This is a genomic window from Larsenimonas salina, from assembly GCF_023736155.1.
In the GTDB taxonomy this organism is placed as follows: domain Bacteria; phylum Pseudomonadota; class Gammaproteobacteria; order Pseudomonadales; family Halomonadaceae; genus Larsenimonas; species Larsenimonas salina.
This window is the reverse complement of the sequence record NZ_JAMLJJ010000005.1, coordinates 1-57,671: the sequence shown is the minus strand read 5'-3', so window position 1 is coordinate 57,671 and position 57,671 is coordinate 1. Positions and strand designations below refer to the sequence as shown.

Annotated in this window: 41 protein-coding genes (1 of these 41 running past the window's edge); 21 read left to right on the top strand and 20 right to left on the bottom strand. The window is 61.1% G+C overall.

Features of this window, described 5'->3' with window-relative positions:
- The 4 genes from NAT23_RS10750 to NAT23_RS10735 form a co-directional block, all read left to right on the top strand.
- Nucleotides 1-2,231, top strand: partial view of a CoA transferase gene (locus tag NAT23_RS10750; protein ID WP_251928193.1) — the 3' portion only. The gene continues 283 nt to the left of window position 1, outside the view; only the last 2,231 of its 2,514 coding nucleotides appear in the window; its start codon lies beyond the left edge, outside the window; the stop codon is at nucleotides 2,229-2,231.
- A gap of 322 nt (nucleotides 2,232-2,553) precedes the next feature.
- A complete protein-coding gene (locus NAT23_RS10745) occupies nucleotides 2,554-3,690 on the top strand; it encodes an ornithine cyclodeaminase family protein (protein WP_251928191.1) in 1,137 nt (378 codons plus the stop codon).
- An 80-nt stretch (nucleotides 3,691-3,770) separates the two neighbouring features.
- Nucleotides 3,771-4,196: a Rid family hydrolase gene (locus tag NAT23_RS10740; RefSeq protein WP_251928190.1), complete on the top strand. Its 426-nt coding sequence runs from the start codon at nucleotides 3,771-3,773 to the stop codon at nucleotides 4,194-4,196.
- 93 nt (nucleotides 4,197-4,289) lie between these two features.
- Nucleotides 4,290-5,579 (top strand): NAD(P)/FAD-dependent oxidoreductase, encoded by a 1,290-nt coding sequence (locus NAT23_RS10735; protein ID WP_251928187.1) that lies wholly within the window; start codon nucleotides 4,290-4,292, stop codon nucleotides 5,577-5,579.
- Between the two features lie 38 nt (nucleotides 5,580-5,617).
- Here the strand turns inward: NAT23_RS10735 and NAT23_RS10730 are convergent, their stop codons facing one another.
- Nucleotides 5,618-6,547, bottom strand: coding sequence for a helix-turn-helix domain-containing protein (locus NAT23_RS10730; RefSeq protein WP_251928185.1), 930 nt, complete (start codon nucleotides 6,545-6,547; stop codon nucleotides 5,618-5,620).
- Nucleotides 6,548-6,716: 169 nt separating this feature from the next.
- Here NAT23_RS10730 and feaR point away from each other — a divergent pair, with 169 nt between their 5' ends.
- Entirely contained in the window at nucleotides 6,717-7,655 is a 939-nt protein-coding gene (gene feaR, locus NAT23_RS10725; RefSeq protein ID WP_251928174.1) for a transcriptional regulator FeaR, read from the top strand.
- A 217-nt stretch (nucleotides 7,656-7,872) separates the two neighbouring features.
- On the opposite strand, the gene NAT23_RS10720 is transcribed toward feaR, so the two are convergent.
- The 7 genes from NAT23_RS10720 to NAT23_RS10690 all read right to left on the bottom strand — a co-directional run bounded on the left by NAT23_RS10720 (nucleotide 7,873) and on the right by NAT23_RS10690 (nucleotide 19,585).
- Nucleotides 7,873-9,357, bottom strand: a complete 1,485-nt coding sequence (locus NAT23_RS10720; RefSeq protein ID WP_251928173.1) for an aldehyde dehydrogenase family protein — start codon at nucleotides 9,355-9,357, stop codon at nucleotides 7,873-7,875.
- A 229-nt stretch (nucleotides 9,358-9,586) separates the two neighbouring features.
- Nucleotides 9,587-10,930 (bottom strand): alginate export family protein, encoded by a 1,344-nt coding sequence (locus tag NAT23_RS10715; protein ID WP_251928172.1) that lies wholly within the window; start codon nucleotides 10,928-10,930, stop codon nucleotides 9,587-9,589.
- Between the two features lie 321 nt (nucleotides 10,931-11,251).
- Nucleotides 11,252-12,565 carry a TRAP transporter large permease gene (locus NAT23_RS10710; protein WP_251928170.1) on the bottom strand — a complete coding sequence of 438 codons (1,314 nt, stop codon included), beginning with the start codon at nucleotides 12,563-12,565 and terminating at the stop codon, nucleotides 11,252-11,254.
- Entirely contained in the window at nucleotides 12,565-13,071 is a 507-nt protein-coding gene (locus NAT23_RS10705) for a TRAP transporter small permease (RefSeq protein ID WP_251928168.1), read from the bottom strand. The genes NAT23_RS10710 and NAT23_RS10705 overlap by 1 nt, the downstream gene beginning before the upstream one ends.
- A gap of 102 nt (nucleotides 13,072-13,173) precedes the next feature.
- Nucleotides 13,174-14,247, bottom strand: a complete 1,074-nt coding sequence (locus NAT23_RS10700; RefSeq protein ID WP_251928166.1) for a TRAP transporter substrate-binding protein — start codon at nucleotides 14,245-14,247, stop codon at nucleotides 13,174-13,176.
- Nucleotides 14,248-14,347: 100 nt separating this feature from the next.
- The gene (locus NAT23_RS10695) at nucleotides 14,348-17,374 is read right to left on the bottom strand and encodes a cytochrome P450 (RefSeq protein ID WP_251928164.1); all 3,027 of its coding nucleotides are present in this window, start codon (nucleotides 17,372-17,374) and stop codon (nucleotides 14,348-14,350) included.
- 330 nt (nucleotides 17,375-17,704) lie between these two features.
- On the bottom strand, nucleotides 17,705-19,585 hold the full coding sequence (locus NAT23_RS10690) for an FAD-binding monooxygenase (protein WP_251928163.1): 1,881 nt from the start codon (nucleotides 19,583-19,585) through the stop codon (nucleotides 17,705-17,707).
- 414 nt (nucleotides 19,586-19,999) lie between these two features.
- Between NAT23_RS10690 and NAT23_RS10685 the strand changes: the two genes are divergently transcribed.
- The 5 genes from NAT23_RS10685 to NAT23_RS10665 all read left to right on the top strand — a co-directional run bounded on the left by NAT23_RS10685 (nucleotide 20,000) and on the right by NAT23_RS10665 (nucleotide 24,739).
- Complete coding sequence (locus tag NAT23_RS10685; RefSeq protein WP_251928162.1) at nucleotides 20,000-20,386, top strand: 5-carboxymethyl-2-hydroxymuconate Delta-isomerase; 387 nt, start codon at nucleotides 20,000-20,002, stop codon at nucleotides 20,384-20,386.
- Nucleotides 20,387-20,414: 28 nt separating this feature from the next.
- Nucleotides 20,415-21,923 carry a 5-carboxymethyl-2-hydroxymuconate semialdehyde dehydrogenase gene (hpaE, locus tag NAT23_RS10680; RefSeq protein WP_251928161.1) on the top strand — a complete coding sequence of 503 codons (1,509 nt, stop codon included), beginning with the start codon at nucleotides 20,415-20,417 and terminating at the stop codon, nucleotides 21,921-21,923.
- Between the two features lie 71 nt (nucleotides 21,924-21,994).
- A complete protein-coding gene (hpaD, locus tag NAT23_RS10675; RefSeq protein ID WP_251928160.1) occupies nucleotides 21,995-22,975 on the top strand; it encodes a 3,4-dihydroxyphenylacetate 2,3-dioxygenase in 981 nt (326 codons plus the stop codon).
- 89 nt (nucleotides 22,976-23,064) lie between these two features.
- Complete coding sequence (locus NAT23_RS10670; protein WP_251928159.1) at nucleotides 23,065-23,952, top strand: fumarylacetoacetate hydrolase family protein; 888 nt, start codon at nucleotides 23,065-23,067, stop codon at nucleotides 23,950-23,952.
- Nucleotides 23,939-24,739: an FAA hydrolase family protein gene (locus NAT23_RS10665; protein ID WP_251928157.1), complete on the top strand. Its 801-nt coding sequence runs from the start codon at nucleotides 23,939-23,941 to the stop codon at nucleotides 24,737-24,739. The genes NAT23_RS10670 and NAT23_RS10665 overlap by 14 nt, the downstream gene beginning before the upstream one ends.
- A gap of 12 nt (nucleotides 24,740-24,751) precedes the next feature.
- On the opposite strand, the gene hpaA is transcribed toward NAT23_RS10665, so the two are convergent.
- The gene (gene hpaA / locus NAT23_RS10660; protein WP_251928155.1) at nucleotides 24,752-25,651 is read right to left on the bottom strand and encodes a 4-hydroxyphenylacetate catabolism regulatory protein HpaA; all 900 of its coding nucleotides are present in this window, start codon (nucleotides 25,649-25,651) and stop codon (nucleotides 24,752-24,754) included.
- A 139-nt stretch (nucleotides 25,652-25,790) separates the two neighbouring features.
- Between hpaA and hpaD (NAT23_RS10655) the strand changes: the two genes are divergently transcribed.
- The 3 genes from hpaD (NAT23_RS10655) (at nucleotide 25,791) to NAT23_RS10645 (ending at nucleotide 29,044) form a co-directional block, all read left to right on the top strand.
- Nucleotides 25,791-26,645, top strand: coding sequence for a 3,4-dihydroxyphenylacetate 2,3-dioxygenase (gene hpaD / locus NAT23_RS10655; RefSeq protein WP_251928153.1), 855 nt, complete (start codon nucleotides 25,791-25,793; stop codon nucleotides 26,643-26,645).
- A 61-nt stretch (nucleotides 26,646-26,706) separates the two neighbouring features.
- Nucleotides 26,707-27,510 carry a 4-hydroxy-2-oxoheptanedioate aldolase gene (gene hpaI, locus NAT23_RS10650; protein WP_251928151.1) on the top strand — a complete coding sequence of 268 codons (804 nt, stop codon included), beginning with the start codon at nucleotides 26,707-26,709 and terminating at the stop codon, nucleotides 27,508-27,510.
- Between the two features lie 82 nt (nucleotides 27,511-27,592).
- The gene (locus tag NAT23_RS10645) at nucleotides 27,593-29,044 is read left to right on the top strand and encodes an NAD-dependent succinate-semialdehyde dehydrogenase (RefSeq protein WP_251928149.1); all 1,452 of its coding nucleotides are present in this window, start codon (nucleotides 27,593-27,595) and stop codon (nucleotides 29,042-29,044) included.
- A gap of 90 nt (nucleotides 29,045-29,134) precedes the next feature.
- On the opposite strand, the gene NAT23_RS10640 is transcribed toward NAT23_RS10645, so the two are convergent.
- The 4 genes from NAT23_RS10640 to NAT23_RS10625 all read right to left on the bottom strand — a co-directional run bounded on the left by NAT23_RS10640 (nucleotide 29,135) and on the right by NAT23_RS10625 (nucleotide 34,804).
- Complete coding sequence (locus NAT23_RS10640) at nucleotides 29,135-30,847, bottom strand: amidohydrolase (RefSeq protein WP_251928147.1); 1,713 nt, start codon at nucleotides 30,845-30,847, stop codon at nucleotides 29,135-29,137.
- Nucleotides 30,848-30,952: 105 nt separating this feature from the next.
- On the bottom strand, nucleotides 30,953-32,398 hold the full coding sequence (locus NAT23_RS10635) for an amidase (RefSeq protein ID WP_251928145.1): 1,446 nt from the start codon (nucleotides 32,396-32,398) through the stop codon (nucleotides 30,953-30,955).
- 2 nt (nucleotides 32,399-32,400) lie between these two features.
- Complete coding sequence (locus tag NAT23_RS10630) at nucleotides 32,401-33,615, bottom strand: MFS transporter (RefSeq protein WP_251928144.1); 1,215 nt, start codon at nucleotides 33,613-33,615, stop codon at nucleotides 32,401-32,403.
- A gap of 205 nt (nucleotides 33,616-33,820) precedes the next feature.
- Complete coding sequence (locus tag NAT23_RS10625) at nucleotides 33,821-34,804, bottom strand: helix-turn-helix domain-containing protein (protein ID WP_251928143.1); 984 nt, start codon at nucleotides 34,802-34,804, stop codon at nucleotides 33,821-33,823.
- 375 nt (nucleotides 34,805-35,179) lie between these two features.
- Between NAT23_RS10625 and hpaR the strand changes: the two genes are divergently transcribed.
- Both hpaR and NAT23_RS10615 read left to right on the top strand, forming a co-directional pair.
- Nucleotides 35,180-35,614, top strand: a complete 435-nt coding sequence (hpaR, locus tag NAT23_RS10620; protein ID WP_251928142.1) for a homoprotocatechuate degradation operon regulator HpaR — start codon at nucleotides 35,180-35,182, stop codon at nucleotides 35,612-35,614.
- Nucleotides 35,615-35,805: 191 nt separating this feature from the next.
- The gene (locus NAT23_RS10615; protein ID WP_251928141.1) at nucleotides 35,806-37,419 is read left to right on the top strand and encodes a GMC family oxidoreductase; all 1,614 of its coding nucleotides are present in this window, start codon (nucleotides 35,806-35,808) and stop codon (nucleotides 37,417-37,419) included.
- Between the two features lie 151 nt (nucleotides 37,420-37,570).
- Here the strand turns inward: NAT23_RS10615 and NAT23_RS10610 are convergent, their stop codons facing one another.
- Nucleotides 37,571-38,965: an APC family permease gene (locus tag NAT23_RS10610; protein WP_251928140.1), complete on the bottom strand. Its 1,395-nt coding sequence runs from the start codon at nucleotides 38,963-38,965 to the stop codon at nucleotides 37,571-37,573.
- Between the two features lie 280 nt (nucleotides 38,966-39,245).
- The gene (locus tag NAT23_RS10605) at nucleotides 39,246-40,640 is read right to left on the bottom strand and encodes an APC family permease (RefSeq protein ID WP_251928139.1); all 1,395 of its coding nucleotides are present in this window, start codon (nucleotides 40,638-40,640) and stop codon (nucleotides 39,246-39,248) included.
- Between the two features lie 258 nt (nucleotides 40,641-40,898).
- Between NAT23_RS10605 and NAT23_RS10600 the strand changes: the two genes are divergently transcribed.
- The 6 genes from NAT23_RS10600 (at nucleotide 40,899) to NAT23_RS10575 (ending at nucleotide 46,238) form a co-directional block, all read left to right on the top strand.
- Complete coding sequence (locus NAT23_RS10600; RefSeq protein WP_251928138.1) at nucleotides 40,899-41,717, top strand: MoaF C-terminal domain-containing protein; 819 nt, start codon at nucleotides 40,899-40,901, stop codon at nucleotides 41,715-41,717.
- Nucleotides 41,707-42,495 carry an SDR family NAD(P)-dependent oxidoreductase gene (locus NAT23_RS10595; protein WP_251928137.1) on the top strand — a complete coding sequence of 263 codons (789 nt, stop codon included), beginning with the start codon at nucleotides 41,707-41,709 and terminating at the stop codon, nucleotides 42,493-42,495. The genes NAT23_RS10600 and NAT23_RS10595 overlap by 11 nt, the downstream gene beginning before the upstream one ends.
- 73 nt (nucleotides 42,496-42,568) lie before the next feature.
- A complete protein-coding gene (locus NAT23_RS10590) occupies nucleotides 42,569-43,339 on the top strand; it encodes an SDR family oxidoreductase (RefSeq protein WP_251928135.1) in 771 nt (256 codons plus the stop codon).
- Nucleotides 43,340-43,434: 95 nt separating this feature from the next.
- Complete coding sequence (locus NAT23_RS10585; RefSeq protein WP_251928133.1) at nucleotides 43,435-44,106, top strand: helix-turn-helix transcriptional regulator; 672 nt, start codon at nucleotides 43,435-43,437, stop codon at nucleotides 44,104-44,106.
- A 474-nt stretch (nucleotides 44,107-44,580) separates the two neighbouring features.
- A complete protein-coding gene (locus NAT23_RS10580; protein WP_251928131.1) occupies nucleotides 44,581-45,927 on the top strand; it encodes a type II toxin-antitoxin system HipA family toxin in 1,347 nt (448 codons plus the stop codon).
- A complete protein-coding gene (locus NAT23_RS10575; RefSeq protein ID WP_251928129.1) occupies nucleotides 45,924-46,238 on the top strand; it encodes a helix-turn-helix transcriptional regulator in 315 nt (104 codons plus the stop codon). Before NAT23_RS10580 ends, NAT23_RS10575 begins: the two co-directional genes overlap by 4 nt.
- Nucleotides 46,239-46,391: 153 nt before the next feature.
- Here NAT23_RS10575 and NAT23_RS10570 read toward each other — a convergent pair whose 3' ends face one another.
- From NAT23_RS10570 to hsdR, 5 genes are all read right to left on the bottom strand, one after another.
- Nucleotides 46,392-49,634, bottom strand: a complete 3,243-nt coding sequence (locus NAT23_RS10570) for a DEAD/DEAH box helicase (RefSeq protein WP_251928128.1) — start codon at nucleotides 49,632-49,634, stop codon at nucleotides 46,392-46,394.
- On the bottom strand, nucleotides 49,631-51,043 hold the full coding sequence (locus NAT23_RS10565) for a restriction endonuclease subunit S (protein WP_251928126.1): 1,413 nt from the start codon (nucleotides 51,041-51,043) through the stop codon (nucleotides 49,631-49,633). The genes NAT23_RS10570 and NAT23_RS10565 overlap by 4 nt, the downstream gene beginning before the upstream one ends.
- Entirely contained in the window at nucleotides 51,040-52,665 is a 1,626-nt protein-coding gene (locus NAT23_RS10560; RefSeq protein WP_251928124.1) for a class I SAM-dependent DNA methyltransferase, read from the bottom strand. The genes NAT23_RS10565 and NAT23_RS10560 overlap by 4 nt, the downstream gene beginning before the upstream one ends.
- A 17-nt stretch (nucleotides 52,666-52,682) precedes the next feature.
- Nucleotides 52,683-53,753 (bottom strand): Fic family protein, encoded by a 1,071-nt coding sequence (locus NAT23_RS10555; protein ID WP_251928122.1) that lies wholly within the window; start codon nucleotides 53,751-53,753, stop codon nucleotides 52,683-52,685.
- Between the two features lie 130 nt (nucleotides 53,754-53,883).
- Nucleotides 53,884-57,411, bottom strand: a complete 3,528-nt coding sequence (gene hsdR / locus NAT23_RS10550) for a type I restriction-modification system endonuclease (protein WP_251928119.1) — start codon at nucleotides 57,409-57,411, stop codon at nucleotides 53,884-53,886.
- Nucleotides 57,412-57,671: the final 260 nt, after the last annotated feature.

Here is a 57,671-nt window from a genome sequence, read left to right as displayed (position 1 = left end):
TGAAACGGCTCGGTATCGATTTCGATCAGCTCACCGCCGAGCGCTCGGATCTCATTACACTCTCGATGCCCGGTTTTGCCAGTAACGATGAACTGCGGCGCGAATGGAAAGCGACCGAGGCCATCGTCGCCGCGACCTCCGGGGCGTTTACCGACATGGGGTTCAACCGCGTTCTGATGGGGCTCAATCCAAGCTTCTCCCCCCTACCTTTAGGCTCGGCCTACGCCACAACACTCGCTGCCAGTGCCGTAGTCATGGCCTTGCTGGCTCGTGAAAAAAGCGGTCAAGGAGACATCATCGAAGTGCCGGTCGCGTCAGCACTAATGGAAGGCCTATCGTATAACTCCATCGTTATCGACAACCTGCCAGAGCGCTACAAAACCATGCGGGAAGAAGAGATTGAGTACCGCAAAGCCAACGACATTTCGATGGATCTCAGCTACGAAGCCCTTCAGGAGTACCTCGATCCATTCTATCGCACCTACCTATGCGCCGATGACCGCATGTTCTACTGCGTATGCCCATCTCATCGAAATCACGCCCGCCGCGCCCTGCAAGCGCTGGGCATTTACGATGAACTGGTCGCGGAAGGTCTGCCTGAAGTCGAAGATCTGCACCTACCCATCAGTGAATGGGAAGGCGAAACCTCCATCGGCGTCTACCCGCTGCCCAAAAAATGGGCCGACCGTATTTCCGCCAAGATGAAAGCGGCCTTTCTCGAAAAAACATCGGGTGAATGGGGCGTTATTTTCGGCGAAAACGGCATTCCCGGGGCGCCGCACCGCACGACAAAAGAGTGGGTTAACGACGAGCACACAAATACCGCAGGGCTGATTATCGAGGTCGATGACCCCGAATACGGCCGAATGAAACAGCCTGGGCCCATCGTGTGGCTAGAGGCATCGAGTGAACTCATGTTGACGCCGCGTCCGAGAAAACAGGTGTGTTTCGAAGAAGCGCTGGACGAACTGACACGTGCCGAGCAGACGCACGCCTCGAACCGTTCTCAACGCCAGAATATACCACCCACCTCCGCCAAGGGATGGCTCGACGGCGTGCGCGTGCTCGATTTGACCAACGTCATCGCCGGCCCGCACTCCACGGCATTTCTGACCCGTTTCGGCGCAGAAGTGATCAAGTTGGACCCAGTAAAACCACTTTATGACCCATTGATCGGCACCCTATTCACATTCCAGACCGGCATGGGCAAGCAAAGTGCTCTAATTGACATTACCGGCGATGAGGGCCGCACGCTCTTTCATCAGCTGATCAAAAGCGTCGATATGGTCGTCATCAATGCCCCACAACGGCAGTTGAAGGCCCTCGAGCTCGATCACGAAAGCCTCCAGGCCATCAATCCAGGTGTTCTGTTTTGCCGCCTGGACTGCCTGGGCGGCCCCCGCCCGGGGCCAAAAACCGACTACATCGGCTACGACGATATCATTCAAGCCGTGAGTGGCATCATGAGTCGTTTTGGCGGCCCAGAGACGCCAGAAGAGCACGCTCACCTTGGAACCCTGGACGTCAACTGCGGATTCGCTGGTGGGCTTGGCATGGCCGTAGCGCTGTATCATCGCCAGAGAACCGGCGAAGCTTCACGCGCCCGCACCTCGCTTTCTGCCGTTACCAACCTCGCTCAATTGCCCTTTGCCTTCGATTACTCAGGCAGAGCCGCCTTTGATGAACCATCAGGCCGTAATGCACTTGGCAATAGCGCGCTCTCGCATTTTTACCGAACCAGCGATGGGTGGATCTATCTAGACGCGTGCCAAGCGGAGCTTCCCCGGCTGGCGCAGCTCGAGGCCCTTAATGGCCTCTCTGAAACCAAAAACGTCGGCGAGTTTTTGGCCCATGCCTTCGAGCGCGCACCCTCGGCCTATTGGATTCAATTGCTGCATGACATCGATATCGCGGCCGCCGAGCCCTTGAGCATTGAAACACTCAGGGCCGACAACAGCCGTCATGCCGATGGGCACATGGGCATTGACCGCGGAAGCTACGCGTTTTCGATTTACCCCGACCATCCGAGCGGCCACTGCATCACTCAGATCGATCATTACTCGATTCGCCCGCGACACGCGCCGATCGCCGCACCCTCACAAACCGAACGGTTCGGCGCCTCGACCCGGGCAATACTCTCGAAGCTCGGTCATGACGACGCGACTATCGACTCGATGATCGAGCGCGGCGTTGCCGGCACCGGCTGGGGACGCGAGTTTCTGCCGAGTTAACCTTGCTAACCCTGCTATCACCACCCGGTCAGTTACTGACCGGGTGGTTTGAAGATTAAAAGCCTCTTCTCCCCTCTTACTCTCGACCAACCACCGACACGCTATAACCACTAAGACACGCTATAACCACTAAGACGCGCGTTTAAAATAAGGCGCCCCATACCACTCACGGTATCGCCGTATCTTGGTACTTCCCTTTACCCCTTAAGCCATTGGTCGACGTTTGCCACCGAGTTGCCGATCTGTGCTAACGCCTGCGCGCGCCGATACGCACTATGGAATACATCGCATTCGAACACGCATTCGTTGAGGGACGCACACCATGAACAACAATACCAAGATCGATTTCATCTACCTCTCCGAGCAGGACATGATCCGCGCCGGTGTGACCGACATGGCCGCCTGCGTGGACACCATGGAAGAAGTCTTCCACCTCCTGCACATCGGTGATTACCGCATGGCCGGGCCAAACAATGACTCTCACGGCGCGATGATCATGTTTCCGGAGGAATCGCCCTTCCCGACCATGCCGAAGCCGACGGCGGATCGCCGTATGATGGCGATGCCGGCCTACCTCGGCGGCAGCTTCTGCACCTCCGGCGTGAAATGGTACGGCTCCAACATCGCCAACCGCGAAAAGGGCCTGCCCCGTTCGATTCTGATGTTCACGCTGACCGACCCCGACACCGCCGCACCGCTGGCGTACATGTCAGCCAACCTGCTGTCGGCCTACCGCACTGGCGCGGTACCAGGCGTCGGCGCACGTCACCTGGCGCGCAAGGATTCCCGCGTGATTGGCCTTCTGGGCCCGGGCGTGATGGGGCGCACCAGTGTGGCGGCGTTCATGGCGGTCTGCCCTGACATCGACACCATCAAGCTCAAGGGCCGCAGTGAGAACAACATCAACGGCTTTGTCGAGTGGGCAAGCGAGCACTACCCGCAAGTCAGCGTCGAGATTGTCGACACCGAAGAAGCGGTGGTACGCGGCTCCGACATCGTGACCTACTGCGCCTCCGGCGAAGTCGGCGACCCGGACAAGTACCCGATGGTCAAGCGTGAGTGGGTCAAACCCGGCGCCTTTCTAGCCATGCCCGCGCCGTGCAACTTCGATGCCGGCATGGAAGCGCCGGACGTGCGCAAGGTGCTCGACGACACCGGCCTGTATGAAGCCTGGTACGAGGAAGTGCCCAAGCCCGCGCACAACTTCATTCCCCTGGTCGGTGTGAAATTCATGGACATGATTCACGCCGGTACGCTTGAGGCCAGCGCGCTCGAGGACCTCGGCGCGATCGTCTCCGGCGATAGCCCAGGGCGCCAGAGTGACGACGAAATCATCATGATGTCGGTCGGCGGCATGCCGGTCGAGGACGTCGCCTGGGCAACGGTCGTCTACCGCAAGGCCGTGGAACAGGGCATCGGCGTATCACTCAACCTGTGGGATGAGCCCGCGCTCAAGTAAGCGCCGCTCGCCCAACCTGCGGGCACCGCGCCGTGCGCCGGTGCCCGACCCTTCATCGATATCAAAACGAGCGCCTTCCAATGACGACGATTACCAAGGTCAAGACCGGCTCCAAATTCGAAGACCACGCCAGCTACTCTCGCGTAGTGGCCGTGGATAACTGGATCCTCGTATCCAACACCGCCGGGCGTAACCCGGACACCAAGGACATTCCCGACGACGTCAGCGAGCAGTTAAAGCAGGTGTTTGCCAACATCGAGCGTGGCCTGGCCGCCGTCGACAGCAGCCTTGCCGATGTGGTGTCGGCGAAGATCTTCATCCAGAACCCGGCCGACACCGAAACCGTCATGACGCTGTTTGGTGAAACCATGCGCGGCGTTGATCCGGTGATCACCGTGACCTGCCCGCCGCTGGGCTCTGAGGTCTACAAGGTCGAGCTGGAAGTGACCGCGTACCGTGGCGCCGGCCGCGCCGAAACCACCCGGATCGATACCTCCGCTCAGTGAGGCAGCGTTTGGCCCCTTAACTTCGAGTCAACGCAGTACGACCGGCCTGTCCGGTCGTACTGCGTTGGGTCACCGACCGATCAGGACGCGTTCATGGCACCGAAAATCGCACCCGTCGAGACTTCCACTGATTTTCCCGAATCGACCACCGTGGTCATCATCGGGGGCGGCATCATCGGCCTGACCGCCGCCCTGACGCTCGCCGAACGCGGCGTCTCCGTCACGGTTCTGGAAAAGGGCCGCATCGCCGGCGAACAGTCTTCCCGCAATCTGGGCTGGATTCGAAAGACCAGCCGCCACAAGGAGGATGTTCCGCTGGCGCTGGCCTCCGACCGGCTGTGGGCCACGATGAATGAGCGTACCGGCAGCGATGTCGGCTATCGCCAGTCCGGCATCATGTTTCTCTCGCGCACGCCGGATCAGCTCGCCGTGCACGAAGCCTGGCTCAAGTCAGTCTCGAGCCTGTCGCTTGATTCGAAAATTCTAAGTGCACGCGAAGTCGATGCGCAGGTGCCGGGCGGTCGCGGCGACTGGGCCGGGGCCATTTTCACGCCGTCCGACGGCTGCGCCGAGCCGACGCTTGCCTCCAGCGCCATCGCCCGCGCCGCCATCAAGCGCGGTGCGGTAATTGTCGAGCACTGCGCGGTGCGCAACCTCACCCGCGCCGGCGGCAAGGTCAGTGGCGTTGTGACCGAGCGCGGCGAGATTCGCTGCGATCAGGTTCTGCTGGCCGGCGGCATGGGCTCCCGACGGTTTCTGGGCAACATCGGTATTTCACTGCCGACGCTGCCTCTGGTTCTGTCGGTGTTTCGTACCACCGCCATGAACGGCCCCACTGACGCCGCCGTCGGCGGGCCGGACTTCTCGTTCAGAAAACACAAGGATGGCGGGTTTATCGTGACCCAGCGCGGCGCGCTGGACGCCCCGCTCACACTCGATCACCTGCTGGTCGGCTCGAAGTACCTGAGCGCACTGCGCGCGCAGTGGGGGCTGATGCGGATCTCGATGGGCAAGCATTTCTGGCGGGACCTGACGATGCCGCGGCGCTGGAAAAACGGCAAATCGCCGTTCGAACAGGTGCGCACCATCGACCCGCCGATCAACCAAAAGCTCAATGATGAGGCGTATCGCAACCTGTCTGCGGCCTGGCCTACATTCGAGAACATGAGCGTTGAAGAGTCCTGGGCGGGAATGATCGACATTACGCCAGATTCAAACCCGGTCATCGATGCCGTGCCCGGCGTGCCGGGGCTGACGCTTGCCACCGGCTTCTCCGGCCACGGGTTCGGAACCTCGCCGGCCGCCGGTCAGCTTGCGGCGGATCTGGTCATGAACAGCGAGCCGATCATCGATCCGCGCCCCTATCGGTTCGGCCGCTTCTAGGCCGGCCGGTTCCAGCTCGACCGTACACTTGCAGACCGCTAGGCCACGCTCGGGCGGGCCGCCATGAGTGCCCGGTCGCGGGTGGCTGAAGGCAGCTCCTGAAACAGGCGCCGGTATTCGCGACAGAAGTAGCTCTGGTGAAAAAAGCCCTGGCCGGCGGCGGCGTCGGCCAGGCGCTGGGTCGGGGTCTTTAGAAGGCTTCGGCGCACCGCGTTGAGTCGCAGCGCCCGCAGGTAGTTGACCGGTGACTGCCCCACTTCGGCCTGAAAGCTGTATTGAAGCGTCCGGCGTGAAATCTTCAGCTGGTCGCACAGCGCCATCAGTGACGGTGGGTCCTCGGGCTGGCTGCGCATCAGCGCCTGGCAGCGGTCGACGATGTAGCGCCGGGTGCGGTAGTTGCTGACGTCCGGCTCAAAGCTCAGCGCACATTCGCTCAACAAGAGCTCAATACTGTCTTCGATCTGGCGCATCAGAGACTGCTGAAGCGTCGGCGTCATCAGCTCGTGGGCGGGGCGCTGGCGCAGGTAGTCGGTCATGCCCTGCCACTGCCCGCGCACCTGATTCAAAAGCCCCTTCGGCACCTCGAGTCGGCGCAATCGGTGCTCATCGCGGCCAAGCCAGGGGTGTCGGCTTCGGTCGATGGAGGCCACCAGTAGGTCGTAGTTCGATGGCGCCACGCTCCAGAACTGGTCGCAGCTTGGCAAAACGGTCACCGCGTCGCTGCCAAACAAGTCACTGTTGGACCAGCGTATCGGCGTGACCAGGTGCCACTGCGACTCGGGAAAATGCATCCGCTGAGACAGCCCCAGATTGGCGCTTTCCCGGAAAAGACGCACATCGCGGCTGGCAACATCCACGATTTCGCCGGAAAAACAGCCCGCTTCGATCTGATTGGATTCCTGTTGCCAGCCGTCCAGACGCTGAGCATGCTCAGTGGCATCAAGGCAGTGATGCAGTGTAATTGTCATGAATGACTCCTTCGGGCGCATCGCTCGTGGTCATGGCATGAAGCTTGCATTATTGCTATCCCCCCTCCATTCGACCAAGGGTGTGCTTGACCAATGGATGGTGGTGTCGGTTCATTTTTTTCTTTAGAGTCGATTGAACCATTAAAATGTTAATGAATATGGTGACCCAATGCTAACCACGAATGCAACCTCGCTGTCGTTCGATGCCTGGCTTGGCGCCGTAAGGCAAGCATGTGGCAATTTCGACTCCACACCCAGAGACCGCCGAAGCTTTCAGGGCAGTGTTTCAAGCCGCTCCAATGGCGGAATCGATATTGCAAACATCGTCACGAACGCAGAAAAGATTACCAATCGTCGCCCACAACATCGCGATGAGGACCGTTTCTGCTTCCTGGTGGTGCAAAAACAGGGGCACGCCACCCTGATTCAAAATGATGTCGCCATCACATTGCGTCCCGGCGAGATGGCGCTGATGGATTCGGTCGAGGCCTGCGACATTATTCCCCATGGCCTGATCGAGCACGATTCACTGCATCTTTGTCGCAGCGAGGTCGCAAAGCGCTTCGGTGATACCACGATTCCGTTCATGAAGATCACCGCGGACTGCGCCAGCAGCCAGATCCTGCAATTGGTGGTCAATCGGATGATCTCCGAGCCGCTGGCCGCGATCGAGGAACGCGAACGGGGCATCTCGGAGTCGCTGGTCGCGCTGTTGCCGGCCATCCATCAGCATCAGGCGCTCACACCGTCCTTCATGGAGCAGGCCGATGGCACGCTGTTTATCTGTGTGCAGCAGTTCATCGACCAGCACCTGCACGAAGACGACCTCGGCCCGGAGCGTCTGGCGGCGGCCTTTCATATGTCGGTGCGCCAGCTCTACCGCCTGTTCGAACAGCACGGCGAAACCGTATGCCGCTACGTTCAGCGCCGCCGGCTGGCACGCTGCGCCGAGGAACTGGCAAGCCCGATTCTGGTCAAGCGTTCGATCACCCAGATCGCCTATAAATGGGGCTTCACCGATTCAGCGCACTTCAGCCGCTCCTTCAAGCGCGAGTTCCAAAGTTCACCGCGGGAATACCGCCGGGCACGCCTGGAATACGCGGCCTGAGACCAAAGCGCGGCCTTAGCGAAAAGATGACGCTGACCTGGGTAAAGAGACGGGATGGCGAGACGAGAAAGACGAGAGGCGTCGAGGTAATGCACCAGAAAAGTGCATAACCTGCGCTAAATGAGGTCGCGACCTGAGCCGCCACCAATATTCGAGTCGGTTCAAGCCGGGTCGAGCCGGCCCCCGAATAACGATCAGGGCCGGCTCGGGCACGTGGTCAGTACGCGATGCAGATTGATTTGAGTTCGGTGTAGGCGTTGACCGCTTCCGGGCCGAATTCCTTGCCGAGCCCCGACATCTTGAGACCGCCAAACGGCATGGCCGGATCAAGCGTCACGTGGGTGTTGACCCAGACGGTGCCGGCTTCGATGCGTGGCGTCATCGCCATCGCCTTGGACAGACTCTCGGTCCAGAGGCTCGCGGCCAGGCCCAGATCGCTGTCATTGACCATTTTGAGCGCCTCTTCCTCGTCATCAAAAGGCACTACCGTCAACACCGGGCCAAACACCTCTTCCCGTGCGATCTCCATGTCGTGGCTTGCACCGCTGACCACTGCGGGCGAGACGTAAAAGCCTTCGGACGGCACCTGATTGCCGACGTGAACATTAGCGCCCTGCTCACGAGCACGATCAATATAGCCCTGCACGCTTTCCTGCTGCCGCTTGGACACCAGCGGATTGACCTGCGCCTCGGGGTCGATGCCAGGGCCTGCGTGCATGGAGTCGACCGCCTTGGCCAGGTGCTCGCAGAAGGCGTCATGGATGCTTCGGTGGACGTAGAACCGCGAGGCCGCTGCGCAGACCTGCCCCTGATTGAGCAGCCCCCCCATCAGCGCGCCGTTGACGGCCTTTTCGATGTTGGCGTCTTCAAGTACCAGCATCGGGTTCTTGCCGCCCAGCTCCAGCGAGACGTGCGCCATATGCTCGACTGCGGCATGACCGATCTGCTTGCCGATTTCGGTGCTGCCGGTGAACGTGACCTTCTTGACGTCCGGATGCTCGGACAGACGCGTGCCGACCGTTGACCCGGAACCCAGCACCACGTTGAACACGCCCTTCGGCACACCGGCCTCGATCGCGAGTTCAGCCAGGCGCAGAACGCTCAAGGGCGTCTCGGATGCGGGCTTGAGCACGACCGTGCAGCCTGCCGCCAGTGCCGGCACCAGCTTCCAGAGCGCAATCATCATCGGGAAGTTCCACGGAACGATGGCCGCCACGACGCCAATGGGCTGACGCAGGGTATAAACGTTGAACTTCGCGCCTTCCGGCATGCCGATGGACACTTCGCGGGTGCTGCCCTCGAGCTTGGTGGTCCACCCGGCCATGTAGCGGATGAAATCGATCGAGAAGCCGACATCGACGCCACGGGCGATGTTGATCGACTTGCCCTGGTTGAGGGTTTCGATCTGGGCGAGTTCGTCGGCGTTCGCCTCCAGAAGATCGGCAAAACGTAGCAGAATGCGCTCACGCGCCGCCGGGGTCATGCTGCTCCAGCGGCCGTCCTCGAAGCTTTCCTTGGTCAGGGCGACCGCACGGTCTGCAAGCGCAGCGTCACCTTCGGCCACCTGGGTCAGCGGCTTGCCGGTCGAGGGGTCCAGCACATCGCGGGCGTTGCCTTCACTCAAAAAGGCGCCATCGATGAACGAGCCCGTCGCCCGCGTTAAGAAGTCCTGTACGGCCTGTGATGCAGTGTCCTGACTCATGAGCGATCTCCTGCGCGATTGAGCATCGAGCGGTGCGCCATTCAAGGGCCACCCAGTAGGGTGCCACCAGCAACGCGTGAGAAACTCGACGTCAAACAGCGGTTCTGTGTTGAAAAGAGCTGTATATCGTTAGGCTAATGCGCCACGCACCCGACGACTTGCCAGTGCCTGCCGGGTGCATGACGCTGTCTGCCGAGGTTTATCTTTTAGGGCGCGTGCCTTGCCCGAATCAGAAGTTAAACCCGACCAACAGCTGGGTGTAGTAGTTCGAGCCACTGCCGCCAAGCTGTGACCCGCCGCTTGAGGCGGAGGCGTCCGGGTCGTAACGGCCAACCAGCGGCATCACCCACCAATGGTCGTTGATCGTCCAGGTGCCATAGAGGTCGATCTCGTTGCCATCAAGGTTCGGCCCCTGATCGGTATCGAGGGTATCGAAGCGGTACGCCAGCAAGCCAAGGCTTAGATTATCGGCAGGCGTGAGTGACAATGTGACCTGATGAATGCGGGCGTTGGTGGCGAAGGGGCCTGCGTAGTTCGCCGCCACCTCCCCCTGGAACCAGGTGCCGAGTGCGCGGCCGTTGCCGTAGAACAGCGGGTCATAGCCGTCGGAGAACCGGCTGAAGCGGTAGCTCACGTAGGGCGACCAGGCCAGATCACTGAACGTCCAGCCGGCTTCTGCGTACCAGGCGTTTTCATCGGCACCGTTGCCTTTTTCCTGCCAGGCGTACTGACCGGCCAAAAACAGGTTCTCGACCCCGGCATTGCCGTGGCCGTAGACGCTGTAGACCTTGGTGTCGTCCCGGTCCGGGTAGAGAAACGCGAAATCGCGGTCGGTATCGAGCACCTTGATGTAGGTCGCCCCGAGCGTGGCGTCATCGGTCACGTGCTCGAGCGTGCCCACCGCCATTTCGGGCTTGGCCTGCGCCCGGTTACCGGATTTGAGCCACATCAGATCGCCCCGCCAGCCTGTATCGCCGCCGAGTCTCACCACGGCGGTCTTTTCAAAGGACTGGCGCGCGGCGAGATAGTAGGCCCCGCCACGGTCGAGATCACCGCCAAGCACCCCCTCGCCGAAATTGAGCGAGTCGCCGGAAATCAGGAACCCATCGCCAACCTGAATGTATTGCCGGCCCACCGACACATCGAGCCCGTCGGTGCCAAGCGCTGGAATCAGCTCGCCGGATTTCCAGCCAACGGCGAGGTCCTCGAGGTGCGTTCGCCGCTCATCGCCGGTAGTGAAGCCCGCCGCGTCGCCCTGGCCCCATGTGCCGCTCGAGGTCCAGGCCACATTGGCGTAAAGCGAGCCCGCCGTGGGGGACAGCGTATGGGTGGCATCGAGGCCGTACTTGATGAAGCCTTCCTGCCAGTCCCGGCCGCCGGCCTCGGCCGTCTCCGACTGGGCATACCCTTTCTGACTGTGAAACGCCCCGGCCACACCGGTGACGTTGAGGTTGATCTTGGTCTTTGCAGTGTCGTAGAGCTCGAGCGCCGAGGCGTTGCCGCAAAGCGAGAGTGTGATGATCGTGCTGGCGGCGAGCGTCGGCAGCACGGGGCGGTAGCGTATTGTAGTCATGAGGCAGTCGTCCCTTATTGTTGTGTTGGTGCGTGCGTCGTGGTGTTGGTGCGTGTGTCGTGGTGTCGGTGCTTATGTTCGATGTCGCCTGAATGGGCCTTGATGCCGTGGCCAAGGCCGCTCGTCACAGGCTAGCGAGCAGACCTTCGCCGCGCTTGTCTGCCCTTGACGAAAACCTGCCCGGCCCTGCCGCAACGCCTGTCGGAAGGACTGCAACAAACCTCGAAACTGACCGATTGAACCCGCGTGACAAAAGAAAGAATCGGCACGTCGGCCGATCCTTTGAGGGGTCCTGCAATGACGCCGCAGAAAGGTGCCTTGCTACCCAAGCCACACCAGTGACAGCGCCGGGACGAACACCACCACCGCAATACGCACCATGTCCGCCCCCAGAAACGGCACGATGCCACGGCTGACCGTACCCAGCGTCGTGTTGCGGCTGTATTTCTGCACAATGAACAGGTTCATCCCCATCGGCGGCGTAATCAGCCCGATTTCCACCACCATCAGCGCAACGATCCCGAACCAGATCGCCTTTTCCGGCCCGGTCAGGCCGAAAAGATCGAGCTGCATGATGATCGGGAAGAAGATCGGAATGGTCAGCAGAATCATCGACAGCGAGTCCATCATGCAGCCCAGCACCAGATAGATCGCGAGAATCACCAACAGCACCGCAAGCGGGGCAAGGCCGCTGCCGAGCACCCACTCGGCAAGCGCCGCCGGCAGTTGGCCGAGCGCCAGCCCACTGTTCAATAGATCGGCCCCGATCACCACCAGATAGATCATCGCGCTCGCCTCTGCGGTGCCCACCAGGCTCTTGTAAAGCCCGGCCCAGCGCATGCCGCGCCACAGGGCATAAACGCCACAGGCCGCCGCCCCGAGCGAGGCCGCCTCGGTCAGGTTCGCCCAGCCGCCATACAGCCCGAAGATCACCACGATGAAGATCACCAGCACCGGCGCGATGTCCCGAAGACTCGCCAGCCGCTCGGCCCACGAGTAGCGGGGCGACGCCTCGACATCCGTCATCGAGCGCACCGCCATCAGCCGAATCACCGCAAAGTAGCCCACCACCGCCACCAGCCCCGGCAGCACCGCCGCCATGAACAGCGTCGCGATCGAGGTGTGGGTCAGCACGGCGTAGACGATCAGCGGCACCGATGGCGGAATCAGGATGCCAAGCGTGCCTGCGGCGGCGATGGTGCCGGTGGCCAGCCGCTTGGTGTAGCGGTGACGCTCAAGCTCCGGCAGCGCCACCTGACTCATGGTGGTGGCGGTGGCAAGCGAGGAGCCACAGATGGCACCAAAACCCGCACAGGCCCCGGCCGCCGACATCGCAAGCCCGCCCCGCCAGTGGCCGATCCACTTGGCACTGGCCTGAAAGAGCGTCGCCGACAGCCCGCCGTGAATCGCGAACTGCCCCATCAGCACAAAAATCGGGATCACTGCCAGGTCATAGCTTGAGAACCGCGCGTAGACCAGATTGTTAAGGGTATAGAGCAGCGCGTGAAGATCGCCGTAGACCAGCAGATAACACAGGGCGCCGGCCAGCAGCATCCCTACCCCCACATGCAGCCGGCAGCCAAGCAGCAACAGCATCACGCCAAGCGCTACCGCGCCCATCGTCAGTCCTTCCATTAAAGGCCCTCCTCCTCGATAAGCGCTGGCGCGTCCTCGCGGATCAAATGATGCACGCTCTGATACAACGCGCACACACTCATCAGGGCAAGACCCGGCAGCATCGCAACCTGAAAGGCCCATTCGGGCAGGCCAAGCTGCACGCTTTGCGCGTTAAAAAGAAAACTGTCCTGCGTCATCAGCGCCGTACGCCACAAAAGCAGCGCACTGACGCAGGCCAGCACCAGATGTGAGATCACCAGCAGCGCGCGATTGACGCCGGCCGGCAATACCGTTGCGACGATATCCACCCGAATGTGACGGTCGTTGATTTCACACAGCGGCAAAAAGCAGGCCACCGCCACCGCCATCGTCATTTGCAAAAGCTCCATATCGCCGGTGATGGGGGCGGCCCAGAGCCTGCGCCCGACCATCGAGGTCAGCGAAAGCGCAATGGCGCCGAGCAGCAATAGCCCGCCCACCAGCGCAAGGCCGGCCGCGAGGCGCGTGAGTAACGGTTTGATCATGTCTGTCTCCCGAAAGCGCTTCATCTCATCCGAAAGCGCTTCATCTCATCCGAAAGCGCTTCATCTCATTTAAGCCCTGCCGGCCGGGCCAGCCGCGCGGCGTCACTCAAGCGCCGGCTCTTTTTGTTCGACGAGCGCTTCAAGTGCGCGCACCAGTGCCGCCCGGTCGACCCCGCCCTCGCGTGAGGCCATCCAGTCCTCGGTCACCGAGCGCGAGGCGTCACGCATGCCGTTATAGGCCGCATCATCAAGGGTGATGACGGTCTGGTCGGGGTCATTTTTGACCTTGGCACGCACACGGACGATGGCGTCGTCCCAAGCCTTGCCGAACCGACGCGAGAGCCCCTCGCCGCTGAGTGCGTCCAGCGCCTCTCGTGCCTTGTCGGGCAGGCGCTCATAGCTTTGCCTGTTCATCAGAAACGCCAGTACGGTCACGGTAGGGGTTGCCTGATGCGCGGCCGGTTCGGTGTGATAGCGGGTGACTTCATCGAGCTTGGTCGGCGGCACCACCTCCCACCCGGCCGAGGCGCCGTTGATCACGCCCTTGGCGAGGGTGTCGGCAATCTGGGCCGGCGGCATGCTGACCGCCGAGGCGCCAAGCGCATCGATCATTCGAGACGCCATTCGGGTCGGCGCGCGAAGCTTCAGCCCGACCATGTCGGCTGCGTCGTAAATGGGCGTATCGCGTGAATGGAAAACCGCACCGCCGTCGCTGTGCACGGCCAGTACGTGGTAGTCGGCGAAATCCTTGCGCGCCGGCCCCTGGGTAAAGGCCCAGGCGATTCGGCTGCCCTCGTCGCCGCCGGCGGGCAGCATGAACGGAAGCTCCAGCGCCTCGCTTCGAGGAAAGCGCCCGGCGGAGTAGCCAAGCGCCGTCCAGGCGATATCCACCACGCCGTTTCGCACCATGTCGGGCAGTTGAGAGGGAATCCCCCCGAGCTGCATCGAGGGGTAGATCTGGCAGCGAATCTCGTGACCTGAACGCGCTTCAAGCTCATCGCACCAGGGATCGAGCACCTGACGCTGCACGCTTGCGACCGCGGGCAGAAAGTGCGTGATGCGAAGCGTGGTCACGGCCGACGCCGACGGGCTTGCCGCCCCGAGGGCCAGGCCGACCCCGAGCAGCAGCACACGCTGGCAGTGCTTGAGCGCGCTGCAGGTCATACGTGGTGTCATGAGATCGCCTCTTGTCGGTCACCGAGCGCTCAGTCTACCAAATCATTAATAAATTAATGATTAGACGTTAATATGATAACAACGCAATCGCCAGCCGCGCTTACGCGGGCGTCGAAGACTCACTCGCCGCCAGAACCAACACGCCCTCGGCCCAATCAAGCGCCACATCGGACGCCGACAGCGACCCGCTGGCATCATGGCGGCCGTACTCACCGATGCGCCTTGCACCGCAGGCAGTCAACGCCTCGGTAAGCAGCTCACTGCCCCGGGAGTAGGTCTTGGCGTAGCTGCTGTCGCCAAGCCCAAGACTTGCAAAGCGAATGCCTTCAAGGTCCGGTGCGCGCTCACGCAGCGCCTGATAGAACGCATTCGCCCCGCCCGGCACGTCGCCGTCGCCGTAGGTCGAACAGACCATGAGGTAAAACCGCTCGGGGGCAAGATCGTCCGGCTCGATGTCGCCCAGATCGGCGATGTCCACCGTGCAGCGGCCTTCAAGCGCCTGCTCGAGTTCCTCGGCGACAAGCTCGGCGTTGCCGGATTCGGTGCCGAATAGAATGCTGACGGCCAGATCCCCCAGACTGTCACTCTCGCCAGCCGCCCCGTCGGTCGCCCGATCGATGACGATCGAGGTGTCCCGCGCCGAGCTTAAAAGCGCCTCGAACGTGCACAGCTTGGTGCGTACGCGGTCGGGCGTGGCGTCGCTGCGCTCGCGCTGATCGATCCGCCGCCAGCCGTCGATGTCGGTGGCCTCCACATGCGGCGCAAGCCCTTGTCGCGTACAGGCAATGTCGCCGGAGGCGATGTCGGCGCCGATCACCCCGGCCAACGCCCGGGCATCGGTGCGCTGGTCGGGGATCGTGCCGCGGGCGCTGCGGCGCAGCCAGCCGGCCAGATACAGCCCGGCTTCGATGCGCCCACTCTCGGACGCGCTCGGAAGCTCAGCCAGTGCCCTGGAAATGGCATTTTCCGGGTCAGGCACAAAACCGATGGCGGTAATGACCGAGTCCACCTCAAGCGAGACGACGTCGCCGCCGTGACGCAGCGCCACGCCTTCGACCTGCGCCTGCCCTTCGATCTGCTCGGGCACCGTCTCGAACCACCAGTCAACCTTCATGCGCACGGTACCGTCGACCTCGACACCCGCGACGCCCGGCAGCGTGCGCAAGGCGTCCAATCGGGCATCCTTGCCTTCCGGCACGCGGTCAAGCTCGACGCCATGCACGCAGTGGCGAATGCCCGAGAAGCGGCCCAGTTCGCGAATCATGACCGGGTCGAAGCGCGCCTTTTCGGCGCTCGAGCGCCCGATAATGTGAAGCGTATCGATGTCGCGCGTCAGCGCACCGTGTACGCCCTCGTCAATATCACTGCCCTCGAGGTCTTTTGACCGAACCGACAGCAGCCGCAGCACGTCGATGGCCACATTGCCCTGCCCCACAATCGCCACACGCCGACCAAGGGTCGGGGTCTCAGTCTCATTCGGGTGGCCGTTGAGCCTTCGGGTAATGCCGCCCGCGCCCCAAACCCCGGTAAGCGTCTCGCCCGGAATACCGAGCGCCCGGTCGGCGTGCACCCCACTTGCCAGCACCACCGCATCGTAGCCGGCGCGCAGCTCATCAAAAGCGACCTGATCGCCGACGGTGGTGTTGCCGACAAAACGTACGTTGGGGGAATCGAACAAACGGTCAAACTGGCGCGCCACCGCCTTGGTGCCCTGGTGATCGCCAGCGACACCGTAGCGAAGCAGCCCATAGGGCACCGGCAGCCGGTCGATGAGATCAATATGGGCGCCGGGCATACGGCGCTGAACTTCCTTGGCCGTGAAACAGCCCGCCGGCCCCGACCCCACGATCGCGACGTGAGGCGCTGCCTGCGCCTCGCTGGCCGATCCGGCAACGGCAGAAGCACTGCTGTTATCGAGCGGGCGGACGCTGTCCCAGGTTACCGGCAGGGAAAGCATGCCGCGAAAGACCCAGCCTCCAACGGTAGGCTCGCGGCCAGGATCCACCTTGAGCCCGTTCAAATGGTTGAAAAGCAGAGGCAATGCCACGTCAGCGATCTGGGCCCGCGCTGCCCGCGCACCAAGACAGACATGAGTGCCCTTGCTGAACGCCAGGTGAGGCTTCACCTCACGGTGGATATCGAACTGATCCGCCCGGTCCCACACCGACTCATCGCGGTTGGCTGAAAGGATGCAGATTCCAAGGCGGGCACCCTCGGGCAGTTCGACGCCGGCCAGAACGGTCTTTTTGGTGGTCTGGCGCGAGTACAAGCCGATCGGCGCGATCCAGCGAATGGTCTCATCGAAGACCGTCGACCATAGGCTCGGGTCGCGCTCGGCGGCCTGACGCTGGTCTGGGTGGGTCAGCATCGCCCAGGCCGCAACGCCCAGGGCGTCACGCGGCTCGTTGAGTCCACCGCCGATGCTCATCTTGATGTTGGCGCGAATCTTTTCCAGCGGCATTTGATCTTCGGGCGAAGACAGCAGCGAGGAGATCAACGAGTGGTCGCGGTTATTGAGGTGCCACTCGAGCATCTCGTCGAGCGCGACATCCACTTCATCGAAAGAGCGCTTCCCGGCCGCCCACACATCGGGGTCATCGGCGTAGTTGCCGGTGGCGTCGATCAACGTCTGCGACCAGCGCTGCAGATCCTCGGCCGTGGCGTTGTAAAGCCCCAGCAACGATTTCAGGCATTCCGCTGCAAACGGTGCTGCAAAATCCCAGACAAGATCCGACCCCGGGCCCTTGTCGATCAAGCGGGCCAGCTGCTCACGGCCCTTTTCGTGGAAGGTCTGCGTCCAGACGTTTTTGACGGCGTTTGGCTTGAACACGCTCTGCCACTGCCGGCGTTCACGGTAGTGTTCCGGGTCGTCTCGGCGCAGCATCGAATGCCCCATGGCCCGAATCTGAAGCGAGTCCCTTTCATTCGCGGAAAACGTCTCCTGATCGTGCTCGGTGGCAATCACGGCCTCATAGCTTGTGATCAGGTAGCGATTGACACTAGGCACCCAGTGCACACCGCCCTCACGGCGAAGGCGCTCGTAGATCGGGTACGGATCGTCATAAAGCGTCTTGATCTCGACCCAGTCCGCCACGGGGGCGGAGCGAGGTATCAACGGCGTAGTCATGTAACCTCCACGGGAAGCGGGTAACGGCGTCAGCGGCCAAGCGCACTCAGCGCGGCTTGAATCGGTTGCCACGTTCAGGCCCGCCGATGACGACGCACCCGAGGCAACCAAACAAGACCTGCCATGGCCCAAGAGGTGATCACGCTAAATTTTTATTAACAAGTTAACTATTCGACTTTATGTACAGGCCTTGCACCTATCGCCTATGAACACACCTTGATTGCATCTTTCTACGCACTATCACCCACTACAAACACAAACGCCCCGAGACGCATGCCTCTAGCATGGCTTGGGGCGCTGTATTTTCATGACATCTACGCTGCGCCTGGCTTACGCCTGAAGGCGCAGGAACAGCTCGGCGAGGCGGTCGGCGTGGGAGAGTGGCAGCACATCGGCCACGTACTGATCGGGTCGCACCACCACTACTGCGCCGTCACGGTCGATGCCACGGGCGTCGAAAATATCTTCCCCCGGGGCCACGCCAAACACGTTTTCAAGATCAGTCAGCTCGAATGGCCCCACCTCTGGCGTGAACACGCTCGGCACCTCCTGGATGGCGATATCTTCATGGCGCTGCTGATAGATCACCTTGATGTCGAACCAATCGACCCACGAACTGCCGTTGGGGAACGACACGTTGAGCGGCGAGTCGCTTGAATGTGCCAGCCATTCGGCAAGGCTTCTGGTCTTCGAGTCCGCCTCGGGGGCGGCAGCATCGGCAAACACATAGAGGCGCCACCGGCCGTCGGCCTTGGCCTGATGCCCAAGCTGCAGCGGGTTGCCGTCACACACGCGTGACACCATCGCCGACTTGAAGCGCTTGCCGATGGGGAAGCCGGACGCAAGCGCCTGATGATCGGCGTCGTTGGTGATCAGCGACGGCTCATACTCGGTCATGAAACCTGCCGGAAACTCGATGGTGCGGGTGTAGAACTCTTCCAGCTCCCCCGGGTTTTCGAACTCTTCCGGGCGCTTGGCCATCATCGTCGACCACTGCTTGTCGAAATCGATCAGATTCTTGGCGACCACCTGACGCTCGGCGGAGTAGGTCGAGAGCAGACTCGCCGGGCTGCGACCGGACAGCACGTAGCCGAGCTTCCAGCCCAGATTGAAACCGTCCTGCATCGAGACATTCATGCCCTGACCGGCCTTGGCACTGTGGGTGTGGCAGGCGTCACCCGTGATGAACACCCGCGGCAGACGCCCGGAATCCGGATTCTCGACGTCGTCGAAGCGGTCGGTCAGGCGATGGCCAACCTCGTAGACGCTGTGCCAGGCCACGTTTCGAACGTCGAGCGTGTAGGGTGTGAGAATCTCGTTGGCCTTGGCGATGATCTGCTCGATCGGCGTGTTGCGCACGGCGTTACTGCCATCGGCCGGCACTTCGCCAAGATCGACGTACATTCGAAACAGGTGCCCGCCCTCGCGCGGGATCAACAGGATGCTGCCGCCGGAATGGGACTGAATGGCGCACTTGGTACGGATATCCGGGAAATCCGTGCGCGCCAGCACGTCCATCACGCCCCAGGCGTGGTTGGCCTGATCGCCAGCGAGGGTGCAGCCGATGGCGCTGCGCACACCGCTTCGCGCGCCGTCACAGCCGACAACGCATTTGGCACGCACCGTGCGCTCACGACCCTCGTCCGGGCCGGCAACGTGCTTGAGCGCGACGCTTACGGGATAGTCACCCTCCCCGTCGACCTCAAGCCCCTTGAACTCGATGCCGAAGTCCGGGCGGATGCGCGCCGGACCATTGGCAGCGGATTCAGCCAGATAGTCGAGCACGCGAGCCTGGTTAACGATCAGGTGAGGAAATTCGCTGATGCCTTCCGGATCATCAAGCGTACGAGCGGTGCGAATGATGTGCTCGGGCTGATCCGGGTCCGGCTTCCAGAAGGCCATTTCGGTGATGCGATACGCCTCGGCGGTGATGCGACCGGCAAAGCCGAAGGCCTGAAAGGTCTCGACGCTTCGCGCCTGAATGCCATCGGCGTGGCCGATCTCGAGCCGGCCGGCGCGGCGCTCGATGATGCGGGTGCGAATATGGGGGAACTGCGCCAGCTGCGCGGCCATGATCATGCCGGCAGGCCCGGTGCCAACGATCAATACGTCTACCTCATCAGGCAGCGCATCGCTTCGCTCGAGCCCCTCGCCGAGCGCGGGTTGAACGCGGGGGTCACCCGATACATAACCGTGATGGTGAAATTGCATGGTCTTCTCCTCATTGATCGATTCGGCTCCGGCTGGACGCATGACACACGCGGTGATTGCCTCGCAAGGCACGCTCAAAAGCCCTGACCCCTTCCATGCTGAAGACCACCAGGGTCGATGAGGATGTGTTTTACGCGGACTCGATTGTACTTTTCATAAATACACCCCCTACCTTGGTCGGCCTGTCATCCAAGCGCCTCACGAACTCGTTAATCTGTGAACGATCCGGGGCGCTGACCGTCTATATCGGCTGTTGGGCGCAATTGAAGACGCCCTGTCTGAACCCTCATCGTATACATCGAAATGATTAGGCGCAGACGCTTGACAGGAAACCGACGGATCATTGTTAATATGTTAACGATCCAAGTCTGACCTGGTCGTTTGCACACACCGCAGGCTTTCAAGGAGAACGACGTGCCTCATTTGCATATCGAATACTCACCCGGTCTCGAACAGCGCGTCGATGTACGCGAGGTCTGCCGCGCCGCCTACCAGGTGATGGCGGAGTCCGAGCTCTTTCCGCTGGCCGGCATTCGCGTCCGTGCCTTTGCCGCGGATCACTGCATCGTGGCGGACGACCACCCAGACAACGACTTTCTGGCAATGACCCTGAGCGTAGGCAGTGGCCGCACTCAAAGTGATCTGAAGGCCGCCGGCGAGCGATTGTTCGCGGCCGTACAGAGCGCGCTTGCTGCTCCGCTTTCAACACCACATTTCGCCCTGTCGCTTGAAATCCGCGAAATCGATGCCGCGCTGAGCTGGAAAGACACCCCGATCCACACCCGGCTGTCCAAACAGTGAGCCCCACGCCCCCTCTGGAGGATTCTTGATGAGCCAATTGAACGACAACATCGCCCGCGCGCAGGACTACATGAAGCGTTTTCGCGAACAGGGTGTTTTGAACCACATCAACGGCGAATCGGTGCCTGCCGATTCCGGCAAGACGTTCGAAACGATCTCCCCGGTCGATCTCGCCCCGCTTGCCGACGTCGCTCACGGCGGTGCCAGTGACATCGACCGCGCCGTGAAGGCTGCGGAAAAGGCGTTCAAGACCTGGAGCAAGACCCCGGGCAAGGAGCGCCGCGAGATTCTGATCAAGGTCGCGGAAGCCATTGAGGCCCGCGCCGAGGAAATCGCCTTTACCGAGTGCATGGACACCGGCCAGTCGCTTCGCTTCATGTCAAAAGCGGCAGTGCGCGGGGCGGCCAACTTCCGCTTCTTCGCCGACCGAGCGCCCCAGGCCGAGGACGGACTGTCACTTCGAAACGACACCCAGATGAACGTGACCTCCAAGCGCCCGCTGGGGCCGATCGGTGTCATTACGCCGTGGAACACGCCGTTCATGCTCTCGACCTGGAAAATCGCGCCGGCGCTGGCCTCTGGCTGCACCGTGGTGCACAAGCCGGCCGAGTTCTCGCCGATGACCGCCAAGCTCCTGGTCGAAATCGCCGAGGAAGCCGGACTCCCGAAAGGCGTTCTGAACCTGGTCAACGGCATGGGCGAAGACGCCGGCAAGGCCCTGACCGAACACCCCGGCATCAAGGCGGTCGCCTTTGTCGGCGAAAGCCGCACCGGTCAGCTGATCATGGCTCAGGCCGCGCCGACGCTTAAACGCTTCCACTTCGAGCTTGGCGGCAAGAACCCGGTGATCGTGTTCGACGACGCCGACATCGAGCGCGCCGTCAATGCGGCCACCTTCATGATCTACTCGCTCAACGGTGAACGCTGCACGTCCTCCTCACGCCTTTTGGTGCAGGAAAGCATTTACGAGGAAGTCACCCGCCGCGTGGCGGAAGTCGCCAACGGCGTCAAGGTCGGCCATCCGCTCGACCCCGACACCGTCGTCGGCCCGCTGATTCACCCCGAGCACGAAGAGAAGGTACTGTCGTACTTCGACAAGGCCCGTGAAGAAGGGGCCACCATTGCCGCCGGCGGTGAGAAGGCAAGCGATGAAGGCTGCTTCGTGCGCCCGACGCTCTTTACCAACGCCACCAACGACATGACGGTCGCCCAGGAAGAGATCTTCGGCCCGGTACTGACCGCCATTTCGTTCAAGGATGAAGAGGAAGCGCTGCGCCTGGCCAATGACACTCAGTACGGCCTTGCCGCCTACCTCTGGACCAACGACCTCGACCGCGCCATGCGCCTGACCGATGAGCTGGAAGCCGGCATGATCTGGGTCAACTCCGAAAACGTTCGTCACCTGGAGTCGCCGTTTGGCGGCGTGAAATCGTCCGGCATCGGCCGCGACGGCGGTGACTGGTCGTTCGACTTCTACATGGAGACCGTCAACGTCTCCTTCCCGCGCAAGGCCCACAAGGTGCCGAAGCTCGGGTGATGTCACCACGCAGGGCGGCGCACGCCGTCCTGCCTGACGAACATTTATTGTCCAACATCAGGAGTCTCATCATGCCCATTCCAACGCCCAATCTTTACCCCGAATTCAACATCATTCGCCTGAGCCACGTCGTGTTCGGCGTCAGCGACCTGGCCAAGAGCCGTCACTTCTACGTCGACACGCTCGGCCTTCAGGTCACCGACGAGGACGACAGCCGCATCTACCTGCGCGCCATGGAAGAACGCGGCCACCACTGTATCGTGCTGGAAAAAAGCGACAGTGCGGTCGTGAAGTCGCTGTCGTTCAAGGTGTTCGATGAGCAGGAGCTCGACAAGGCCCACGACTGGTTCAAAAAGAACGGCCATCCGGTCGAGTGGGTCGAACGCCCCTATCAGGGCCGCACGCTTCGCACCACCGACTGCTTCGACGTGCCGATCGAGCTGTATTTCAAGATGGACCGGCTCGCTCCGATTCATCAGCAGTACGCGCTCTACAAAGGCGTCAAGCCGCTGCGCATCGACCATTTCAATCTATTTTCGCCCAACGTCGATGAAGCGGTCGCGTTCTACAACCAGCTCGGCTTTCGCGTGACCGAGTACACCGAGGACGAGGAAAGCGGCAAGCTGTGGGCGGCCTGGACGCACCGCAAGGGCGGCGTACACGACATGGCCTTCACCAATGGCCGCGGCCCGCGCCTGCACCATACTGCGTTCTGGGTCCCGACACCGCTCAACATCATCGATCTGTGCGACCTGATGGCCACAACCGGCTACGTCGACAACATCGAGCGCGGCCCGGGCCGCCACGGCATCTCCAACGCGTTCTTCCTCTACATCCTCGACCCGGACGGCCACCGCATCGAGATCTACTGCTCGGACTACCAGACCGTCGACCCGGACCTGGAAGCGATCAAGTGGGATCTGAAGGATCCGCAACGCCAGACCCTCTGGGGCGCAGCAGCACCGCGGTCCTGGTTCGAGCACGGCTCCGAATTCGAGAACCTTGAACCGGTGGATTCCCAGCTCAACGCCACGCCAATTGTCGCGCCCTGAGCCAACGGGTATACGTACAAACGACCGTCACACACGTCGCCCCATGATTCAAAAGGCCCGAGTGCGCTCGGGCCGCCAGGAGATAGCCCATGAATAACGCCCTTCCTCCTCGTCTCGCGGCCTTTCGCGCTAACGGCGCCGACCGTTTTGGGGTCGTCACCGACGAGGGCATCGTCGATCTGACGCCGGAATTCGGCACTCGCTTCAAGGGCCTCAAGGAAGTGATCGAGGCCGGTGCCATCGACGAGCTTCTGACCGTTGCAGAAGGCCGCAGCCCGAGCTACCGCGAAGATGACGTCACCTTCCTGATTCCGATCACCAATCCCGAAAAGCTGATCTGCGTCGGGGTCAACTTCCCCTCGCGCAATGAGGAATACAAGGACGGCCAGGCCGCCCCGAGCAAACCGTCACTGTTCATTCGTTTCCCTAGAAGCTTCGTCGGCCATAACGAGAACCTGGTGCGACCGCCGGAAAGCGACCAGCTCGACTACGAAGGCGAAGTCACCATCGTGATCGGCAAGGGCGGCCGCCGGATTTCCCGCGAGAAGGCCTACGAGCACATCGCCGCACTCACACTGTGCAACGAAGGCACCATTCGCGACTGGGTGCGTCATGCCAAGTTCAACGTAACGCAGGGCAAGAACTTCGACGCCACCGGTGCCATCGGCCCCTGGCTTGTGCCGTTCAAGCGCGCGGATCAGCTTGATGACATCGAACTGACCACCCGCGTCAACGGCGAGGTTCGTCAAAATGATCGCACCTCGCGGATGATGTTCGATTTCCGCTACATCGTGAATTACGTCTCGACCTTCACCACCCTGGTGCCGGGCGACGTAATCGTATGCGGCACGCCGACCGGCGCCGGCGCCCGTTTCGATCCGCCGATCTGGCTCAAGCCGGGCGATGTGATCGAGGTCGAGGCTGATGGCATCGGTACGCTGACCAATGGCGTGGAGGACGAGCATGGCACTGACTGACGAGCAGATTGCCGCCGCCGCCGACGACTTGCTGGCGGCGGAAGCATCCAGAAAACAGATCGGTCTTCTTTCGGCGCGTTACCCGGGCATGACCCTTGATGATGCCTACGCGATCCAGACCGCTCAGATGACGCGCAAGACCCAAGATCACGCCATTCTCGGTTGGAAGATCGGGCTGACCTCAAAGGTCATGCAGGACGCGCTCGGCATCGACACCCCCGACAGCGGCGTGCTCTATGACTACATGCGCTATGACACCGGTGCCGTGATTCCAAAGGGCCACTTCATTCAGCCCCGTATCGAGGCCGAGATCGCGTTTGTGATGAAGGCACCGCTCGAGGGTGACGTCACTCGCGAGGACGTGCTGGCCGCGACCGAGTACGTGACGCCGGCCATCGAGATTCTCGATACCCGCATCGTTCGAAAGGACGAAGAGACCGGTCAGACTCGCGTGATCTTCGACACCGTGTCCGACAACGCCGCCAACGCCGGCATCGTGCTGGGCACCGAGCGTCATGCCCCGAACGCGTTCGACCTGCGCTGGGTCGGCTCGATCGTCAAGCACAACGACGATGTGGTGGCCACCGGGCTCGGCGCGGGTGTACTGGATGACCCGGTCACGGGTCTTGTGTGGCTTGCGCGGCGCATGGCGACCTACGGCCAGCGGATCGAAGCCGGCCAGGTCATCCTGTCGGGCTCGTTCATTGGCCCGGTGGAATGCCCTTCCGGCAGCCGAATCGAGGCCGATTATGGCGCGTTCGGCAGCGTTTCGCTGACGTTCGACTAGGCGACAGGCAAGCTACCGATGGCCCGGCTGATCGCGACGGTAACCCGAGGGAGTGACGGCTGCATGACGTGCAAAGAATCGACAGAAATAGCCCGGGTCCTGAAACCCAAGCTGATAGCCGATCTCGTTGACGCTCATACGGGTGAAGGTCAGAAGGCGACGCGCTTCCTGCATCACCCGATCATGCACCACGCGCTTGCTGGGCACCCCCGCGATGCGGCGGCAGACGCTGTTGAGCCGGGCCTCGGTCACATTGAGCGCACGGGCGTATTCCGACAACGTCCAGTGCGCGGTGTAGTGGGCCTCGATCTCCAGATTGAAGCGGTGAAACAGCGAGAGGTCGTCGTGGCGCACGCTCTGGGCGGTCAACGAATTGGCCGACAGCCGAAAAAGGCTCACGAAGATCAGCCGCGTAAGCGTAGAAAGCGCACTTTCACGCCCGGGGCGATCCGCCTCGAACTCAAGGCGCAGTTCCTCGAACAGCCGCTCCACGCGGTTGACGTCCAGCCGGGCCTCATCGTTCACCCGGCCGGTTGCCACACATACAGGCGCCACCGCCGAGGCGTCGCCAAGCTCGGGAAGCTCCTCGAGCAGCGACCACACCAACTGCTGGCGCACCGTCAGCACGTGGCCATCACTGCCGTCTTCGGTGGTGAAGGAGTGCGGTACGGTCGGCGGAGTCAGAAAGAACATCGGGCCTTGCTGGTGAAACTGCCGCTCGTCCAGATAGACCCGCACCATGCCACGTTTGACATAGTGCACTTGAAAGAAGCGGTCGTGATGATGCACCGGCATGTTCCGGCCGTAGAACTCCGCCATGCGACCGAGGGCATCGTAATGCACGGTCGCATCGGCGTACCGCTGATCGTATTCCTGACCGATCGTGATGTTGGGAATCGGCTCCAATGCCATGGGGGCACTCCTGACTTCGCGCGAGGCAATCGCTCGACAAGACCCTATATTAACCATCGACGGGCGCATCGCTCCATTATGCGGCCTTTCCACCACTCAGGCCGACCTGACCTGCCCGTCCGCTTCAAGGAATTTTCTCATGGGTGAAATCGTACTCGCTGCCAAGATCACACACGTGCCCTCGATGTATCTCTCGGAGCAGCCGGGCGAGCACTACGGCTGCCGCGCCGAGGCCATCGCCGGCCACAAGGAAATCGGCCGGCGCGCCCGCGAGCTCGGCGCCGACGTCGCCGTGGTGTTCGACACCCACTGGCTGGTCAACAGCGGCTACCACATCAACTGCGGCGATCATTTCGAAGGCGTGTACACCAGCAACGAGCTGCCGCATTTCATCCAGAACATGGCCTACAAGTACGACGGCTGCCCGGCGCTTGGCCAGGCGATTGCCGAGCATGCCAATCGCTCCGATATTCGCACCATGGCGCACAACATTCAGAGCCTCAAGCTCGAATACGGGACGCTCGTGCCCATGCGCTACATGCACATGGACACCGATGAGGACGAAGCCTTCAAGGTGGTCTCCATCGCCGCTTGGGACGCCTGGCACGATCTCAACGACAGCATCCGCTTTGGCAAGGCGGTGCGCGAGGCGATCGAGGCAAGCGATCACAAGGTGATGGTGCTGGCCTCCGGGTCGCTGTCCCACCGCTTCACCGACAACAACCAGGCCAAGGAAAACATGCACCGCTGGTCGCGGGAGTTCGACCGCCAGATGGACATTCGGGTGGTCGAGATGTGGCGCGAGGGCAAGTTCGACGACTTTCGCACCATGCTGCCGGAGTACGCCGGCCACTGCTACGGCGAAGGCGGCATGCACGACACCGCCATGCTGATGGGCGTGCTCGGCGAGGGCTATGATCGCCCGGCCGAAATCCTCACCGCCCCGTTCGGAAGCTCCGGCACAGGCCAGATCAACGCCGTCTTTCCGATGTAATACGTCTTGACGATGCCATGCGTCTTTCTGATGTCACGTCACACCACGCGAGGAGCGCTCCATGGATATGCCCATCAACACCTTCAAACAGGCCCTTGCCCGCAAAGAGGCCCAGATCGGTCTCTGGCTTGGGCTTGCCAACGGCTACTGCGCCGAGCTTGCCGCCAACGCAGGCTTCGACTGGCTTCTGATTGACGGCGAGCACGCCCCAAACGAGCTGCGCACCATCCTCGACCAGCTTCAGGCCGTGGCGCCCTACCCGGTTCAGCCGATCGCACGCCCGCCGGTGGGCGACGCCGCCCTGATCAAACAGTACCTCGACATCGGCGTGCAGACCCTTTTGGTGCCGATGGTCGATACCGCCGAGCAGGCCCGAGAGCTGGTGCGCGCCACCCGCTATCCGCCAGACGGCATTCGCGGGGTCGGCAGTGCGCTGGCCCGCGCGTCGCGCTGGAACTCGATTCCGGGCTACCTCGACCGCGCCGATGACGAGGTCTGCCTGCTGGTTCAGATCGAGACCAAACAGGGGCTCGAGAACCTCGATGACATCGCCGCCGTGGAAGGCGTCGACGGCGTCTTCATCGGCCCGGCCGATTTAAGCGCCTCGCTCGGTCATCGCGGCGACCCCGGCCACGACGATGTGCAGCGCGCCATCGAAGACGGCATCGGCCGTATTCAAGCGGCCGGCAAGGCCGCCGGCATTCTCTCGGCCAACAAGACACTCGCCCGGCGCTATCTCGAGCTTGGCGCCACCTTCGTGGCGGTGGGCGTGGATACCAGCCTATTGATGGGCGCCCTGAGAACGCTTGCCGGCGAGTTCAAGGACGGCGACGGCCCGGAACTGCCGACTTCCTCGGTGTACTAGCCCGACGCATCGACACTTTTTGTTTATCAAGGCTCGGCCGACCCCGGCCGGGCCCTATCCGCCCCTAACGCCAGGACGACTCATGAACCTTACAGATGCCCGTCTTCTCCACCAGCAGGCCTACATTGATGGCCAATGGCACGACGCCGACAGCGGCGACACCTTTGATGTCACCAACCCGGCCAATGGCGACACCGTGGCAACCGTTGCCCGCGTCGGCAAGGCCGAAACCCAGCGCGCCATCGCCGCTGCCAACAACGCGCTTCCAGCCTGGCGCGACATGACCGCGAAAGCCCGCTCGCTGATCCTCAAGCGCTGGTTTGCGCTGATGCAGGAGCACAAGGAAGACCTCGCCCGCATCCTGAGTGCGGAACAGGGAAAACCGCTGGCCGAAAGCCGCGGTGAGGTCGACTACGGCGCCAGCTTCATCGAGTGGTTCGCCGAGGAAGGCAAGCGCATCTACGGCGATGTGATCCCAAACGACAAGCCCGACCGCCGGCTGGTCGTGATCAAGCAGCCGGTAGGGGTGGTCGCGGCCATCACGCCGTGGAACTTCCCGATCGCGATGATCACCCGCAAGGCGGGCCCGGCGCTTGCCGCCGGGTGCACCATGGTGCTTAAACCGGCCTCCGAAACGCCGCTTTCCGCGCTGGCGCTGGCGGAGCTTGCCGAGCGCGCGGGCGTGCCGGCGGGTGTGTTCAATGTGGTCGCCGGGCGCGCGCGGGAAATCGGCACCGAACTCACCCACAGCGAGACCATCCGCAAGCTCTCCTTTACCGGCTCCACCGAAATTGGCCGCCAGCTGATGGAAGAGTGCGCCGGCACCATCAAGAAGGTCAGTATGGAGCTTGGCGGTAACGCGCCGTTCATCGTCTTTGACGATGCCGACCTAGACGCCGCCGTCGACGGCGCGATCGCCTCGAAATTCCGCAACAGCGGCCAGACCTGCGTCTGCACCAACCGCATTCTGGTCCACGACGCGGTTTATGACGCCTTCAGCGAGAAGCTGGTCGCGGCGGTCAACGCGCTCAAGGTCGCCCCCGCCGAAGAAGACGGTGCCCAGCAAGGCCCGCTGATCAACCAGAAGGCGGTCGAGAAGGTACAGGCCCACATCGACAACGCCGTCCAGCACGGCGCGAGCGTTCTGTGTGGCGGCAAGCCCCACGCACTCGGCGGCAGCTTCTTCGAGCCGACCGTGCTCGGTGACGTGACGCCGGACATGGACGTGGCCAGTGAAGAGACCTTCGGCCCGCTCGCGCCGCTGTTTCGCTTCACGACCGAGCAGCAGGCCATCGACATGGCCAACGACACCCCGTTTGGTCTGGCCGCTTACGTCTACACCCAGAACATGGGTCGTTGCTGGCGCATGGGCGAGGCGCTCGAATACGGCATGGTCGGCATCAACGAGGGCATCATTTCGACCGAAGTCGCGCCGTTTGGCGGCATCAAGGCCTCCGGCGTCGGCCGCGAAGGCTCGCACTACGGCATCGAGGACTACCTCGAGGTCAAGTACCTGTGCATGGGGATCAAATAACCCACCCGCATAACGCACCTGACCGACATCGCCCCAGCCCTCTCTCGAAGGCTGGGGCGTTTTTTTGACTGGCCCCGGTGCAGTGCGCGCCTATTCACCCACTCGATCACGCTGATAAACCGTCTCGCCGCGAAATACCGTCGACAGCACCTCGATGTCTGCGATGTCATCGGCTGCAATGGCAAACGGGTCGCGGTCGATAACGACCATGTCGGCCGATTTGCCCGGCTCGATCGAGCCGATCTCGGCAGACTGGTTGACCGACCAGGCGCCGCCGCGGGTCATCGTATCGATTGCGTCCTCGAGCGGGATGCTCTGCTCGGGGCCGATATCTCGGTGCACCATCGAGGCAAGAGACGGCCAGGGGTTGATCGAGGCCGCAATGGAGGGCCAGTCGGAGCCATAGGCGATGGTGGCTCCGGCCTTTAGAAGCTCGGCCGTGGGCGGGGTTCTGGCGTAGCGCGCCGGACCCAGCACCTCGGTCATGGTGTCGCTGTAGGGACCCTCTATCCAGATCGGCGGGGCGATGTCGGCCGTCACATCAAGCGCCTTGAACCGGGGCAGATCTTTTGGGCTTGCCATGCCGACATGCGCGATGGAGTGGTGAAGGTGGCCATTCGGATTAGCCTTTCGCACGGCCTCAAGCGTGTCCAGCGCCTCACGCACCGCCGCATCGCCTGCGGCGTGAAACTTGAGCGTAATGCCCTGTTGATCCAGCGCGATAGCGTCCTTTCGCAGGGTGTCCGGGGGCATGCGAAGGTGGCCTCGAACATCCTCCGGCAAATGATGCGCGTGCAGCGCCTTTGCCTGATAGGGAGTCAAGAGCGCTGCGGTAAACGCCGGCGGCACGCCGTCGAGATAGAACTTGGCGTTGTTGGCGTTCACGTTTTTGGACTGATAGCGCTGTCGCTGGTCGAGCGTTTCGCGCTGCATGTCCCGGGATTCGTTGAAGTCGGTGGCGTACTGAAGAAAGGCGACCACACGCGCGGTCAGGCCCTCCTTTTCATCCACGTCGTGATAGGCCTTGATCGTGGATCGGTCAGTGCGCGCCTCGACAAAGGTGGTAATGCCGTAGCGGTTAGCCATGCCGACCGCCTTTCTGACCACGGCCCGATACTTCTCATCGCTCATCGGCACAATGATCTGAGTCAGGGCGCCGGCGGCGTCTTCCTGCAGGATGCCGGTGGGCTCACCCTGGTCATCGGTGACGATCGCAGGCATCTCGCGGGCTTTCTCTTTGGTAAATCCGGCCGCCGCCAGCGCCCTTGAATTGACGTAGCCGTTGTGACCGGTGTCATCGAGCAGATAGACCGGATTATCGGGCGACACCGCATCCAGCACGGCCTTGTTGACGCCGCCAGTGTTGGCATAGCTCGACGCCCAGGCCCCGCCCACAACCCACTCGCCGGGTTTTGCGTTTTTCACACAGGCCTGGACCCTGTCGGCAATGGCCGCGGCCGGGGTGCTGCTCGGGAAATCACAGTTGAACAGCTCACGCTTGAACCCGCGCACGTAGTGGCCGTGGGCATCGATGATGCCCGGCATGACCGTTTTACCGCGCAGATCCACCACCTCGGTGCTGTGGCCGATATAGCCCTTGAGATCCTGATCGCGCCCGACCGCGACGAACGTGCCATTTTTGATCGCGACCGCCTGAGCCTTCGTGCGCGCGTCATCCTGGGTATAGATGATGCCGTTCATGTATACCCGATCCGCGACGTCCTGCGTCGCGTTCTGTGCAGCGCAAGCGCTTGCGGCCTGAAGGCCCAGAATACACAGAGAAATCCCCATGATACGTGTCATGCCCCGCCTCCTGATGCATTGTCTTGTTGTTGTAGATGCCGTCACCCCTTAAAAAAACACCGGGCAGGGCCCGGTGTCACTTTAGAGGAAAGAGGGAGCGCCCGCTCAGCGCGAACAGGCGTTGGTCGGCGGAATGCGCCCTGCCCACGGCGCTTCCGACTCAAGCTGCGCGGCCAGTGAGAGCAAGCGGCCCTCTTCGCCGAAACGCCCGGCGAAATGACTGCCCAGCGGCAGGCCGTCCTCGGTCCAGAACAGCGGCACCGACATCGCCGGCTGACCGGTTGCGTTGAACAGCGCCGTGAACGGGCAGTAGCTGTGGAACGCGTGGATGACGTCATCAAGTGAGAGTGAGTCATCGAAGGCGTCCAGCGTGCCGATGACCGGCGGCTTGCGCGCAAGTGTCGGCGACAGCAGTACATCGAACTCCACCATGGTCGTTGCGACCTTGCGCCCGAGCGCATGGATGTAATTGATCGCGGAGACGTATTGAGTGGCGTCGATGTGACCGCGCTCACGCAGCATGACCCGCGTGCGCGGCTCGATTTCCTCTTCCTTGACCGCCTGGCCGCGCATGCCGCCGATCGTGTCGAGCAGCTCCTGGGTGCTGGGGCCGATGATGTCAAAACAGCGGCTGTAGAACTCGTTCCAGTCAAGCGGCAGCGTGACCGTATCCACCTGATGGCCGAGCGATTCACACAGTGCAATGGTGTGACGGACCGAGTCGGCGGCGTCGGATGAAATGTCCGGCCCGTCGATCAGACCGATACGCAGCCGGCCCGGCGCTCGCTGGGTCGCGCTCAGATAGGTGTTCTGACTTACCGGCGCAGCATAGGGCGCGCCCAGGTCCGTACCTGCGGTCGCATCCAGGAGGGCGGCGCTGTCGCGCACCGAACGGGTGATCGCGTGAGACGTACCCATGCCGCCCCAGCCTTCGCCGGCCATCGGCCCGGAGGGCAGCAGCCCACGACTCGGCTTCAACCCGAACACGCCACAGCAGGACGACGGCACACGCAGTGAGCCACCCCCATCGTTGCCGTGGGCGAAGGGTACGACCCGGGCCGCCACCAGCGCCGCAGCGCCACCGCTGGAACCGCCGGTGCTGCGCTCGAGGTCCCAAGGGTTGCGCGTGGCGCCATGACGGGTGGATTCGGTGGTATAGGACGTGCCGAATTCCGGCGAGGTGCTGGTGCCCATCAACAGGCAGCCCGCACGACGCAGGCGCGCCACGGCTTCGGCGTCGAACTCGGCCTTGGCGTCACCGCCGACAATGGAGCCCTGTGTCATGCGGGCGCCTTCCAGCGGCGAGAAAAGATCCTTGACCAGCGTCGGCACCCCGGCAAAGGGCTGGCCGGCCGCATGTGGCTTGCGGCTTTCCTCGCGCGCCGCGTCATAAAGCCGGTCGACCACCGCATTAAGGCTTGGCTCGACCTTCTCAAGGCGCTCGATCACGCCATCAAGCAGTTGCTCGCCCGTGACATCGCCCGTTTTGACACATTGAGCAAGCCCCAGGCCGTCGTGTGTATCCAGTAGATGTTGAACGTCTTGTGTCATTGTCACTCTCCTGAGTCACCGAAAATCGCGTTGGTGCACGTTGATGATGCGCTTGAGACATTAAGCGCGGATAAACCAGAACCCAGGGCACATACCGCGGCCAAGACAGCCAGAGTCACCATGCCGACCTCGACGCTACCGCCTAAGTCGGCGGCCACGAGCACCACTGCAAAACTCAGACCCTGTCCGAGATAAAGGCAGCCAATGAACAGCCCAAGCCCCCGTCCTCGCGTTGAAGGCGTCAAAGCGTTCATGGCCAGCGCCAGGGCAGTCGGCACCAAAAGGCCAACGCCGAACCCATGGATTGCGATCGCAACGATCAGCGATACGTAGTCCGCGGTAATCGTCAGTGCGACAAACCCGATGGCCATGAGTGCAAAAAGCAGCGCGCAACACCCCAGAGTACCGAACACGGCATGCACCGGGCGCCACAGCAGCGCGCCCAATAGCGAACAAAAAAGCCCCGCTGTAATGGCCAGTACGCTCAGCGTATTCGACTCGATGGAAAGAGACGCCATAACTGTCGGCAACGCTTGAGGAACGGCGTAACTCAGCATCATGCCCATCGCGATCAGAGCGCACCCCGCCGCCAGCGCAGGCAGGCTGAGCCGATGAGGCAGTGCCATGTCCTGATCAACGGCCGAGGCCTTTACCCGCTTGATAATCACAGGCACCAACGGCAGCGCCAGCACGTACAGATAAAACGGCATCTGCCAGGTCGCGGCGCCCACCCCGGCCACGACGCCATACAGGAACGTGCCCGCAAGCGATACGACAACTGCCTGTTGACCCACAAGGCGCAGTCGCCGAGGGCCTTGAACGTGATCGGCCATCAGGGAAAGACAAACGGTCAGCACCAAAGCCTCACAGGCGCCAAACACGAGCCGCGCCCCGATAACGCCTTCAAGGCTATCAAGCCAGACCGGAAGCACACCCAGCACGCCATAGGCCGAAAGCGCGCCCACCAACAGATGTTTTCGATCAATGCGATCGGCAAGCCAGCCGGCAAATGGCGCGAACAGCGCAATGGCCAGTGCGGGAGTCGATGAGACCAACGAGTGCCAGGCAGACGGTATATGAAGCGAAGGCATGACCGACGCCATCAGCCGCGGCATCGAAGGGCTCACCAGCAGAGACCCGACCAGTGCCAGGCTGCTGCACAGCAGCAGGGAGGCGTCACGCGCGCTGAGCGCGCTGCTCGAGGATGGCGTAGCCATGACGCCCTCCTGATGAAGCCGTGGTACCACGTTGTCGCAGGCTGCGCACTGAGGCGCGCCTCATGCGGTGAGGTCGATCGCCGCGAGGCCGGCCCGAGAGGCCTACCCTGGAACGAGGCTTGTCCAAGAAGTGCACTGTCGTCATCACCGGCTCCTTCATTCGCTGAAGTCATGCTTCAGCTTATGACTCGAGCATGACGAGTCGTTATCCGGATATGGCACGATTTCGACGCGCCCGATTAAGGGTATCGGAAGGCCGCTCACCGAACAGCCGGCGATATTCCATCGAAAACCGACCCAGATGGAAAAAGCCCCAGCGGGCGGCCTCGTCCTGCACGCGCATGTCGTCATCACCGTAGGTCAGCGCCCGATGAATGGCGTTGAGTCGAAACAAGCGCACATAGGTGTAGGGGCTGACACCGATACACTCCTGAAAACAGTACTGGAGCTTGCGACGGCTGACGCCGATCTGGTGACACAGGGAGGGAATGGCGATCGGCTCGCTGTCGTGGGCGGCGATGACCTCGCGGGCCCGGTCGACCACACGCTTTCGCGCCGACGGCGTGACCGGCTCGACCTCGCCGTATTCGAGCGCATCGAGCATGTGGCCGACGAACGCATCACGCAGCTCACGAATCAGCGCCGGCGGTGGCGCCTGTGACAGTGTCCTGCAGGTAAGCTCAAACAGCTGCGAAAGTGCCTGATAGTCGGTGGTGGTCGGCAGGTAGTTGGGGCCGGTCAAAAGCCCCTCGATTGGTGCATCTGGGCCATGAAGAAGCGTAGCAAGATAGGGATAATCGACGCTCATCGACAGAAGATCCAGCCCGGCGGCCACGCGAATTTCGGGCAGCTCGCCGCCACGAATGGCCAGAATGCCGGCACCGGGGTAGCTCTTGCCCTGACAGATCAGAGGCGTCTCCGGCCGCACCAGCGGAAAGCTGAAGCTGACCGATGTGCTTTTCAACCCACCCTGTTTGAGCATGGCCTGGCTGCTCTGATCTCTGACCACCCGCACGCCTTCCAGGTCGACGAAGGTAATCTCACCATCAAAGCGACCTTCCGACAGCTGCATGACGTGCAGGTCCCAGCCCTGATAGCCCGCTACGTGCTGCTGGACACTGTAAGTGTGGTGCCGAATGACCCTTGAGGTGGGGGCCGGTTCCAGGCATGGGGTCGTCAATATGGCCATGAGCGCATCCTCGTTGAACGAGTGTAAGTGCGAAGCCGTCGCAAATTCCCTGTTGGCTGCTGCCGCGATCCATCGATAAAGGTGCAGGATCCATCGACAAAGGCGCAGGCTTCCTGTTGTTTTGATTTTCTGGCGACGTTTTATTCCCTGACGCGTGATTCCCGATCGTTTGATCCTCCCAGAAACCCGATAAGGGCACCATGCACCATGGTCGGTGACGTCTTAAGCCTCGAAACGGCCAGCGACCGGTTCGGCCAAGGCTTACGCACCGCGCGACCAAGGTCGACGCCCTATATTCGCAGCTGGGGTCTCGACAGTGTCGGCCTCAGACGTCAGGATACGATTCCTTCAGTGACTTCCCAGACAAGGCAGAACATGGCGCGTCCGACTCCTTCCCTGACCCTGGCCCTGCTTCAGGCCCGCGAATCCGCCATGGATTTTTTCAGGCCGCACCTCAACCGCAACAACATCACCGAGCAGCAGTGGCGCGTTATTCGTATTCTGTGGCAGGCCGACAAGCAAACGCTCGAGAGTTACCAGTTGGCCGAACGCGCCTGCATCCTGCGCCCGAGCCTGACCGGTGTCCTCATGCGGCTCGAGCAAAGCGGCCTGGTGCATCGCTGGAAGCCCGAAACCGATCAGCGACGGCTGTGTGTCACACTGACGCCCAAGGGCAACGAGCTGCTTGAAAGCATGAAGGATGAAATGATGCGTCAGTATCAAAAGATCCAGCAGCACCTCGGCCCCGAGAAATACCGCACGCTGATGAACCTGCTCAGCGAAGTACAAAAGCTCGACCCTGATGAATAACGACCGGGCAGGCGCTGTATAAAGCCGGTGTCCTACTAAAGAATGGCCACCAAACGCCTTGATGGAAAAGGCATTTAAGCGCCCGGTCATACACAGTCAACGGTCTGGCACGCTCAATCAATTGCCGGTCCTCCCCGCCTCTTACCTTCTTCTTGATGCGCCCCGATGCGCCTGATTATCAAGGAGATACGATGCAACACGACTATGACTACATTATCGTTGGCGCAGGCTCGGCCGGGTGCGTTCTTGCCTATCGCCTGATTCAAACCCTGGATGCCTCGGTCTTGCTGGTCGAAGCCGGAGGTTCTGATGCGAGCCTCCTGATTCGCATGCCGGCCGCGGTTGGAAAGGTGATTCCGACCCGTACCTGGCCCTACATGACCACCCCGCACGCGGCGACCAACAATCGCGCCATGACCATCGCCCAGGGGCGACTGATCGGTGGCAGTAGCTCGGTCAACGGCATGATCTACATTCGCGGCCACCGCACCGACTACGACGCCTGGGCCAATGACTACGGCTGCACCGGCTGGGATTACGAAAGCCTGCTGCCTTATTTCGTTCGAAGCGAAGGCAACGAATCGTTGGCAGGCCCCCTGCACGGCAACGATGGCCCGCTCAAGGTCAGCGAGAACCGATACCGCCACCCCTTGTCCCAGACGTTCGTGCGGGCCGGTCAGGAACTCGGCTTACCCTACGTCAACGACTTCAACGACAACGCCTGCGAAGGCGTCGGCTACTATCAGACCACCACCTTCGAAGGCGAACGCTACAGCACGTCAAAGGCCTATCTGAGTCAGGTGCGCAAGCACCCGCGCCTGACCGTGCTGTCCGACACCGACGTCGAGCGGGTCATCATCGAGGGCGGAGCGGCGACGGGCATCAAGGCGCGTCACGCCAAAAAGGGCGAAATGACCCTGCATGCTCGCCGCGAAGTGATTCTGAGCGCAGGCGCCATCGGCAGCCCCAGGATCTTGATGCAATCCGGCATCGGCCACCGCGACCACCTCGCCGAGCACGGCATCGAGTGCCTCAGTGACCTCCCGGTGGGCGATAACCTTCAGGATCACCTGCACCTCTCGATCAACGCATCGCTCAAGGCGCCGACCTCGCTCTATGGCCAGGACACTGGCATCAAGGCGCTACGCCACGGCGGCGAATGGCTGATGCACCGAAGCGGACTCATGACCTCCAACGTGCTGGAAGGCGGCGCCTTCCTCGACACCAACAATGAAGGCCGCCCGGACACCCAGATTCACTTCATGCCCGTACTCGATACCTGGGATGACCCCAACGGCATCGGCAAGGGTCGCACTCACGGCATCACACTCAAGGTCGGTCACCTTCGCCCGGCCTCACGGGGCACGGTCCGCCTTACCCATTCAGGCAGTACCGCCATCAACGCCAACTTCCTTGCCGCCCCCGAGGACGTCGAGCACCAGGTTCGTGCCCTGCGCGCGGGGCTTGCGCTGCTCGACACTCCCGCACTGTCAGGCGTCATCGACGAGGTCTTTTCACCGCCCGAAGCCCGCCACCTGATGACACAAGACGCCGCCGAAAGTCAGCCGGCACTGGAGGCCTTCGTGCGCCAATACTGCAAGACCACCTACCATCCGGTTGGCACCTGTCGCATGGGGCCAGACGCTGAAACGTCGGTCGTTGACCTCGAGCTCAAGGTTCATGGCGTCAATGGTCTGCGCGTCATCGACTGCTCGGTCTTTCCCACCCTGCCCGGCGGCAACACCAACGCCCCGACCATTGCCGTGGCGGAAAAGGGCGCCGACCACATCATCGCCGACGTCTGACGATATCGCCGCCTGACACTGACAGAAACGACCCCACCTCAGTGGGGTCTTCTTATTCATGAGCGCCCGCCGACTTGCTTGGTTCATGAGCGCCCGCCGACTTGCTTGGTTCATGCGCACCCGACGACTCGCCCAGTTCATGCGTGCCCGCCTACTCGCTGATGTCCGGCTCGAAAAGCCCCTTTTTCATCTTGAACTTGACCCAGATCAGCGCGATCAGACTGACGATACCGAGCACCACCCCGAGCAGGGTGTAGACCAGCCCGGTCATGTCCGGGGACGGCGACGCATTGGCAGCCACATAGCCCATGCCGACGATGCCCAGCAGTTGCGGCAGCGGATAGAACGGCGTGCGGTACGGGCGGCGATGTCCGGGCCGACGGCGACGCAGCACCATCACATCGACGTGCGCGACGATGTAGGCCAGAAGCCAGCTGGTGGAGGCCCCGATCAATAGAATGACGATGTTGTCCGGCTTGACCAGCAAGAAGGGGATAGCAACGATCGCGGCCAGAAACAGGATACCGACCCACGGGGTGTTATAACGTGGGTGCCGTTTCCCCATGATGCCAAACGCCTGGCCGTTATCGGCCATACCAGACAGCATGCGCGGCACCGAGGCCAGCACGGTATTGACCGTACTGCAGGTTGCGGTCAGCCCCATCACGGTCGCGATGATCAACCCGGCCTGACCGAACACACCATCGACCAGATCGAGATACGGCAATGGCGAGGTGGTCATGGTCTCGCTCGAGAGATAGTGCCCGGCGCCCAGACAGAACAGCATGAACAGTACAAAGATGATGCCGAGTGACAAAAACATGGCCCGGGGAATGCGCTTTTCGGGCTGGCGAATGTCATTGATCATCGGGCAAATGAACTCACAGCCGACAAACAGCCACATCGCAAGCGCCACCAGACCGATGAAGCTGCCATCGACAATACCACCGGCACCCCAGCCAATGCCCGCCGCGGCCTCGGCAACGCTTGGGGTCGCAGGCTGAATGAGCGCCGTTGCTCCGACGATCAAAATGGCGGCAATCATTGCGAAGGTGAACACGTTCTGAAGCTTGGCAAATACGTCGGTGCCCAGAATGTTGAGCAGGGCAAGAGCTCCCAACAGCAACAACGGGACCAGATGCGGCGGCAACGCCTCGGGAAACAGCGTCTGAAGCAGGGCATCGACCAATAGAAGCTCGGCGGAGAGCCCAAACATCGCCACCACCACGTAGCCTGAAAAGACCGAGACGATTGCCGGAAAGTGACCGATGGCCTTTTGAGTGTAGGTCGCAAGCGTGCCCGCCTGCGGATACATCAGCGAGAGTTCCGAGAAACTCATGGCGTTACACAGGGCGAGAAGTGCCGCCACCAGCATGGCCGCCAGAAAGCTCACACCCCCGAGGCCAAAGCCCATCAACGCGGACGCCATGGCGCCCTGTACGACCACACATCCGACGCATACCGCGATCATGGTCTTGAAGCCGATGGCCTGTCGAACCGGCACATCGGTCGAGGCCACCGGCTTCGCTGTCGTGGTGTCGAGCATGATAAGAAACCTCCAGGGAGCACGTCTTGACTTATTGTTGGCAGACACCGGCACGGCGCCACATAGTGAATCTCTCAAGATGCGCCGGATGCGCAGGTCATTCTTGTTTGCTCATGCCAGAAATTTTTCTTTCGCTGCCTTGCGCCACGTCCTTGCATCCCTCCTTTTTGAGCCATCTCTTATGGACCCCTTGCCGGCCACATAAAAAAAAGCGCGCCTGAGTACAGACGCGCAAGAGGAGTCCTTTAACGCCTGACGGCGCGTCGCGCTACCAAGACCATCAATCGCTCATGTCCGGCTCGAACAGCCCTTTTTTCATCTTGAACTTGACCCAAACGATCGCGATCAAACTAACGATGCCCAGCACCACCCCCAAAAGCGTATAGATCAGGCCGGTCATGTCCGGTGAGGGCGAGGCGTTGGCGGCCACATAGGCCATGCCGACGATGCCGGCGATCTGCGGCAGCGGATAGAACGGCGTGCGATAGGGGCGCTTATGCTCGGGCCGACGACGACGCAGCACGATCACATCGATGTGCGCCACGATATAGGCCAGAAGCCAGCTGGTCGCGGCCGCGATCACCAGCGAAATGATCTGATCGGGCTGGATCAACAGGAAAGGAATAAGCACGGCAACCGCCAGAAAGACGATACTGACCCAGGGCGTGTCATAGCGTGGGTGCATCTTGCCCATGATCGCGAACGCCTGACCGTTATCGGCCATGCCCGAGATCATCCGCGGCACCGCTGCAAGCACCGTGTTGACCGTACTGCAGGTTGCGGTGATGCCCATCACAGTCGCAATGATCAACCCGGCCTGACCGAACACACCATCGACAAGATCAAGATACGGCAGCGGCGAGGTGGTCAACGTTTCGGTCGAGAGATAATGCCCGGCGCCCAAACAGAACAATGAAAACAAAACAAACACGATGCCAAGCGACAGGAACATGGCCCGGGGGATGCGCTTTTCGGGCTGGCGAACATCGTTGATCATCGGACAGACAAACTCACAGCCAACAAACATCCACATCGCAAGCGCCACCAGGCCGATGAAACTGCCATCGAGGATACCGCCAATGCCCGAGTCGATGCCGGCCGCGGCTTGAGCCACCTCTGGAGAAGGCGACTGAATCAGCGCCGTGGCGCCCACCAAAAAGATGGCGACGATCATTGCGAAGGTGAACACGTTCTGAAGCTTGGCGAACACGTCCGTGCCAAGAATGTTGAGCACGGCAAGTGTCGCCAGCAGCAAAACCGGCACCACGTGCGAGGGCAACGTTTCAGGGAACAGCATCTGTAAAAGCGCATCCACCAGCAGAAATTCGGCCGGGATCGCAAAGATCGCCACCACCACATAGCCTGCGTAGACCGACACAATCGCCGGAAAATGGCCGATGGCCTTCTGGGTGTAGGTGGCAAGCGTGCCCGCCTGCGGATACATCAGGGAAAGTTCTGAAAACGTCATTGCGTTGCAGACGGCAAGCAGCGTCGCTACCAGCATGGCGGCCAGAAAACTCACGCCGCCGATGCCGAACCCCAACAGCGCGGACGCCATGGCGCCCTGCACTACTACAGTGCCCACGCAGATCGCGATCATGGTCTTAAAGCCGATGCGTGGCTCCGTGAGAGTGCCTGCTCGGGGCACTGCCCCTGCCTTTGAAGTGCCTGTCATGATGAGTATTCTCCTGGCCGATCTAATTATTGTTTGGCGTACACGGACAAACTAACTCTCAATCTGCACCCTGGCGTTCGCTCGTTCTTGTTCGGGGGTGCCAGAAATTTTCCCCTGCCTGCCTTGCTTCTGACCGGCTTCGACCATGGTCGCTCTCCCCCATTCAGGGGATATCTCAATGACGCATGAGCGCCGAGGATAAAGATGTTAACGGCTATCCATCGCCGTTTTTTAAAAGAGGCCCAAGGAGATAACACCATGACAACAAATTCTTCCTCCACCGACTGGATTTCAGTAACCGGCCTTGAAAAGGGCTTCGAGACCGGCTCCTACGCCCTCGATAACTCGGCCGACCTCAGCGGCAAGAAAATCGAGCTGCATGACGCCAACGGCGGCGTTCGAAGCCTCAACGTCGATCAGGATCAGCTTCGCGTCGACGATGGCGACCCCGTGCAGGTCCGTATCACATCGCTGCGTCAGGGCGTTTACCTGCTGGACTGGCTGGATGAGCGCCAAAAGCCGACCACGTCCTACACCGTCGTGCTCGACACCCTGAGCGACAGCTACACTCAGGTCGTCGGCACCCTGCCGACCTTCGATGTGATCAAGACCGGTCTTTACGAGCGCGCCCTCGGTGGACGCGCCCTGACCGACGTCAACGTCGAGATCAGCCACGGCGCCGTCAACCAGGCCTACAGCGAAGGCGTTTGCCCGCACGCCATCACCGACGAGCTTATCGGGGTGCGCAACCTCTATCGCTACAGCCCGACAGAGGTGTACGAGCACGTCTACCTCAACGAGAACTTCTACACCTGGCACTGCCTCAAGGGCGTGGAAAAAAACCTGTGCGACACCGACCGCTGCCACTATTACAAGATCACCGAGGACCTGTATCTGTTCATCTGGCGTGAAAAGATCGTACCGACGCTTGGCATCGTCATGATCGACGAGCAGAACCATCGCAGTGACGGCAAGATCTTCGGCGTCGGCGACACCGAAGACGCACCGCTTGCCAACTTCCCGATGGCCTCCTACTGCCAGCGTCTGAACGACACGGAGTATCCCGATGAGCACTGAAAAACGGACCATCGTCATTACCGGTGCCGGTACCGGTGTGGGTGAGGCCTGCGCGCGCCAGCAGGCCGCGCTCGGCCACAACGTCGTCCTGATCGGGCGCCGCAAGGCACCGCTCGAGGCGCTGGCCGAGGAAACCGGCGGGCTCGCGCTCTCAGGCGACGCCTCCAGCTCATCGGACTGGGAAGGCTTCTGCCAGCAGATTCTCGAGACCTACGGCCGCATCGACAGCCTGATCTTGAGCGCCGGCGGCCACGGCCTGGGTACGGCCACCGAGATGACCGACGACGACTGGCAGCTGTCGATGCGTCTGAACCTGGACACCGCGTTCTACAGCGCGCGCGCGTGCCTGCCGCATCTGATGAAGCAGCAGGGCACCATGGTGCTTTTGGGGTCCTTGGCCTCGTTCCAGGCCGGCGGTGAAGTGTGCGGCTATACCACCGCCAAGCATGCGATTGTCGGGCTGACGCGCTCAATGGCCCGCGATTTCGGGCCCAAGGGCGTACGCGTCAACTGTGTCTGCCCGGGCTGGATTCGAACACCGATGGCCGACGAGGAAATGCAGCCATTGATGGCGCACTACAACGAGTCGCTCGATGACGCCTATGCCCGCGTGACCCAAAATGTTCCGCTGCGTCGGCCGGCAAGCGCCGAGGAAATCGCCAGCATCTGCGACTTCCTGATCGGCCCGGCCTCGGCCATCATTACCGGCAGCATGATCATGGCCGACGGCGGCTCCCACGTGGTCGACACCCCGACCCTGCCGTTCGAAGCCCTCTGACAGGGACGATCATTGAGGGCGGCCCGGCCAGTCACGGCCCGGCCGCCCTGAATTTGCCAACAGGAGTCCGTTCATGAGTATCAGCATCGATTACAGCGGCCAGCACGTATTGGTGACCGGCGGTGCCCAGGGCATTGGTGAAGCCATCGTGACCCGTTTCGCCGAAGCCGGCGCCCGCATCACGCTTGCCGACATCAACGAGGAACGGGCCCAAAGCGTGGCCGAGCGACTCACGGCTGACGGCCACCAGGTCACGGCCTACGGCGTGGACCTTTCCGATGAGACCGCCACCCGCGATATGATCGAGGCAAGCGAGCCGATCGACGTGCTGGTGCACAACGCCGGCTACTTCCCGCTGACCCCGTTCAAGGACCTCACCCGCGAGCGGGTCGAGCGCACCTTTGCCGTCAACGTACAGTCGCTGTTCTGGATGACGCAGGCGCTGCTTCCGCGCTTCGAGCAGCAGGGCAAGGGCGTGATCCTGTGCACCTCGTCTGTCACCGGTAACCGGGTCGCCTACCCCGGGCTTAGCCATTACGCCGCCTCCAAGGCCGCGGTCAACGGCTTCATTCGCAACACCGCGCTCGAAATGGGGGGCTCAGGCATCCGCATCAACGGCGTTGAGCCTGGCATGATCCGAACGCCTGCGATGGACAACCTCGGCGACGACGAACTCAGCCGGAGCCTTGAGCGCGGCATTCCGCTGGGCCATCTCGGCGCGCCCGAAGACATCGCCAACGCCATGCTGTTTCTGGGGTCCGATCTGGCAAAATACATCACCGGCCAGACCATCATCGTCGATGGCGGCGCCCTGCTGCCGGAAAGCGTGACCGCCCTAGGCTGAGCTATCGAAAGGCCCCCGTGGCGACAAATTCACGTTGCCCCCACACGGCCGGCTCGTTATGTTGGTGATCTCAACCAACAGGGAGTCGGCCAGCCATGCAGTCTCCAAAAGACCTTGGCGCGTACTGTCTGAACGCATTCACGCGCGCTGTGCCTGCCTCGCTCGCGGCGTTCTACCGCATCGATGATGGCCTCAGCGCCTGCGATTTCCAGCTGCACGGCGGGCACGCCCAGATGCACGACAGCTATCTCCGTCGCTACCGCCATCTTGACCCGCTTCAGCCCAGCCTCTGTCAGCGACTCGGCCGTCAGGTCGTACCGCTTCGTGACGCGCAGGCGCTTCAATCGCGCCAACACAACGAGGGCTATCAGACCTTTCTGAGTCAACACGACGTCGTCGACGTGACCGAAGTGCTGTTCTACACCCAGAACCGCCCGGTGCTTGGCATCTCGCTTCTGAGAAAATCACGGTTTGGCCGGTTTACCCCCCATGAGCTCGACGCCCTGCAATCGCTTCAGGAAATGCTGCAACTGGCCGTCGCGCAGCGCGTTTTTGAACCCGCCCCGGCGCTGGCCGAGCCGGTGCCCGCGACGCTTACAGAGCGTGAGGCCCAGCTCGTGCCGCTGCTGCGTCAGGGCCTGAGCAACAAGGCCATGGCCCGCGCGCTCGGCATCGCCCCCTCCACGGTCAAGACGCACCTCGATCACCTCTACCGCAAGCTCAATGTCACCAACCGTACCGAGCTTGTCAGCCGGCTCTATCTATAACCTATACGCTTTCCCATGCCGCAAGAATGCGCTCATGCCCACGACTCTCTACGCTCATCGCCTCTCCCCAGCCCTCGCGCGCCGCTGAAATTCTCCTCCGCGAGCTCCGCATCGATTACGACTTGCCGCGCGGCCACACTTCCGCGCCGTAAGTGAAGAGGCAGATACACTGAGGCAGGAAACACAGGCGCAGGAAAGCGACGACCTCGCACTCGATGCCCTTGAATGGCTCTGATCCGCGCCCTACTGCGCTCACAAAAAGCCCGGCAGATGCCGGGCTTGTAGGTTTTATCCAATGCAATCTCGGATTCGACCTTCTACTTGAGCAGAATAGCGCTCAAAAGTTATAAAAACTGTTTACCTTGAGCATTATTTTGCTCAATATCGTGTTTCTAGTTTCACAATGAGCATCTTTTTGCTCAATATCGTGTTTCTAGTTTCACGATGAGCATCTTTTTGCTCAATGAGGGCATCATGCTGCTGACACTTCAAATCTTCCATCATGATCAATGGCACGACGCGGCTACTTTGACGTTGTCCGAGCCTGAAAAAGGACGGCGCAGCACCGCCGCACTAGGCTATGACCAAGGCTATGCCGTGGCCTGGATGGAACAGGACGATGAGCACGCCTGTGGCATCAACTACCCGGTGCGCCTGATGGAGCAGTTTCATGCCTCTCCGTGGTTTGCCTTTATTGATGACATCATGCCGGCCGGCGCCAGCCGCCGTTACTGGATCGCGCAGCTGGGCATCGACCATCTCTCCACCGGCGCGCAGGATACCGAGCTGCTGCGACACGGCACCATTGCGCCGGTCGGTAATCTGCGTATCAAGGAAGCCGTACCGACAAGGCCCGAGACCGGCCAATTGACCCGGCTACGCTTTCCGGTACGCGATGTGGTTGAGCGCCATACGGATTTTCTTGAATACGCCCAGCAGATGGGCGCTGCCAGTGGCGGCGCGACCGGCGCGGGCGGAGAGGCGCCCAAACTGATACTGCGCTGTACCGACAACGATGAGGTGTGGATCGATACCTGGCAGGACGACCCGCTCTGCAAGGATCATCATTATCTGGTCAAGTTTCCGAGAAACCGCAGAGCAGCGATTGATTGCGATATTTTGCGCGCCGAGTACCACTTCTATCAGGAGCTGGCCGCTCTTGGGATAGACACCATCGAGACCCACACCATGGGACTGGAAGAGGGCACGCAGTATCCTTCCCTGTGGCTGCCGCGCTTCGATGTCGCCTTCCAGAACGGCCGACGGGCTCTGTTCGGGCTCGAATCTCTCTATTCGATCATGGAAAAGGGCCCTGGCGCGGCGCTCAACATGTTTGACGTGATCGAGACAGTGATCGGGCGACTCGGCCATCAATATCGCGTCACGGAAGCCGGCGCAGACTTCGAGGCCGCCCCTGTCGTCATTGAGCTGGTCAAACGGGACCTTCTGAACGTGGTCTTTGGCAACTCCGATAACCATGGCCGCAATACGGCGCTCATCAAACGCCCGGACGGTATGGCCCTGGCGCCCATCTACGATTTTGCCCCGATGAAGGCCGATCCCGAGGGAGTGATCCGCACCACCCGCTGGGGAGCCCCCTATGAAGAAGGCGGCCAGTTTGACTGGCAGGCGATCGCGCGGGCGCTGTCGCACCATGTCCCGGAGAACACCATGATCGATGAACTGCGGGCGCTTTGCAGGCAGTTGATCGGCCTCGAGCAGCGGCTGGCCGCCCGCGGTGTGCCGGACTCGATTCTGACACACCCTGCCATCGGCCTGGCCCGGCTGGACCAGCGCCTTGAGCAGTGGGGGCTGACATGACACAACCCCTGACGCCGGCCGAGCGTGAAACGCTGCTACTGGAGCTGGTCGAGCAGCTCTTGACCTCGAAGACCACGCCCGGCGCCGTGCTCAAAAAACTGCGCCGTGAGGTACTGGGCATGAACCAGACCGACTACGCAGCACTTGCCAGTATCAGCCGCCGAACGCTTTCCGATATCGAAACCGATAAGGGCAGCCCATCGCTTGCGCTGCTGAACCGCGCCTTTCGCCCTTTTGGATTGACGGTCGGCCTGCTGCCACGCAGCCCGGCGCTGCGCCAGCGGCTGTTGAACCGGGAGCAGTCGGTTTGAAACCACCGGTTATCACATCACGAGAATGACGCGCTGGCATGAGCGCCACCGAGTAAATCGTTGAGAGAAAAGGAAAGCCACTAAAAAGAAAAGCGCCAAGAAGGGCGCTTTTCTTCATCGGATCAAAGAAGCAGGTGGCTAATCGAAAACTGCCTAAGACGGCAGCTTCTCGGAAGCTTCGGAAAAGTACTGTTTACTGCCCCAGATGTCTGCACTGCCCACTACGTACACTCGCTTCTTGGCACGAGTGAGCGCCACGTTAAGCAGGTTCGGTTTACTGGAGGCCCATTCGGCAGCGCCGGGTGAGGCATTCGACAGCCCCAGCACCAGAATAACGCTGTCCTCTTCCTTGCCCTGAAAAGTATGAACCGTGCCTACACGTGCCTTGAGCCAACTACGGAGTTTGCTCTTGCCACCGAAGGCGCTGGCATCCAAAGAGGTCTCCAGCTCCTTCCTTACGCCCCGAGCCACCGCCTTGAACGGTGAAATCACATAGACACTCGGAAGCTCTCCGGTTTTGTCGATATGGCGCTTGAGCATATCGGCAACCTTTGCCGCCTGAGCGGGAACGAAGTGCTTCTCTTCACTCTCACCGACGATATCGAACCAGCGACTGTCCCCCGGCCCGGCCGCCAGGCCCTCGTTGCCATGTAACATCTTGCCGTTGTAGGCGATGCGATTGGCAATGCTGAACATTGGCTCATCACACCGGCGATGTACACGCAATGGGCTGCCGACCCAGAGTTCATCGGAAATCTCGTTGGTGCCGTACGGGTTGGCGCGGTCAGCGACAACCTGAACCGAGGTCAGCGTGGGAGACCATATCGACCAGTCATCACCCAGCATCGTATCCGCCATCGCCTCGACCAATGGCGCGGGCACCGTAAAAACCGGTTCGATCTGAAGCGGGTCGCCCACCACGACCGCCCGCCTGGCGCGCCAAAGAGCACCCACAGCCTGCTGCGGCGGGGCCTGCCCAGCTTCATCGATAAACAACCAGCCGATATCACTTTCTCCAAGCATACGGAACTGGTTAGCAACGGAGGCAAACGTCGACGATACCACCGGCACGACCATAAACAGCATCTGCCACAAGGCTTTCGCTCCGGCGCGGTCATCGACCTTGCCGTTCAGCAGTTTCATCACTGAGCCGATCGTTGGCCACAGCTGATTTTTCTTGTCGGCGTAGGCGGCCACCAGCCACGCCTGATGCAGCTCGAATGCGCGCGCGGTCAGCTGCCCTCGGGCCTCGTTGAGTGCCTTGCAGTGGCCAAAGGACGTGCGCTGCACCTCGGCCGCGTCCAGGTTCAGCATCTCATCGGGCAGCAGTACATCCTGATACCTGGTCTCGAGGGTGTGACACGCTTCGCTCTCAGCGTTCAGCCGTTTCTCGAGCGATGCCAGGCGCCGCTCACTCACCTCCGCCTGCTGAGCGGCACGCCGTTCTCGCTGGGCAAGCTGCTTCAACTGAGCGCGGTGGCGGCAATACGCCGCGATGGGCCAAAGCGCTACCCTTGCCGCCTGTCGCTTGCCTCGCCAGAGCGCCACTCGGCTCGCCAGGCGGCGGTCGATCTCGGCCCGGCGGCGGCCTTCCTCGGTTTGACGTACCAGCTGCTTCAGCGCCTGCAGTCGGGCGATATCCTGGTGCGCCGCCTCGACCTGCTTTTTGGCCTCATTGAACGCACGCTGCGCGGCGCGAAAATCCTCGAGCGCACCGCCCTTCTCGGCGAGCGCCTTGAGCGCAGGCACCAACGTCCTGTAGTGCTCGGCCTTACCTTCAGCCTCGCACTGATCTATAGGCTTGAAAAAGACCCGCTCGCCAAAGGTTGTGCGATTGCTCTTATTACCCAGCGCCGTGGCAATCAGCCCCCAACACTCTTTTTTCGGCGACAGCGCATCCACGTGCAGATCGCCCTCGCGGCGTTCGTGGGTAGCCGCCAGTTTCTGGCCCACCGGCTTCAAATACGCAAGCTCCCGGTACGCCGCGCCCAGCGCCTCGGTTTGCGGCAGTTCCTGAGTAACGTTTTCAACCGCCGCGTTGTTGCTGGACGCCACCACCATTTCGAACCCGGCAAGCTCGGGAATCAGCGTCTTGATCGACACCATCTGATCATCGACTTTGGCGTTTAGATCCTCGCCGAAGGCTGCCTCGGGTGAGGCGAGCGAGGCCAGCACGTCGGCGCGCTTAACCACGTTGCGAGCGACCAAATCGCGCAGCATGGTGGTCTTGCCGGTACCGGGCGGGCCGTTGACGGAATAAAGCCCGCCGTCTGCCAATTCCTGATCGATGGTGTTGATGGCGAACTGCTGCATCAGGCTCATCGAGCGGTCATCCCCGCCTGGCCAGCGCCCGGCAGGCATACGTTCAGGCATCAGACGCGTCATCAGTAGCGAGCGGCCTTCGGGCAGCAGTAGATCGGGGTGGCGCTGCGCCTTGCCCGACAAGTAGCGCGCCAGCGGCGAGCCTGGGGCAAGTCCATCGGACTCCAGCGCGCCAGTGACCCGCTCGAGATCGCGAATGAAAAAGCTGTTCAGGATGGCAATTTCATCGGAGCGATCCACCTCACGCCCCTGATCACTCTCGCCGGGCTCGGGTGGCGCCGGTCGAGACGCTATCTCAGACTCGAAGGCTGCGGGCAGCGCCTCAGCCAGCCCGTCCAGCCGTTCCTGTGTCACCGGTGGGCGCTGCGCTTTTTCCCAGGACTTGGCGCGATCGCCCCATATCTCAAACGGCTGAATATACAGTGCAGGCGCGCTGCTCGAGCAGGCGGTGAACGACGTCCAACTGCTGATTGCCTTGAGCATTTCGATCAGCTCAAACGTGGTCAGCAGTGGCGGCAGATCGTGGGCGCGCTTGACGTTGTCGGCCACGGTCACGATCGCGGTCAGCCTGTCCTGGAAGTGCCAGGTGGCTGTTTCGAACGCCTGCATGGTCACTGCATCCAGCCGCTTCTGCATGACCTCGCCCAGCGCCCAGGGCGCGGTGGAAAACTCGAAGCTTTCAGGGTCGATGCGGCCATACTCATCGACCATCACCGTCATCGAGCAACTCTGGCCCTCATCGGCGTTGCGCTCCTCCGAGTTCTCGGCGCGTTCCGGGTAATAGTCCCGCGCGATACGAAATATCTCGCGTCGAGGAAACACCCCCAGATACAGCTTGAACATATAGGGCTTGTCAGGCGCGTGCGACGAGCTGGCCCGCCGTAGCTGCTCAGGGTTCAGCCACGGCAGGCAGTCAGGGCGCGTTGCAAGCTCCTCGTGTGAGTACTTGATCGCGCTGCTGGCGCCGTCTTGCAGATCTTTTAAATCCGGGGATACAAAAAACTCGACCTTATGCCAGAACGACAGGATGCGCTCGGCGTGCGCGTGTGAGGGTTCCGATGCCGCCTGACTCATGTCGTCGCCTTCTTCCGTGGGCGTTTCTTTGGCGCCTGCGCGGCGCGTTCGGCCTTGATGCGCGCCAGAAGCGCCTCGGCGCTGTTGTCGCCACTGATCAAGTCGGGATGGTCGGCCCGCCACTGGGCGGTCAGCTCGCCGCGAAAGGCCTTGGCGAGGATGGACTGGGTGAGCTGGTTGACGCGCTCCAGAGCGCTATTGACTTGGCGCTCGACGGTGTCGGCGTAGGCGAAGAGTTGATCGACCCGGCGAACGATTTCGGCTTGTTCTTCCAAGGGAGGGGTAAGTAATCGAAATTGTTTACAAGCTGGCATATAAATTGTTTTCACCGTACTTCCTTGGCCGGAAATAGTAAGGTGGTTTTTTGCAGCCATGAAAGAGTACATTAAATAAATATTATTAATTCTTTCTCCACAAACCCAGTTAACGAAATGTTGTGTGGTAGCCATTTCTCGCCCCATCACTGTTGTATATCCCACTGAGATATCTCGTGAGAAACAAACGGTTCCTGCTGGCAAAAGACGAGCGCTTGAGTTCTTTATGCCCTCCATGTTGGGCATAAACTTTGTGCTGGTTATTACTTTTCCATGCGCTTTACGGATGTCCTGCAAGCTTATCCAAGGAACATCCCCATTTTCCCAGTATTCAGGTTTTGATTTACGCGGCGTATGTCCAGACTCCAATTTTGCTAAATCGGTTAGCTTTTCCCAGCGCCAACTATCTGGAGCTTCTTCTTTTTCAGGGCCAATCGTTAAAGGTGGTTTACCGAATGAACATGAAGCAGTCCCACGCCACTCCTCCGTCAACCGCCCACTCACCGCCGCCGCGAGCACGGATTGACGAAAGCGCTTAAGAATCTCGGGAATGCGTTCGAGGCGGGCTTTGGTGCTGTCCACCTGCGCCAGCAGGGTGTCGAGCTTGTCGGCGATGACCTTTTGTTCGGCGAGGGGGGGAAGTGTAATCGAGTGCTCTTTGATTACTGTTTGAGAGATATTTGGCTGCGCCCCACCTTGACCTTTAGCTATAAAAGCATCTTTTTCGTTTCTTAATAAGTAATAGAGAAAATTGCTATCGGTTAAGCTAGAAACAGGCTGCCCAACGCCACATGCCTGATTGGTTGTTGCGTCAATTCCAAGAATCGAAACTTTACCGATTGTCGCGCCATACATTGCTATTACAACAGAACCTTGTGAAAAAAATTTAGCACTCGATTTTTGAACACCAAGATCCGTGATGTATTCGCTTGCCTCAGACAAAACCTTGGGGCCGAGGTCCCCTGTTTTAATCCATGGAATATCACCACCGTAGTAATCTGTATTTTTGCGCGAGGGAGTTCCACCAGAACCCCAGACGGCGATGCTCCCTAAGGTTGTGTAATGCCATTCATTTGGGCAGGTGCTATCCGTCATTTGATCTCACCCATCATTTCCTTCACCAACACTCGCTGCCCGTCAGCCTCCTCCTCGGCCCCCAGCGCGCGCATCAGCCCGTCCAGCTCGCCGAGTGCCTGTACCAGTTCGCTCATGGCTTCCCCGGCCAGCACCTCGGGGGCGGGCAGCTCACTAGCGTCGACGCTGCCCTTGTCCTTAAGCCAGCTGATATCCAGCGAGTCGCCTTTGGTGTCGCGAATCCACTCGCGGCTGAAACAGCGCCAGCGGGATTTGGCGAGGCGGTCATCGCTCACGCCCTGGTTTTCCTCCGTGGCCTCCGCATCGACGGCGATTTCCTCGGCGTTGAACGACCATTCGCCTTCACGGCGGGGGCTTTGGCCGTTGGGATCACTACCGAACACGGCCTCGAAGGGCTTGAGGTGCTGCTCGCCAAAGGGGGTGCGCTTGCCGAAGCTCGGCATGTTGGTGCGCAGGTCATACACCCAGACGTTGTCGGTGCAGCCGGTGTCCTGGTGTTTGTCCGCTGCCGCCCCTTTCGTGAAGAACAGCACGTTGGTCTTCACGCCCTGGGCGTAGAAGATGCCCGTGGGCAGGCGCAGGAGGGTGTGCAGGTGGCACTTGTCCATCAGGTCGCGGCGCACGTCCGCCCCCATACCGGCCTCGAACAGCACGTTGTCCGGCAGTACCACCGCGGCGCGGCCGCCGGGCTTGAGGTTTCTATAGATGTGCTGCAGAAAGGCGAGCTGCTTGTTGCTGGTCTTGAACGTCAGGTCGTCGCGGGTAATGCTGGCATCACCGCCCTTGCTGGTGCCAAACGGCGGGTTGGCGAGAATCACGTCGGCTTTGGCAAGGCTTGCCCCGGCCTGGCCTAGGGCGTTGCCCAGGTGCACCACGCCTTCGTTGTCGCCTTCCATGCCGTGGAGCAGGCAGTTCATCAGCGCCAGCCGCCGGGTGCCGGGCACCAGCTCGATGCCGGTAAAGGCGCGGTTTTTCTGAAACGCCTGCTGCGTGGCGGTGAGATCGAACAGGTCGTCGGTCTGCGCCTTGATGTAGCGGTCGGCGGCGATCAAGAAGCCCGCCGTCCCCGCGGAGGGGTCCTGTACGGTTTCTCCGGCCTGCGGCTTCACGCAGCGCACCATCGAGTCGATCAGCTGGCGCGGCGTAAAGTACTGCCCGGCGCCGGACTTGGTTTCGTTGGCGTTTTTCTCCAAAAGCCCCTCATACAGATCGCCCAGGCCGTCTTCCTGCGCGCTGAACCAGTCGATGCCGTCGAGCGCCTTGATCATCTGCTCCAGGTGGCGCGGCTCACGCAGGCGGGTCTGAGCGTCGGCGTAGATCGCGCTGATCAGCGGGTCGCTGTGTACGAGATTGCCGTGAGCATCGCGGCCCGAGGAGAGGCTCAGCAGAATGCGCTTGTAGTCATCCAGTAGGTTAAGGCCGGATTTGTTGTTCAGGTCCGTCCAGCGGCAGCCTTCGGGCAGCGGGTGGCGCTGTAAGGTGCCCGCTTCGGTGTTCTCGTGAACCATCTTGATGAACAGCAAAAGCACCAGCTCGGTGACGTAGTCCGAGTAGTTGATGCCGTCGTCGCGCAGCACGTCGCAGAGGTTCCAGAGCTTTTGGACGATGTCGTTGTTGGACACAATAAATTCCTGTTGGGTTATCCACGCTCAAGAAAGAGCGCCATAAGGGCGGCATTGATATAAAAGTTACTGCGGCCCACTTTGATTTTTTCCAGCAAGCCGATGCTGACCAGTTCATCCAGATACTTGGTCGCGGTAATACGGCTAACGGCCAAGTCCTCCATCACGAACTCGATCTTGGTGTAGGGGTGATTGAACAGGTTATTGAGCAGTTCCTGACGATAGATCTTGGGGCACTCTTCACGCATGCGATGCTTGGTATGTTGCATCAGCTCTCGGATCTGGCCTATCAATTCGACGGTTTGCTGCGCGGTATGGCTGATGCCTTCCAACATGTATAAAAGCCACGGTTCCCAGTCACCAGTATCGCGGACGGCCTGTAGTTCCTGGTAATAGCGTGATTTGGTCTGTATTAGATAGCGGCTGAGGTAGAGCACCGGTAGGTCGAGTAAGTCCTTGGCCACGAGATAAAGCATGTTGATAATGCGACCGGTTCGACCGTTGCCATCGTAGAATGGGTGGATACTCTCGAACTGATGATGAATGATCGCCATCTTGACCAGCGGGTCGGCATCACAAAGCTCATCGTCATTGAGATAAATCACCAGATTTTCCATCAAGCGCTCGATCTCTGGCGCTGCCTGTGGCGGCTCATAAACGACGTCCCCCGTCGCTTGGTTTCTTAGAGTCGTGCCCGGTAGTTTCCGCAGACCCGCCCGGTTTTTTTCAAGCGTCTCCTGTATCGCAAGAATGTCGTTTAGACGAAGTAGCCGACTTTCCCGAACGCTTCTGAAACCGGCTCGCAAAGCCGTTGCATAATCCTGAACTTCCTTGGTTTGCGGGTCGACACTTGCCTCATCCGCCACGGCAGCACGGTACAGATCGTCCTGGGTCGTGATGATGTTCTCGATCTCGGAACTGTGCCGCGCTTCCTGAAGCGTGAGCGTATTGATCAGAATTTCTTCATTGGGAATGGTGGCGGCGACACCTTTGAGCTCTGCCAGGTACCGATGGGCCTGGGCCGTCTTTTTCAGCACGGCGCGGGTCTCCCACTGCTCGATGTCGTTCAGCGGTAAGGTCGGCAACATGTGTTGTATTTCCTGATCATGTATATAAAATTTAAAAATCTATACATGTCGTCTGGCACATGCAAAGGAAAACCGCATTTGCTTTGCATATGCCGGATCACCTATAGAGATAACCGCAAAATCTATGTATTTATGCCCGCTGCGGCGACCATATCGCCTCATTCAGCTCTCCTAATACGCCGTCCAACTGGTCATCGAGCACCCTGTCCAGCCGCTTGGCGCCACCCTCCAAGGCCGGTAGCTGGTTGACCGTTTCTCGGTCGAGAATAACTTCGTGGGTCAGTTGGCTGGCCAGGCGCTTAAGCCACTTGCGCTGGTTGGTGGTCCAGGCGTGCTGGGTAAGGATCACGTCCATTGCCTCGGAAACGCGCTGCTCGAAGGGTTTGAGCGGCTCGCCCAGCGCGGCGCGGCGAATGTGGCCGATGATGCTGGCAGCGATGTCCTGGTTGGTCTGGTTGCGTACTGCGCTTTGCAGGTTGGCCTCGGAGTAGCCCTGGCCATCGAGCAGCAGCTTGACCTCCTTGAGCTGTTCGCGGGTCAGGTCGCGGGGCGCATTTACCGCCACCGCCAAGGCAGTGGAGTGGTTTAGCTGCTCGTTAATAAACGCGTTGAAGCTGTCCAGGTAATCGTCCGGGCGCTTGTGCTCGCCGTAGCTTTGGTGGCGCTCGCGAATCTCGTCCTTGTGATCGGCGATGACAGGCATCCTGTCGCTGCCCGTCAGATATTTGACCGATTCAAGCTGTTGGAGAAGGTGGGCGTGCTTTTCAAGAAAGGCCGCCGCTCCCTTGGGTCCCAGGCCCTGCAGGTGCTCGTGAAGCTTGCCGGGCTCGACGCCCCACTGATCGTGTAGCTCTGAGAGCTTCTTCTTGAGCGCAGGTGTTTGCTCTGCCTTGGCGCCTGCCTTGCGCAGCACGCGCATCAGTTTCTGGCTTAACTGGTCGAGCACTGCCTCGGCCTGGTTACGGCCGGGGGCATCGCCGGGGCTATTGAGGGCCGTTTCAAGCCGCTGCGGGTCGCACAGTTCATCGACCAGCTGCTCGATGCTCACGTTTGGGTCGCGCACCAGTGGCTTCATGGTGTTGACCTCGGCAAGGGCCGCGTAGATATCCACCGGGTCGTAGAGGGTGAACACGGTTTTGCCGATGTCGTCGCAGCGGCGGGTGGCGCGGCCAATCATCTGCTCGAACAGAATGCGCGAGCGCACCCGGCGCATGAAGACCAGATGACAGATGCTGGGCACGTCAATGCCGGTGGTTAACAGATCAACGGTGACGGCGATGTTGGGATGGCGCTCGTTTTTATAGCGTCGGATGAGCTGACTGACCTTGTCGCTCTTGCCGGTAATCTTGGCCACGGCGGCCTGGTGGTAGCTCTTTCCGTAACGCGCCTTGAAGGCCTTATCCAGCTCGTTCTTGACCATGTCGGCGTGGAAGTCGGTGGCGCAGAAGATCAGCGTTTTCTCGTCGCCAAACGGGTCCAGCTCCCGAGCGAGCTGCTCGCAGATCACTCGGTTGAAGTCGGGGGCAATGACCTGGCGGTTGAAGGCGTCGACCTCGAAGTCGAGCTCGTCGTCGAGCTCGGTGGTGTCCACTTCGCCGGTGCGCGGGTCGATCACCTCGACCGCGCTTCCCTTGTCGAAATGGATGCCCTGCTGGGTCAACAGCGTTTCGTAGCGGATGGGCGGCTCGTGGTCGATCAGCCAGCCGTCGGCCACCGCTTCCCGGTAGGAGTAGGTGTAGACCGGTTTGCCAAAAATCTCGCTGGTATGCCGCGCCGGGGTGGCGGTCAGGGCGATCTTCACCGCGTCGAAGTGCTCCAGCACGCGGCGGTAGCTTGAGAGGTACTGGCTTGGATCGCGGGTGGCGAGTTCGCCCTCGGTCATCTCCTGGTCAAGGGTGTAGCCGCGGTGGGCTTCGTCGATAATGATGCAGTCGAATTGGTCGATGGGCGGCGGCGCGTCGCTGGCGAACAGGCGTTTCACCATGGCCTGCACCGTGGCTACCTGCACCCGGGTTTCGGCCTCGGGTGTCATATCGCCAAGTCTTGCAACGTTATAGATGCGGGAAAGCGTGTGGTTCTGTTCCAGCGTGGCTTCGTCGAAGGCGTCAGTTGCCTGGTCACCCAACGCCGTTCGGTCCACCAGAAACAGGATACGATGAAAGCGCTCGGTTTTTAAAAAACGGTACATCAGGCCGATGATGGTGCGGGTCTTGCCCGTACCGGTGGCCATCGCCAGCAGCGCTGTACGCTTGCCGTTCGCCAGCGCCTGTTCGGTGGTTTTGATGGCCTTTTCTTGATAATCGCGCAGGCCCAGATAACCAAAGGGCTCGTGGGCCAGCAGTTTTTCGGCATTGTGCCGGTCGCGCTCGATCAGGTTTATCAAACCGCCTGAAGTATGAAACGTGGGCAGAGCGCGGCGCAGGTTGCTGGGCTCGCGCACGTCGCGAAACCAGGTGCCCGACTGCTCCTTGAGCTGCGGAACGTAAGGGCGGCCGTTGCAGGAGTAGACGAAAGGCACCTTGAAGTGGGCCTCGTCATCGGTGGGCCAGGCAATGGTGCGCCCGGCAAGCTCCCAGGCACCGACCAGCGGTGGCGCGATGACCAGCCTCTTGCTGTAGCGTTCGGCCTGCTCGATCTTGCCTGCGACATTGACGTTCTCTTTTTTGGCCTCGACCACGGCCATCGGCGTTAGCCCCACAAACAGCACGTAGTCGGCCTGGTCCTGCTTGCCGGTAGGTTTGCCACTGCTGGGCAGGCAGGGCCACTCGCTGATGGCGCGGTAGGTGCCTTTTTCGGGCCGGGCGCCCTTGGCGTAGGTGAGTTCCTGGCTGTCGACTTCCCAACCGGCCTTTTTCAACTGCTGGTCGATCAGTAGTCGGGTAAGCTCTTCGCTCAACGCGAGTGACTGACTGGCGGCCTGGGTCTGGCTGGCGACTTTCTGGCGCTGCTGGCTCTTTTGCTGCTCACTCTGCGCGTCGAGCTTTTGCTGAAGCGCCTGGATTTTCTGCTCGTAGGCCTGGCGTTGAGCCTTCAGCGCCTGCTCGTTTTGCTGGGCCTGCTGGCTTAGCGTCTGCGCTTCCTGGTCCATGGCGTAAGCCAGTGCTTCAAACTCCTGCTTCTCCTGTTCGACCAGTTGGGTAAGTTGTTGGCTACTGTCCAGCGCCAAGTTGGCGCTTTTGAGTTCGTGACGTAGCTGCTCGATGTCGCCTTGGAGCTGGCGCAGCTCGACGCTAGGATCGCGGGGTGGCACAAAGGCGCCGGGACTAAAGGCCGTCCCCGCCTTTCCAAACGAGCGGTGGAACCAGATCGCCAGTGCCCGGGCGAGGCGCAGGCCGTCCATGGCCTCCCGATGGCGGGTGCGGAACTGGTGCGTGGCCTTATTACCCTCGATGCGCAGGGTGTGAAACAGCTCCTTGACCTGGGGTTCCAGGCGCAGCTCGCGGTTCAGACGGTAGAGCAAGTCGGCCTGGCTGGTTTGCCCGTCAAACTCGATGCCGGAGAGTGCCGCGATGTGCTGGGCCAGCGCTTCGCCAAGCTGGCGCAGCTTGATTAACGTGGTGTTGGGATCGCTCGAAAAACCGCGTTCCGCGGCGGTCGCCAGCTCGACGAGAAGGGGGTCGTGCTCAGCCAGAAACTCGAAATTGGAGGAAGGCGCCATGAACCAGAAGCTCCCGTCGATAAAAAGAATCGTTACAGCTTGGTATCAGTAAATCATAAGCTTATGCGCAAAATCACTTATTAAGTAGATCCAGTGCATCTATTTCGTTACGCCACCTTTCTAAAAAGTACAAGCATGGCGGTCTCAAGTTCCAAGCGCAACGCTATTGAAGGGTGCTCGGTCCGCCGACGGATTTCTTTAGCACCTCGGCGTAGACTTCCAGTGGGGTTCGCCAGTCCAGCGTCTGGCGAGGCCGTGTG

Excerpts from the sequence above, each read along its gene's own strand:
- NAT23_RS10745 (WP_251928191.1), top strand. The coding sequence starts at position 2,554 with ATGAACAACAATACCAAGATCGATTTCATCTACCTCTCCGAGCAGGAC.
- NAT23_RS10740 (WP_251928190.1), top strand. The coding sequence starts at position 3,771 with ATGACGACGATTACCAAGGTCAAGACCGGCTCCAAATTCGAAGACCAC.
- NAT23_RS10735 (WP_251928187.1), top strand. The coding sequence starts at position 4,290 with ATGGCACCGAAAATCGCACCCGTCGAGACTTCCACTGATTTTCCCGAA.
- NAT23_RS10730 (WP_251928185.1), bottom strand. The coding sequence starts at position 6,547 with ATGACAATTACACTGCATCACTGCCTTGATGCCACTGAGCATGCTCAG.
- feaR (WP_251928174.1), top strand. The coding sequence starts at position 6,717 with ATGCTAACCACGAATGCAACCTCGCTGTCGTTCGATGCCTGGCTTGGC.
- NAT23_RS10720 (WP_251928173.1), bottom strand. The coding sequence starts at position 9,357 with ATGAGTCAGGACACTGCATCACAGGCCGTACAGGACTTCTTAACGCGG.
- NAT23_RS10715 (WP_251928172.1), bottom strand. The coding sequence starts at position 10,930 with ATGACTACAATACGCTACCGCCCCGTGCTGCCGACGCTCGCCGCCAGC.
- NAT23_RS10710 (WP_251928170.1), bottom strand. The coding sequence starts at position 12,565 with ATGGAAGGACTGACGATGGGCGCGGTAGCGCTTGGCGTGATGCTGTTG.
- NAT23_RS10705 (WP_251928168.1), bottom strand. The coding sequence starts at position 13,071 with ATGATCAAACCGTTACTCACGCGCCTCGCGGCCGGCCTTGCGCTGGTG.
- NAT23_RS10700 (WP_251928166.1), bottom strand. The coding sequence starts at position 14,247 with ATGACACCACGTATGACCTGCAGCGCGCTCAAGCACTGCCAGCGTGTG.
- NAT23_RS10695 (WP_251928164.1), bottom strand. The coding sequence starts at position 17,374 with ATGACTACGCCGTTGATACCTCGCTCCGCCCCCGTGGCGGACTGGGTC.
- NAT23_RS10690 (WP_251928163.1), bottom strand. The coding sequence starts at position 19,585 with ATGCAATTTCACCATCACGGTTATGTATCGGGTGACCCCCGCGTTCAA.
- hpaE (WP_251928161.1), top strand. The coding sequence starts at position 20,415 with ATGAGCCAATTGAACGACAACATCGCCCGCGCGCAGGACTACATGAAG.
- hpaD (WP_251928160.1), top strand. The coding sequence starts at position 21,995 with ATGCCCATTCCAACGCCCAATCTTTACCCCGAATTCAACATCATTCGC.
- NAT23_RS10670 (WP_251928159.1), top strand. The coding sequence starts at position 23,065 with ATGAATAACGCCCTTCCTCCTCGTCTCGCGGCCTTTCGCGCTAACGGC.
- NAT23_RS10665 (WP_251928157.1), top strand. The coding sequence starts at position 23,939 with ATGGCACTGACTGACGAGCAGATTGCCGCCGCCGCCGACGACTTGCTG.
- hpaA (WP_251928155.1), bottom strand. The coding sequence starts at position 25,651 with ATGGCATTGGAGCCGATTCCCAACATCACGATCGGTCAGGAATACGAT.
- hpaD (WP_251928153.1), top strand. The coding sequence starts at position 25,791 with ATGGGTGAAATCGTACTCGCTGCCAAGATCACACACGTGCCCTCGATG.
- hpaI (WP_251928151.1), top strand. The coding sequence starts at position 26,707 with ATGGATATGCCCATCAACACCTTCAAACAGGCCCTTGCCCGCAAAGAG.
- NAT23_RS10645 (WP_251928149.1), top strand. The coding sequence starts at position 27,593 with ATGAACCTTACAGATGCCCGTCTTCTCCACCAGCAGGCCTACATTGAT.
- NAT23_RS10640 (WP_251928147.1), bottom strand. The coding sequence starts at position 30,847 with ATGACACGTATCATGGGGATTTCTCTGTGTATTCTGGGCCTTCAGGCC.
- NAT23_RS10635 (WP_251928145.1), bottom strand. The coding sequence starts at position 32,398 with ATGACACAAGACGTTCAACATCTACTGGATACACACGACGGCCTGGGG.
- NAT23_RS10630 (WP_251928144.1), bottom strand. The coding sequence starts at position 33,615 with ATGGCTACGCCATCCTCGAGCAGCGCGCTCAGCGCGCGTGACGCCTCC.
- NAT23_RS10625 (WP_251928143.1), bottom strand. The coding sequence starts at position 34,804 with ATGGCCATATTGACGACCCCATGCCTGGAACCGGCCCCCACCTCAAGG.
- hpaR (WP_251928142.1), top strand. The coding sequence starts at position 35,180 with ATGGCGCGTCCGACTCCTTCCCTGACCCTGGCCCTGCTTCAGGCCCGC.
- NAT23_RS10615 (WP_251928141.1), top strand. The coding sequence starts at position 35,806 with ATGCAACACGACTATGACTACATTATCGTTGGCGCAGGCTCGGCCGGG.
- NAT23_RS10610 (WP_251928140.1), bottom strand. The coding sequence starts at position 38,965 with ATGCTCGACACCACGACAGCGAAGCCGGTGGCCTCGACCGATGTGCCG.
- NAT23_RS10605 (WP_251928139.1), bottom strand. The coding sequence starts at position 40,640 with ATGACAGGCACTTCAAAGGCAGGGGCAGTGCCCCGAGCAGGCACTCTC.
- NAT23_RS10600 (WP_251928138.1), top strand. The coding sequence starts at position 40,899 with ATGACAACAAATTCTTCCTCCACCGACTGGATTTCAGTAACCGGCCTT.
- NAT23_RS10595 (WP_251928137.1), top strand. The coding sequence starts at position 41,707 with ATGAGCACTGAAAAACGGACCATCGTCATTACCGGTGCCGGTACCGGT.
- NAT23_RS10590 (WP_251928135.1), top strand. The coding sequence starts at position 42,569 with ATGAGTATCAGCATCGATTACAGCGGCCAGCACGTATTGGTGACCGGC.
- NAT23_RS10585 (WP_251928133.1), top strand. The coding sequence starts at position 43,435 with ATGCAGTCTCCAAAAGACCTTGGCGCGTACTGTCTGAACGCATTCACG.
- NAT23_RS10580 (WP_251928131.1), top strand. The coding sequence starts at position 44,581 with ATGCTGCTGACACTTCAAATCTTCCATCATGATCAATGGCACGACGCG.
- NAT23_RS10575 (WP_251928129.1), top strand. The coding sequence starts at position 45,924 with ATGACACAACCCCTGACGCCGGCCGAGCGTGAAACGCTGCTACTGGAG.
- NAT23_RS10570 (WP_251928128.1), bottom strand. The coding sequence starts at position 49,634 with ATGAGTCAGGCGGCATCGGAACCCTCACACGCGCACGCCGAGCGCATC.
- NAT23_RS10565 (WP_251928126.1), bottom strand. The coding sequence starts at position 51,043 with ATGACGGATAGCACCTGCCCAAATGAATGGCATTACACAACCTTAGGG.
- NAT23_RS10555 (WP_251928122.1), bottom strand. The coding sequence starts at position 53,753 with ATGTTGCCGACCTTACCGCTGAACGACATCGAGCAGTGGGAGACCCGC.
- hsdR (WP_251928119.1), bottom strand. The coding sequence starts at position 57,411 with ATGGCGCCTTCCTCCAATTTCGAGTTTCTGGCTGAGCACGACCCCCTT.